The organism is Lacticaseibacillus mingshuiensis (genome assembly GCF_016861785.1).
Taxonomy (GTDB): Bacteria; Bacillota; Bacilli; order Lactobacillales; family Lactobacillaceae; genus Lacticaseibacillus; species Lacticaseibacillus mingshuiensis.
In genome coordinates this window covers 111,156-153,583 of the sequence record NZ_BOLS01000006.1, presented here as the reverse complement: position 1 = coordinate 153,583, position 42,428 = coordinate 111,156, and the positions used below count along the sequence as shown (strand labels likewise).

At 56.4% G+C, this 42,428-nt stretch carries 36 protein-coding genes and 1 tRNA gene; 25 read left to right on the top strand and 12 right to left on the bottom strand.

Features of this window, described 5'->3' with window-relative positions:
• Positions 1 to 424: 424 nt before the first annotated feature.
• Both JUE67_RS05560 and JUE67_RS05555 read left to right on the top strand, forming a co-directional pair.
• Complete coding sequence (locus tag JUE67_RS05560; protein ID WP_203637049.1) at positions 425 to 2,059, top strand: putative polysaccharide biosynthesis protein; 1,635 nt, start codon at positions 425 to 427, stop codon at positions 2,057 to 2,059.
• 191 nt (positions 2,060 to 2,250) lie between these two features.
• Positions 2,251 to 2,334 (top strand) — tRNA-Leu (locus tag JUE67_RS05555).
• 616 nt (positions 2,335 to 2,950) lie between these two features.
• Here the strand turns inward: JUE67_RS05555 and JUE67_RS05550 are convergent.
• From JUE67_RS05550 to JUE67_RS05540, 3 genes are all read right to left on the bottom strand, one after another.
• Positions 2,951 to 3,961: a virulence RhuM family protein gene (locus tag JUE67_RS05550; RefSeq protein ID WP_203627720.1), complete on the bottom strand. Its 1,011-nt coding sequence runs from the start codon at positions 3,959 to 3,961 to the stop codon at positions 2,951 to 2,953.
• Positions 3,962 to 4,127: 166 nt separating this feature from the next.
• A complete protein-coding gene (locus JUE67_RS12895; protein WP_225877935.1) occupies positions 4,128 to 4,406 on the bottom strand; it encodes a S24 family peptidase in 279 nt (92 codons plus the stop codon).
• Complete coding sequence (locus JUE67_RS05540) at positions 4,407 to 4,898, bottom strand: helix-turn-helix domain-containing protein (RefSeq protein WP_203637048.1); 492 nt, start codon at positions 4,896 to 4,898, stop codon at positions 4,407 to 4,409.
• Between the two features lie 249 nt (positions 4,899 to 5,147).
• On the opposite strand from JUE67_RS05540, the gene JUE67_RS05535 reads away from it, so the two are divergent.
• Positions 5,148 to 5,987 (top strand): NAD(P)H-hydrate dehydratase, encoded by an 840-nt coding sequence (locus tag JUE67_RS05535; protein ID WP_203627716.1) that lies wholly within the window; start codon positions 5,148 to 5,150, stop codon positions 5,985 to 5,987.
• Between the two features lie 165 nt (positions 5,988 to 6,152).
• Here JUE67_RS05535 and JUE67_RS05530 read toward each other — a convergent pair whose 3' ends face one another.
• Entirely contained in the window at positions 6,153 to 7,601 is a 1,449-nt protein-coding gene (locus JUE67_RS05530; RefSeq protein WP_203627714.1) for an APC family permease, read from the bottom strand.
• 163 nt (positions 7,602 to 7,764) lie between these two features.
• Here JUE67_RS05530 and JUE67_RS05525 point away from each other — a divergent pair, with 163 nt between their 5' ends.
• Both JUE67_RS05525 and JUE67_RS05520 read left to right on the top strand, forming a co-directional pair.
• Positions 7,765 to 9,780 (top strand): Orn/Lys/Arg family decarboxylase, encoded by a 2,016-nt coding sequence (locus JUE67_RS05525; protein WP_203637047.1) that lies wholly within the window; start codon positions 7,765 to 7,767, stop codon positions 9,778 to 9,780.
• Positions 9,781 to 10,021: 241 nt separating this feature from the next.
• The gene (locus JUE67_RS05520; RefSeq protein ID WP_203627710.1) at positions 10,022 to 11,218 is read left to right on the top strand and encodes a MalY/PatB family protein; all 1,197 of its coding nucleotides are present in this window, start codon (positions 10,022 to 10,024) and stop codon (positions 11,216 to 11,218) included.
• 695 nt (positions 11,219 to 11,913) lie between these two features.
• Here JUE67_RS05520 and JUE67_RS05515 read toward each other — a convergent pair.
• Positions 11,914 to 13,257 carry a metallophosphoesterase gene (locus JUE67_RS05515; RefSeq protein ID WP_203627702.1) on the bottom strand — a complete coding sequence of 448 codons (1,344 nt, stop codon included), beginning with the start codon at positions 13,255 to 13,257 and terminating at the stop codon, positions 11,914 to 11,916.
• A 112-nt stretch (positions 13,258 to 13,369) separates the two neighbouring features.
• On the opposite strand from JUE67_RS05515, the gene JUE67_RS05510 reads away from it, so the two are divergent.
• The 3 genes from JUE67_RS05510 to JUE67_RS05500 all read left to right on the top strand — a co-directional run bounded on the left by JUE67_RS05510 (position 13,370) and on the right by JUE67_RS05500 (position 16,152).
• Entirely contained in the window at positions 13,370 to 13,636 is a 267-nt protein-coding gene (locus JUE67_RS05510) for an ACT domain-containing protein (RefSeq protein WP_203627700.1), read from the top strand.
• A gap of 9 nt (positions 13,637 to 13,645) precedes the next feature.
• Positions 13,646 to 14,989, top strand: a complete 1,344-nt coding sequence (locus tag JUE67_RS05505; protein ID WP_203627698.1) for a PFL family protein — start codon at positions 13,646 to 13,648, stop codon at positions 14,987 to 14,989.
• 104 nt (positions 14,990 to 15,093) lie between these two features.
• Complete coding sequence (locus tag JUE67_RS05500) at positions 15,094 to 16,152, top strand: competence protein CoiA (RefSeq protein ID WP_203627696.1); 1,059 nt, start codon at positions 15,094 to 15,096, stop codon at positions 16,150 to 16,152.
• A gap of 31 nt (positions 16,153 to 16,183) precedes the next feature.
• Here JUE67_RS05500 and JUE67_RS05495 read toward each other — a convergent pair whose 3' ends face one another.
• Positions 16,184 to 16,798 (bottom strand): DsbA family protein, encoded by a 615-nt coding sequence (locus JUE67_RS05495; RefSeq protein WP_203637046.1) that lies wholly within the window; start codon positions 16,796 to 16,798, stop codon positions 16,184 to 16,186.
• A 630-nt stretch (positions 16,799 to 17,428) separates the two neighbouring features.
• On the opposite strand from JUE67_RS05495, the gene yjbM reads away from it, so the two are divergent.
• Genes yjbM through JUE67_RS05475 form a run of 4 tightly spaced genes read left to right on the top strand, consistent with a single transcriptional unit; the run spans position 17,429 to position 20,682 of the window.
• Entirely contained in the window at positions 17,429 to 18,100 is a 672-nt protein-coding gene (gene yjbM, locus JUE67_RS05490) for a GTP diphosphokinase (RefSeq protein ID WP_125696999.1), read from the top strand.
• A complete protein-coding gene (locus JUE67_RS05485) occupies positions 18,100 to 18,897 on the top strand; it encodes an NAD kinase (protein WP_125696998.1) in 798 nt (265 codons plus the stop codon). Before yjbM ends, JUE67_RS05485 begins: the two co-directional genes overlap by 1 nt.
• Positions 18,894 to 19,799, top strand: a complete 906-nt coding sequence (locus JUE67_RS05480; RefSeq protein ID WP_203627694.1) for an RluA family pseudouridine synthase — start codon at positions 18,894 to 18,896, stop codon at positions 19,797 to 19,799. The genes JUE67_RS05485 and JUE67_RS05480 overlap by 4 nt, the downstream gene beginning before the upstream one ends.
• Positions 19,800 to 19,812: 13 nt before the next feature.
• The gene (locus tag JUE67_RS05475) at positions 19,813 to 20,682 is read left to right on the top strand and encodes a DegV family protein (RefSeq protein ID WP_203627692.1); all 870 of its coding nucleotides are present in this window, start codon (positions 19,813 to 19,815) and stop codon (positions 20,680 to 20,682) included.
• Positions 20,683 to 21,058: 376 nt separating this feature from the next.
• Here the strand turns inward: JUE67_RS05475 and JUE67_RS05470 are convergent, their stop codons facing one another.
• The 3 genes from JUE67_RS05470 to JUE67_RS05460 all read right to left on the bottom strand — a co-directional run bounded on the left by JUE67_RS05470 (position 21,059) and on the right by JUE67_RS05460 (position 23,698).
• A complete protein-coding gene (locus JUE67_RS05470; RefSeq protein ID WP_203627690.1) occupies positions 21,059 to 21,694 on the bottom strand; it encodes a copper homeostasis protein CutC in 636 nt (211 codons plus the stop codon).
• A gap of 9 nt (positions 21,695 to 21,703) precedes the next feature.
• Positions 21,704 to 22,525 carry an undecaprenyl-diphosphate phosphatase gene (locus JUE67_RS05465; RefSeq protein ID WP_203627688.1) on the bottom strand — a complete coding sequence of 274 codons (822 nt, stop codon included), beginning with the start codon at positions 22,523 to 22,525 and terminating at the stop codon, positions 21,704 to 21,706.
• 138 nt (positions 22,526 to 22,663) lie between these two features.
• Entirely contained in the window at positions 22,664 to 23,698 is a 1,035-nt protein-coding gene (locus JUE67_RS05460) for a lactonase family protein (RefSeq protein ID WP_203627686.1), read from the bottom strand.
• Between the two features lie 133 nt (positions 23,699 to 23,831).
• Here JUE67_RS05460 and JUE67_RS05455 point away from each other — a divergent pair, with 133 nt between their 5' ends.
• Positions 23,832 to 24,206 carry a PTS glucitol/sorbitol transporter subunit IIA gene (locus tag JUE67_RS05455; RefSeq protein WP_203627685.1) on the top strand — a complete coding sequence of 125 codons (375 nt, stop codon included), beginning with the start codon at positions 23,832 to 23,834 and terminating at the stop codon, positions 24,204 to 24,206.
• 117 nt (positions 24,207 to 24,323) lie between these two features.
• Here JUE67_RS05455 and rpsN read toward each other — a convergent pair whose 3' ends face one another.
• From rpsN to JUE67_RS05440, 3 genes are all read right to left on the bottom strand, one after another.
• A complete protein-coding gene (gene rpsN / locus JUE67_RS05450; protein WP_125696991.1) occupies positions 24,324 to 24,593 on the bottom strand; it encodes a 30S ribosomal protein S14 in 270 nt (89 codons plus the stop codon).
• A gap of 113 nt (positions 24,594 to 24,706) precedes the next feature.
• Entirely contained in the window at positions 24,707 to 25,684 is a 978-nt protein-coding gene (locus JUE67_RS05445) for a GMP reductase (protein ID WP_203627684.1), read from the bottom strand.
• Positions 25,685 to 25,945: 261 nt separating this feature from the next.
• Positions 25,946 to 26,893, bottom strand: coding sequence for a magnesium transporter CorA family protein (locus JUE67_RS05440; protein ID WP_203627683.1), 948 nt, complete (start codon positions 26,891 to 26,893; stop codon positions 25,946 to 25,948).
• A gap of 94 nt (positions 26,894 to 26,987) precedes the next feature.
• On the opposite strand from JUE67_RS05440, the gene JUE67_RS05435 reads away from it, so the two are divergent.
• The 12 genes from JUE67_RS05435 to JUE67_RS05380 all read left to right on the top strand — a co-directional run bounded on the left by JUE67_RS05435 (position 26,988) and on the right by JUE67_RS05380 (position 42,378).
• Entirely contained in the window at positions 26,988 to 27,812 is an 825-nt protein-coding gene (locus JUE67_RS05435) for a methyltransferase domain-containing protein (RefSeq protein ID WP_203627682.1), read from the top strand.
• Between the two features lie 662 nt (positions 27,813 to 28,474).
• Positions 28,475 to 28,984 (top strand): tRNA (cytidine(34)-2'-O)-methyltransferase, encoded by a 510-nt coding sequence (locus tag JUE67_RS05430; protein ID WP_203627681.1) that lies wholly within the window; start codon positions 28,475 to 28,477, stop codon positions 28,982 to 28,984.
• Positions 28,985 to 29,105: 121 nt separating this feature from the next.
• Complete coding sequence (locus tag JUE67_RS05425) at positions 29,106 to 31,478, top strand: DNA translocase FtsK (protein ID WP_203627679.1); 2,373 nt, start codon at positions 29,106 to 29,108, stop codon at positions 31,476 to 31,478.
• Positions 31,479 to 31,490: 12 nt separating this feature from the next.
• The gene (gene yfmF, locus JUE67_RS05420; protein WP_225877934.1) at positions 31,491 to 32,753 is read left to right on the top strand and encodes an EF-P 5-aminopentanol modification-associated protein YfmF; all 1,263 of its coding nucleotides are present in this window, start codon (positions 31,491 to 31,493) and stop codon (positions 32,751 to 32,753) included.
• Positions 32,750 to 34,048, top strand: coding sequence for an EF-P 5-aminopentanol modification-associated protein YfmH (gene yfmH / locus JUE67_RS05415; protein ID WP_203627677.1), 1,299 nt, complete (start codon positions 32,750 to 32,752; stop codon positions 34,046 to 34,048). The genes yfmF and yfmH overlap by 4 nt, the downstream gene beginning before the upstream one ends.
• The gene (gene ymfI, locus JUE67_RS05410) at positions 34,045 to 34,773 is read left to right on the top strand and encodes an elongation factor P 5-aminopentanone reductase (RefSeq protein ID WP_203627675.1); all 729 of its coding nucleotides are present in this window, start codon (positions 34,045 to 34,047) and stop codon (positions 34,771 to 34,773) included. Before yfmH ends, ymfI begins: the two co-directional genes overlap by 4 nt.
• Before the next feature lie 86 nt (positions 34,774 to 34,859).
• Positions 34,860 to 35,780, top strand: a complete 921-nt coding sequence (locus tag JUE67_RS05405) for a helix-turn-helix domain-containing protein (protein WP_203627673.1) — start codon at positions 34,860 to 34,862, stop codon at positions 35,778 to 35,780.
• 3 nt (positions 35,781 to 35,783) lie between these two features.
• Positions 35,784 to 36,365: a CDP-diacylglycerol--glycerol-3-phosphate 3-phosphatidyltransferase gene (pgsA, locus tag JUE67_RS05400; protein ID WP_203627671.1), complete on the top strand. Its 582-nt coding sequence runs from the start codon at positions 35,784 to 35,786 to the stop codon at positions 36,363 to 36,365.
• A gap of 249 nt (positions 36,366 to 36,614) precedes the next feature.
• Entirely contained in the window at positions 36,615 to 37,859 is a 1,245-nt protein-coding gene (locus JUE67_RS05395) for a competence/damage-inducible protein A (protein ID WP_203627670.1), read from the top strand.
• Positions 37,860 to 37,955: 96 nt separating this feature from the next.
• Positions 37,956 to 39,041 carry a recombinase RecA gene (recA, locus tag JUE67_RS05390; protein WP_125696981.1) on the top strand — a complete coding sequence of 362 codons (1,086 nt, stop codon included), beginning with the start codon at positions 37,956 to 37,958 and terminating at the stop codon, positions 39,039 to 39,041.
• A 375-nt stretch (positions 39,042 to 39,416) separates the two neighbouring features.
• Positions 39,417 to 40,988 carry a ribonuclease Y gene (gene rny / locus JUE67_RS05385; RefSeq protein WP_125696980.1) on the top strand — a complete coding sequence of 524 codons (1,572 nt, stop codon included), beginning with the start codon at positions 39,417 to 39,419 and terminating at the stop codon, positions 40,986 to 40,988.
• 301 nt (positions 40,989 to 41,289) lie between these two features.
• Positions 41,290 to 42,378, top strand: a complete 1,089-nt coding sequence (locus JUE67_RS05380) for a glycosyltransferase family 4 protein (RefSeq protein ID WP_308440115.1) — start codon at positions 41,290 to 41,292, stop codon at positions 42,376 to 42,378.
• Positions 42,379 to 42,428 lie beyond the last annotated feature (50 nt).

Below are 42,428 nucleotides of genomic sequence, written 5' to 3'. Positions count from 1 at the left end.
AAAACTGTGCCACAGTAAAATCGGTGGTGCTAGAAACCTTGATACCACGGGACGGGCGCGAGATGTGCCATTGTTCCCGGGAAATAGTCGGGTTCCGGCCCGCATGGTGGGGGCATCTAGCTGGCTCGTGCACTCGAGGCAAAGAGCGCCTCACGCGCCTGCTGGACCTAGCTGTCCGCCCCTAAGCGCCCCGCGCCGCACCCTCAGTCGGGTTCCGGCCCGCATGGTGGGGACATCTAGCTGGCTCGTGCACTCGAGGCGAAGGACGCCTCAAGCACCCGAGCCAAGCTAGTTGCCCCACCATCCCGCGGGCCTCCGCACCCTTTCCAAATTCCTTATCATAATCTGAAGAATCTCGAGGTTGATTGAAGTGGCGGGGGTCTTCTATTAAAATAGAATTAATTAGACTGAACGGGGTATAAGGATGGACAAACAACAGGCCGAGCCACAACAGACATCTGACCACGATAAAATGCTTCGCGGGTCGGCCTGGATGACGGCCGGCAGTATTTTTTCTCGCATATTAGGCGCAATTTATGTCGTGCCCTGGCGCATTTGGCTAGGGGCCGCTTTTTTGACGGCCAACGCCTTATTCACGAAAGGCTATCAGATCTACAGTGTGTTCCTCCTGATCTCGACAGCCGGCGTGCCTGGTGCGATCTCGAAGCAGGTCTCGCACTACAACGCGATGGGGGAGTACCGAACCGGTCTGCGCATCTTCAAATACGGTGCGATCGCGATGACGGGGATGGGCGTCGTGTCCTGTGCGTTGATGTGGCTGCTGGCACCGGTTCTTGCGCTGCACGATCCGGCACTCACCGCTGTCTTTCGGTCGCTGGCATGGCCGCTACTTTTGATTCCACCGCTGTCGATCATGCGCGGTTTTTTCCAAGGCTACAATGAAATGGCGCCGAGCGGGATCAGTCAGTTTATCGAACAGCTGGCACGCGTGGCGTACATGTTGTTGATGACCTTTTCGATCATGCGGCTGGGCAGCGGCGATTATGTCGCAGCGGTGACCCAGTCCACGTTTGCGGCCTTCATCGGTGCCTTGTTTGGACTGGCGATCCTGGTGATCTATTTCTTCGGCCAACGCCACAAATTCACCGAATTGATCGACAACAGTGTCGATTCGCTGAACGTGCCGATCAAACGTATCTTGCTTGATATTGTCCACCAGGCGATTCCGTTCATCATCATGGACTCGGCCATTAATATTTACTACATTATCGATCAATATACGTTCAATCCGATGATGATGCGCTTCTATCAGACCACGACCCACCAGCTGGACGAGATCTACGCGCTGTTTGCCGGGAACGCGAATAAGCTGATCATGATCATCGTCAGCTTGGCGGTGGCCATGGCCGTGACCGCTTTGCCGCTATTGTCTGCGGCGAAAACGCGCGGCGAGATGAAAAATGTTTCCGACCAGATCACCAACATTCTCCAATTGTTTTTCATCGTGATGATTCCAGCGGCGATGGGGATGATCGCGATCGCCCAACCGCTGTACGTCGTGTTTTATGGCTATGACAGTCTGGGCATCAAAATGCTGGCGATCGCCTCGGTGCTCGCGGTGTTGCTTGGGTTATTCAGCATTCTGGCCACGATCTTGCAGGGGCTTTTCCACAACAAGCTCGCGATCTTGGAGATGTTGATCGGCATGGGCGTCAAACTCCTGACCCAGATGCCGTTCATCTACTGGTTCAGCGTGTATGGGCCAACGCTGGCAAGCATGGCGGGGATGCTGGTCTCCTGCGTGCTTATGCTGCACTCGTTGCGTGGCCGCTACCATTATCGCTTCCATCAGACGCTGCGCCGCACCGCCGGCATTTTCCTGTTTTCCGCGGTGATGGCCGTGGTGGTTGGGCTGATCGTTTTTGGCATGAGCCATCTGCTGAATCCGGCCTCGGCTGTTGCCTCGATGATCACGATCCTCATCGCGCTGCCGGTTGGGGTCGCGATCTATGGGTATGCGGTCTTGAAAACACGACTCGCGGATCTGGTCATCGGCGAGCGTGTGGGAGGATTGCGGCGCCGGCTGCATATCAGCTAATGATGGATCATGCTCGAGCAGGGCACTGAGTCTGGGTCGCCATGTTTTTCTCTGCGCGGCGGCTTTTTTCCTTGCTATGCGGGGGATGGGCTGGTAATATATTCAAGTACCCAATGGCCGTGTGCCTTGCGGGGACTGAAAAAAAGGACTTGGCAAGCCGCTAGATCCTTGCTATAATCAAATACGTTGTTGCCGCAATGGCGGAATTGGCAGACGCGCAGTGTTCAGGTCGCTGTATGGTTATCCATGTGCAGGTTCGACTCCTGTTTGCGGCATCACATAGCGTTTTACAGCCGTACGGGTTGTGAACGTTGATCAAATGAAAGCTCCCAGATCCTTGATTAAACAAGGATCTGGGAGCTTTTTTGTGCTTCGAAAAATGGGTTGTTCTGGCACAGCATGACACTATTTTGTAAAGCTTTGACCAGGTGTGACTGGGAATTCGATATCGAACATCCTATTATCGGTGTGCCTGTAGCGTGACCGGAATCTTTTTCTCGTCGCGGGCTTCAAGATCACGAACCACGTGCATATAGACGTTCATTGGCGTTTGAAGAGTCCTGTGGCCAAGGCGGCCGCTGACTGACATGATGTTAGCAATCTGGCAGAGCAGAATTGAAGCGTGGGTGTGCCAATAAGCGTGGCAAGTTATCTGGCGGATCACAAGTTTCTTGCATCCTCTTTTAAGGAACAGATTGGCGCCACGATTGTCGGTCCAGTCGCCGGATGCATTCCTGAACGCAAGGTTGTCTGAATCACCGACCCTTCCTTCAGGCGGGACATTGTCTGTTCAGTGCGGAGTTGGAAGATATGCGCTTCGTGTCCGTTGTTGTGACATAGGTGGGTAATACGTCCGTCGACCCGGTTATGCAGGACGTGGGGCGACGCGTTTTAATTTTCAGAGTCTTCCCGTTTTAGTCGTTTGATCTGCCTATCGAAGTCGGATTCGATGGACTGATGCTTGTTAAATTCTACATACTCGACGGCGGCCTTTTTCTTAGCGTCGCTCATCGAAACAGATCCGTTTGTTTTGAGAACCTTATATTCACGAAAAGATAAGAAGCGGTCAATACTATCGGCAAATTCCCTCATTGTAAATGTGTTCCGGCGCTCGATCAAATCCTCAATATAGTCGAAGTAGCCCGATACGTTGCGTTCAAGCGCCCTGATCTCATTTTGTGATAGGTAGTTCTTTGCCACCTGAGTATCACTTTTCAAAATTCGACCGTCCGGGGCGTTCTTCCACGTACTGAGACCCATATGTGGCTGGCCTTGATCTGCGTGGTTGTAAATAATCTCGGCGGCGGTTTGGCCCGTGATCGCGAAATGGAACTTGTTTTGTACCATCGCGTAGAACTGCTTTGTAATTGGACTGTCCTTATCGTAGTCGGTGCTGATTTCCGCAAATATATCGGTAACTTGCAACCAAATGCGACGCTCACTGGCACGAATCGAACGAACTCGTTCCAGCAGTTCTTTGAAGTAGTCCTGGCCAAGGAGTGTAGAGCCTTGCTTCAATCTTTCATCATCAAGTACAAAACCCTTGATCATGTATTCTTTAAGAGTCTGCGTGGCCCACTGGCGAAAGCGGGTGGCTTGTAAAGAATTAACACGGTAACCAACTGAAATAATGGCGTCCAGATTGTAGAAGCTGGTCTCACGAGAGACGTTTCGATGGCCCTCGGTTTGAACTGTTTCAATTTTTGTAACAGTTGCCACTTCAGACAGTTCGTTTGTCTCAAAGATATTCTTTAGATGTCTGCTGATTGTCGCAACACTGACGTTAAATAGCGAAGCAATGGCTTTTTGCGTCGCCCATAAATTTTCGTCTTTGACTAGGACATTGATGCTGACGTCAGTATTGTCAGTTTTGTATAGCAGAAACTTTGATGTGTCACTCATGGTAAACCTCCATTGATCTAGACCGCGTTAAAATCGATAGGTCAAGAACGTGCATGTCCGCAGGCTGTGGCCAACGCTTCCCTCTTTTCGGAAAGGCTTTTATTGCTCGCAACAGTCCCAGAATTTGATTCTTCTTGTGTCGAAGTCTTCTTGACTAATGGTGCCTTCATCGAGCAACGACTTGCACCCGCATATTTCTTTGTTTGTGTCTTGCAATGGACACGTCTTCGCAATCGAACACGTGGGCTTCGTAAGCATGATTGAGGGCGTGTCGAGTGACGGTATGGTTGAAGCAATCAAAGTAGAGACGTTTGAAGGCGACAGCTGCATCGTCGCTCCGGACAACGGCCAAGTCACCATCTTCAATCTCTGGTTGATAAGGTAGAAAGATTGAGGAGCCCTTTGGAAAAGTAGGTTCCACAGAGCCACCATCAACCGTGACAATTTAATCAGTACCATGGGGCATGTCAGCAACGCGACCGACGATGGGACTCGCACCGATATCCTGAGCATCACCATCTCCTAGATCTGTGGCAACACTCGCTCGTCCGGTGACGAGGGTCTTTGTCTCATCATCTGCATCCTCTGATGAAGAATTGACAACGTTGTCGCCGATGTTATCAGCCTCAGCCTGTTGAGCGACAAGTTGTTCTGCAGCAAAGGAATCAACCCGCTTTTGTCGCTCAGATCTGAGCTGCTGGTAGACGGAAAGGATGTTTGGCTTATCCATGGGCACATCAGGTAACCCCATCAGCCAAGCCTCATTTACTTCAAGTGTCCGGGCAATCAAATAGAGGTTGTCTTGTTTGGCTTCATACTTACCGCTCGTATAGTCGCTGATGGAATTTCGGCCGATACCGGTGCGACGTGCTAGCTCGGCCTTCGTGATGTTACGAGTCTGCAATACTGAGTTGAGTCTACCTGCAAAACTGGTCATTGTCCTGTACACCTCTTAATGTGTAGTGTCTGGTTTTCTGTCAGAAATTTCAATGTGGATGTTCGGAAATATGTACAAAATTTTTTGAAACCCGAAAACGGCATCGATTCCTCAAATCGTCTTATTAAGAGAAGCAGCGACTGCAATCATTGTCTCGCAATCTTGCAGATGATCTGCTCGCCTGCGCCAGTCAAAATCAGTGGTCTTTTCCCCGCGCATCTTCTACAATGACGCTAAGAGGTGAGTGGCATGAAGCAATTGAGCGAAAGCATTGTTCAAGCAGTGGTGCGGCCGCGGCCGCAGGAAAGTCATAAAGGCACATTTGGGCGCGTCCTGATCGTTGGCGGCAACGCCCAATTCGGCGGGGCGGCGATCATGGCGGCCAGCGCGGCGGTCTATGCCGGCGCCGGGCTGGTCACGGTCGCGACGGATCCGGTGAACCGGTCGGCGCTGCATGCCCGGCTGCCGGAAGCGATGATCGTGCCGTTCAACGACCGCCAGGCGCTCAAGGCGGCGCTGGCGGCGGCCACGGTGATCGTCATTGGCCCCGGGCTTGGCACGGACGAGGCGGCGCTGGCGATTTTGCAGACGACGCTGGCGGGCATCACCCCGGCGCAAACGCTGATCTTGGACGGCTCGGCGATCACGTTGGTGGCTGAGCATCAGCTGCCTGTTGAGTTTCAAAATGTCGTGTGGACGCCCCACCAAATGGAGTGGCAGCGGCTGTCTGGGCTGGCTGTCAAAGCGCAGACGGTTGCCGCCAATACCAAGGCAGCCGCGGCCATCGCAGGCACGGTGATCGTGAAGTCACACCGCACGCAGATCTTTTCCCCGACGGCTTCATATGAAAATACGACCGGCTCGGCCGCCATGGCAACCGGCGGCTCGGGCGACACGTTGACCGGAATCCTGGCGGCGTTTATCGCCCAGTTTGGCTATGTGGATCAGACGGTGTGCGCCGCAGTCTATGCGCATAGTGCGATCGCCGATGGACTGGCCGCGACGAATTACGTGGTCCTGCCGTCCATGGTGATCGCCGCGTTGCCGCATTATATGCAGCGCATCGCGGCCAGCGGCGCACCAGCGTAACTGGCATGCAGAGTGGCTGCCATGGTAAATGGTAGGGTAGCGGCCTGCCGTGTCTGTGCCCAGCCAGCTAGGTGGCCGGCTGACGGCCAAAAAAATCGCGTCTCCCCGCAATTTTGCAAGGAGGCGCGATTTGTCGATTCTAGGCCGACGTGACGGCGACAAACGTTATGCTCGTGCTTCTGCGCGGTGTTTTTCCCAGCGCGCGAGCAGTGGCATCACAAAGCCGAGGCCAAATAGGACCAGGGTGGAGACCACGTTCAAGAGCAATTGATGGCTGAAGGCCGCGGTGCCAAAGCTGGCTTCCTGCGGGATGAAGCCCAGCGTTGCGCAAGTGAAGGTGAACAGCAGGCACCACCAGCCCACAGCCAGCGCGCCATAGCGGTTCTTGATGAAGACGTAGGCGCTTTGGTAGCGGTCCTGGTGCCAGCGCAGTATGATGAACGAGAAGAAGACCCAGCATGTCTTATACGGGGACACGATGCCGTTCAGGTTCAGGAGCCAGTTAAAGATCGTGTTGATGTTCGGCAGGGTGCCCGATAGTAGCAGCAAGAAGAGGCACAGGCCGGCGGTGAAAATATAGCTGTGAATCGGGCGGCCATTCTTGTTGTTCTTGAGCAACCATTTTGGCATGTACGCGACTGCGGTGTCCATCGACAAAACGCGGGAGGCGGCATCGATCAAGACGGCGAGCTGGGCAAGCATGTAGACCAGCTGGACCACGCCGAACACGTACATCAGGCTCTTGCCCCAGCCAAAACTCTCGCCGAGTCGCTGGAAGGCGTAGTACGCGCCATTCATTTTCAGGTCATTCGGCAAGTGATGGGCGTTGAAGAACACGCCGAGGGCAAAGGAGCCAAAGATCGTCAGAAACGCGGTCATCACGGCCAGCATGATCATGGCTTTGGGATACTCGTGCTTCGGGTCCTTCATTTGAAGGATATAGGCCGCACCAAGCTCGGCACCGGACATGGCGAAGATCAACAGGCCGGTCGTGGCAAAATAATGCGTGTCGAACTTCGGCATGAACGCGTGCCAGTCAAATGGCTGGGTGGCGATCGCGTTGCCATGGGCCAAGCCGACGATGGTCATCACCACGAATAAGATGGTCATGATGAACATCGCCCCGCCACCGATCATGCTCATCACTTCAAGGGAGCGCTTGAAGACATTTTCCAAGACGATGAAAATCAAGATGACGGCAAATGTGAAGAGGCCGAACCAGAAGTTGGACATATGATCGCCCAAGGTGTTGTTGCCCAAGACCAGCCAGGACAAGGCGACGATGACGGAATTGGCGACATCGACGAGGTAGGGCAGGGTCGAGGACCAGTAGATCCAGGACGTCCAATAACCCAGTGTGTCGTTTGAAGTCCGGCGCACCCAGGTCGCCAGGCCGCCGCCGTTTTCGGTGAAGGTCGAGCCCATTTGTGCGGCGATCAGTTCATAGGGAATGACGAATGTAAAAAGCATGAAGGTCCAGGACAAAACAACGGACAAGCCCTGGTTTTGGAATGGATAAATGATATCATCGAAACCGATGACCGTGACGAATGTCAAAAGGGCAAGCGTCGGCCATTTAATGTATTTCTTGCCTGGTTCTAGTGTATTATTCAATTAGTTTCCTCCGAAATGTGACGTCAACAGACAACGCCCATTTCGCCAGGTGCTTTATTAGCATGCAAGACCCCGCGCCTCCTCTGGTCAAAATGAAAGTCTTTTCCATCATAGGGACGCAGCAAGAGTGGGTCAAGCAATTTTCGGAAAAGAGCGTGACAAAATGACTCATAGTTTGAAAATTGGCCTCGGCGATGGTGCAACGGTGCCGGCTGAGACGCAAGGCTGGACGTTTGTGAAGGCGAGCAACGTGCCCGCAACGGCATTGGCGGCCGTTGTTGGTCCGGCCTCGCCGCAGGATGCAGGCGCAGCGCAGCGGGCGGGTCTGCCCACCTTTTCCGCGTCGCCAGCTTGGGCCGAGGTGTTTGCGGCCGCGACGGCTTATGAAAATCAGCAGGTGCCCGCGTTTTTGCGCGACTTGATCGCTTTTTCGGCGCAGCAGCCTGCCAGCTTTTCGACCCCGGGGCATCACGGCGGCCGGGCGTTTGAAAGCGCACCGGCCGGCCAGGCGCTCCGCAACTTTTTTGGCCAAGCACTATTCACGGCCGATGTTAGCGATTCGGTCGATCAACTCGGCGACATGATGACCCATGGCGGCAGTCCGCTTGAGGCTGAGCGGTTTGCGGCGGAGACTTACGGCGTCGATGAGGCGTATTTTGTCACCAACGGCACCACCAGCGCGAATGCGATTGCGGCTGCGGCGGCACTGGCGCCGGGCGACCTCGTCCTGTTTGACCGCAATAATCACAAGTCCTTGGCCAACGCCGCGTTGGTGTTCACCGGCGCCAAGCCCGTCTATCTGCCAACCAACCGCAATGCACTGGGGGCGATCGGCGGCCCGCTTGCCAGCAGTCTCGATGAAAAAGCGCTGCGGGAAGCGGCGGCTAAGGTGGATCCGGTGCGCGGCGCGGCGCAACGCCCATTTCGGCTGGCGGTGTTGCAGCTGGCGACTTACGATGGCCAGTTTGCGACGCTGCAATATGTGCTGACGCATCTTGGGCCGCTCTGCGATTACATCCTGTTTGACGATGCCTGGGGCGGCTATGAGCATTTCGTGCCGGCGCTGGCTGCCAGTGATGTCGCCAAGCTTGAACTAGGGCCGGATGATCCCGGCATTTTCGTCACTCAGTCGCTTCATAAAACCATGACGGCGCTGGCGCAGGGGTCGCAGATTCTCAAGCGCGATCATCATCTCCAAGGGCAGGCGCGCTACATCGACCATGACCGCTTCAATCACGCCTATCTGAAATATGTGACGACCAGTTATTCGTATCCGTTATATGCGTCCCTGACGGTGAATGCTGCCGTCCAGGCGTTTGACGGGCAGGCGCAATGGGCGCAGACGCAGGATCAGGCCAATGACTTTCGCCGCGCGCTGTTTGCGACGCAGCTGTTTCGGCCGTTTGTCGCGCCGACTGTCGGGGAAAAGCCATGGGCAGAGGCCGATGACGCGGCGCTTCGCCAGGCCTCTGCATGGACGGTGGCGCCAGGTGCGACCTGGCACGGGTTTGGTGATGTGGCCAGTGGGCAATATCTGAACGATCCGTTGAAGGTGACGGTCAGCTATGGCACCGAGGCGTATCCGCTACCGGCGCCGATCGTCGGCGCGTATCTTGAGGCGCAGGGCATTATCGCGGAGAAAAACGATCTATTTTCCGGGTTATATTTGGCAACGCCTGGCTCTAGTGAGGCGGATTGGCAACGGCTATTGGCGGCGCTGAAAAATCTGGAGCGACTCTATTTTGCCGGTGCCGACGCGACGGCCGCTTTGCCTGACCCGGCATTTGAACGGTATGCGGGGATGACCCTGCGCGAATTGGCCTATCAGATGACCATTGATATCGAAGACCTCGAATTGACCGAGTCCCTGCAAGGTCTTTTCCAGGCGGCCAACTGGGGGGAAGCGGACCTGACGCCGGCTGCTGCGGATGCGGAATTCGTGCGGGGCAACGGCGAATGGATTCCGTTGCGCCAGGCAGTCGGGCGCGTGGCGCTGGAAGGCGCGCTGCCTTATCCACCAGGCGTGTTCGTCGTGATGCCAGGTGAAAAATGGTCCGCGCTGGCCCAGCAGCATTTCCTCAATTTAGCGGAGTTGATGCGGCTTTATCCCGGGTTCGTGTTTGAGATTCAAGGCGTCTATGGGGATGCCAAGGACCTGCGGGTGTATGTGGCAAAATAATCGTTGTGCGCTTGCCTTGGTTGAGAGGCAGGCGCTTTTTTGGCTGGTGCTACGCGAGACGGGGGTGGGCGGCCCGCCGCCAGTCGTTGTGGCGGGCCACCGGACGATGCGGTTGCGCAAGCGCTGCCTCGCTGGCTGGACCGCCGCCAACCGCTGGGCGCAACGCCCGTTATTTTGCGTCAGCCATTGTCACGCAAGTCTGGTACACTGAAGGCAATACTAGTTTAAAGAGGCAATTGCGATGACTTTGACCGAAGAAAACAAGGAATTTATCAAGACACATCTCGTCGACCGGCGCGGCACCGACAACGAAAAATGGGATGGCCAGCGCGCCGAATTTGGCACGGATGGGCTCCTGCCAATGTGGATCGCGGACATGGAATTTTCCACGCCGCAGCCGATCAAAGACGCATTGATCGCCCGGGTCAACAGCGGGGTGTTCGGGTATCCGCTGGTGCCAAAGGGGTATTACGACGCGCTGGCCAACTGGATGCAGACGCGCCACAACACCGAGGTCAAGGCGGAATGGGTGCGTTTTGATGTCGGCGTGGTCAATGCGCTGTATCGGATGGTCGCGTGGCTGACAAAGCCGGGTGAGCCGGTGGTGATCATGCAGCCGGTCTATTACCCGTTCATGAAGGCCATCGAAAATCAGGGGCGCGTCGTTGTTTCCGCCGATCTCGTGCAAAATGACAGCGGTTGGCACATCGACTTCGACGCGCTTGAAAAGGCCTTTGCGCGGCCGGATGTCCATGTCACGATCTTGTGCTCGCCGCACAATCCGGTGGGCCGCATCTGGACGGCGACCGAATTGGCGCAGGTGCTGGCCTTAGCCGATAAATATCAGGTGCTGGTGATCAGTGATGAGATCCATCAAGATTTTGAGATCGGCGGGCCTCGCTTTACCTCGACGCTGAGCATCGATAATGGCCGTTATCAAGGCAACCTGATCGTACTCAACGCCGCCTCCAAGACCTTTAATCTGGCGTCGTTGCGCAATGCCCATATCATCATTCCAGACGAGGCGCGGCGAGCGGATTATGATGCCTTTGCCACAGCGCACAACGCGGTGGCCGGCACCTTGCTCGGTCAGGTGGCGACGCAGGCCGGCTATGAGCATGGCGGGCCGTGGCTGACGCAACTGATTCAGGTGATTCGTCATAATTATGGCGAATTGCAGGCGGCATTTGCCGCCGGCGCCCCGGATGTGCGGCTCTCTGCACTAGAGGGGACTTACCTGTCGTTCGTCGACCTTGGTGCCTACATGAAGCCGGATGCGATTCAGCCGTTTGTGCAGGACCAGTGCCGAATCGCGGTCGATTACGGGGCGTGGTTCTCGCCGAAAACAGCGACCTGCATCCGGATGAATCTGGCGACGGATCCTAAGTTGGTGCTGGAGGCCGCGGACCGTGTGATCACCGCCCTCCACCAGCGCTGAACGATTTGGCGATTTCATGACCAAAGCCGGCAGCAGATGCCGGCTTTTTTAATGGAAAAATGGAAGCGCCTTCTTGACACGAATCGACAACCGGATCTATACTTCACTTACTAAAAGTTTAGAAGCTCGCACCTGGCGGCAGGCATGTCGTTGATCTGCCAGGCAAAAGCGACGAACGGCCGGCTCCTTTGCGGCTCGCAACCATTGATGGTGTTCAGATCAGACATTAGGGAGCATGGGCTGCCTCCTACCATCAATGCACGCGTGGCGGAAAGTCCGGAGCATTAAGCCAGCGGCCGGGGTACATACCGCGCTTAGGGCAATTGAATAGGATGAGACGGGTTTCTTTCCTGTACCCAAGGGGAAGGGGAGAACCGCGGCCCACCGGCACCAAACAGGCTGGCGAAAAATTTGGACCTCGGCGGCCTGTTTGCTGTATTCTGTTTCATTTCAGAGGCCGGGACACAAGTCATTGGGGACAAAGTGTCATGGAATCAAAAAAGGGAACTGGGACAAAACTTTTGGTTTGTCCCAGTTCCTGTATAGTGCACTAATGTTACTGCAGTGTCGTGGGCCAAATGTCCGGTTCCGAGCAGCTAAGGCTCCAATCGCCTGGTCCAAAGTTCGGACCTGGCGCTTGGAACACTTACCTGTCGGACCCAAGAGCGACATTTGTCCCACTTCCCTTTTTTGTATTAGTTGAAGTGAATCGTCAGCGTCTGGTCGTTCAAATTCTTATCCTGCAGAATCGAATTCACATACCGCATCAGGCTCGGCGACCGTTTGACGATCTGATAGCCTTTGGAAGCTTTGAGTGTCGCCAGTTCCTTTGGCGTCGGGTCATCTTGGCCGGTGAAATACCGCCAATTCAGCTCCCCGATGAAGTTGGCGCCGATCGTGACTTCTTTGTCGGAGAATGTGTCGCTACCATCCATCATGGTGTTGATGGCCAGCGCCTGGCCGTTGCGCATGAACAATTTTTTCAGGTACGCCGGATAATCGCGCAGATCTGGATTCTTTTTCTGCTTGGCAGTCAGATAGGGCGAAATATCCAAGGCTTGGCGCTGGTAATGCAGGGTAGTCGGCGTCAGGTCCACGATGCCATACCCCGCCGGCGAAATGGAAAACGCGCCATCGACGATCTCGGTCGTGAGGCACTTGCCAGCTGGGTCGTTTTCGATGTCCTGGGCATGGATATGGCCCGAAAAGAGAACTTGCACCTTGTATTTTGTCAGGAGTTTTTGAAGCGTGTCGGCGTTGCTGAGGACATAGCCGGTGGAAACCACGGCGCTGTGGGCGTAGAGGTTGTGGTGCATGAAGACCAGTGGCGTCCGGCCGTTTTTCCGGGCGGCCTTGAGCTGGGCCGTGAGCCAGGTCAACGTCTCCGGCTTGAGCAACCCGCCGGTGCTGGGCGGCCGGGTTGCCGGCTGGACCGTATAGATATTGCTGTCCAACATGATCAGCTCATAGTTGCGGTTCAGCGTCACCGTGTAGCTCAGCGACTGGCTGTCGACACTGCTGGCGGCTTGGTAGCTGCCCGACCAGATGTTTTTCCAATCACTGGGGCTGATCTGGTCGACGACTTGCTGCTCATCACCCTTGTAGGCACGGGCCCAGCCGTCATAGATGTCATGGTTCCCCGGAATGACCAGCACGTGGATTCCGGCTTTTTCAAGTGGGGCCAGGCGCTTGGCCAGACTCTCGGCGCTTGCCTTTGCCCCGTTGAAGGTGACGTCGCCGGTGATGATCACCGCGGTGGGCCGCTTTTTCAGCGCGGTCTGGACAAGCGCGTTGATGGCGACAGGCTGGTAGTCCATGTCCTTACCGGCGTCGGACCCCTTGATCAGCTGGTATGCTTTTTTCTCATCGTGGAGACTCGGCGCAATAAAGTGGGTATCACTCAGGACCCAGAGTTGCGGCTGGGTGGTGGCGGTCAGCTGGCTGGCGGGTGCGGCGGCCTGGGGGTAGCTGCTCGCCAAGAGGCCTGCAAAAAGGGTCATCGCCAGTAGCGCCAGGACGCTTTGTATTAATTTCTTCATATCAAGATCCTCCGCCATCAGTATAACGTACAAACGCATTGACCACGACCGTTTGTTTTGCGCACCGCGCGAATATGCTAGAATTGGCGAAAACGCAAAGGTGGCGCGACACATGAAAGTGATCGTAACGGTGATCGGAACAGATAAGGTCGGTATTATTGCGGCGGTGACCGCAGCTTTAGCCAAAGAAGACGTGAATATTTTGGATGTGTCGCAGACCATCATGCAAGGGGCGTTCACGATGATGCTGTTGGCACAACTGCCGGCGACCAGCGATTTTGCGGCGTTCAAGGCGGCGATGGCGCAAACAGGCAGTGAGATCGGCGTGACGATTCAGGTGGCGCGCCAGGAGATCTTCACCGCGATGCACCAACTATAGGAGGCGGCCATGGACACCAATCAGATCAAAGAAACGATCGAAATGATCAGCGAAGAGAACCTCGACATCCGCACCATCACCATGGGCATCTCGCTGCTGGATTGCATTGGGGAAAACACGGCCGCCACCGCTGCGGCGATCACGCGCAAAATCACGACCAAGGCGGCCCATTTGGTCGAGGTCGCCAACGCGATCGAAAGTGAGTATGGCATTCCGATCGTCAACAAGCGCATCAGTGTGACCCCGGTGGCGTTGTTGGCGGGCCAAGATCCGCACCCGGATTTTGTCCTGTTGGCAAAAACGCTGGATGAGGCCGCCAAAGCGGTCGGTGTCGACCTGATCGGCGGGTTTTCCGCGCTGGTCGAAAATGGCTGCACCCAGGCGGACCTCGCTTTGATGCACGCGATTCCAGAGGCGCTGGCCAGCACGGAGCGCGTCTGTTCGAGCGTCAACGTGGGGAGCACGCGCGCCGGGCTCAACATGGACGCCGTCGCCTTGATGGGGCAAGTCGTCAAAGAGGTCGCGGCGATCAAACCAGAAAATGCGATGAAGCTGGTGGTTTTCGCCAATGCGGTCGAAGACAATCCCTTCATGGCCGGCGCGTTTTGGGGCGTGTCTGAAGGCGACTGCGCGGTGAACACGGGGGTCTCTGGTCCCGGCGTTGTCCAGCGCGCCTTGGCCCAGCATCCCGATGCGCCGTTCCAAGAGATCTGCGAAGTGATCAAGCAAACGGCGTTCAAGGTCGCGCGCATGGGCCAATTCGTGGGCCAGCAGGCGGCCGAGCGCCTCGGCGTACCGTTCAACATCGTCGATCTGTCGCTGGCGCCGACCCCGGCAGAAGGCGACTCAGTGGCCCAGATCTTGGAGACACTGGGCCTCAGCCATGTCGGGACGCCGGGGACCACGGCGGCCTTGGCGCTGCTCAACGATGCGGTGAAAAAAGGGGGCATCATGGCCTGTGAGCGTGTCGGCGGCTTGTCCGGCGCGTTCATCCCAGTTTCCGAAGACGCTAACATGATTCAGGCCGCGGCAGCCGGTCAGATCAATCTGGAAAAACTGGAGGCAATGACCGCCGTCTGCAGCGTTGGCCTCGACATGATCGCCATTCCGGGCGCCACCCCAGCCACCACGATCGCCGGCATGATCGCCGATGAAGCCGCGATCGGCATGATCAACAACAAGACGACTGCGGTGCGCGTGATTCCGGTGCCGGGGAAAACAGTCGGCGAAAGCATCGAATTCGGCGGGCTGTTTGGCCGTGCCCCGATCATGGCGGTCAACGACGGGGATGCCAGCGTGTTGATCGGCCGTGGGGGACGCATTCCAGCGCCGCTGCATAGCTTCAAAAACTAACTTATTTTGGTGCCGCCTTTTTCCAAAACGCCTGGCGTCCCTCTTCAGCTTAGGAGGGGCGCCAGGCGTTTTTGCGTAATCTCTTTATAAAGGAGGGATGCGTGATGTTTGTGGCGATGGATAGCAAGGCGCAACTGGTCACGTTGAATGATCATGAGCAGGCCGCTGCGCTGCGGGTTCAGGGCGGTCAGTTTGTCTGCCCGGCTTGCCGAATGCCAGTCGGGGTGCGCAATGGGGCAATCATGCCGGCGCATTTTTATCATCTGGGGCCGCCGTGTGAGGCCAGCACCGAGCCGGAAAGTCTGCAACATTTGACGGGCAAGCGATGGCTGGCGGACCTGGGGGCAAAATTGGGTTATGAGGTGGCGCTTGAGACCTATTTTCCAAGTATTCGCCAGCGCGCCGATGTGGTGTGGCGGCGCGGGGAGGCGACGCTGGTGCTCGAATTCCAGTGCAGCCCGCTCAATGAGGAAAAATTGGCGGCGCGCACCAGGGGCTATCAGCAACTTGGCCTCACCGTATTCTGGGTGCTGGGCAGTCGTTACCAAAGCGCCTGGCCGACCAGCAAACAGGGGCTGTTTTTGAGCCCGGGGTTTCAGCTTTGGTTTTTGAAAATGCCAGGCGGTCAGCTGATTCATTGGCAATTGGCCCCGGCGACTTTGACCGAGACCCGGCTGCCGGGCGCGACTCGTGTGTTGCCGCGCCGCCGCGATCCACTGCGAGAGGCCGAACAAATTCAGACGCAGCTGCATTTTGCCGATAAGCGGGTGGTCGCGTTGCAGCGGGCTTGTTATGAACGGGGCCTGCATCTCGCTGGCTGCCCCTGGGTCGTGCATGAGGCGGGCAGCGGGCTGATCGGGCTACATTTGCCCGAGTGGCAGGTGCGGGTGCAGTGGTTGCTGGCGTTTCAGGAGGCGCCCACCATTTCACAAGCCGCGGAGCAGGATTTTTGGCGCGGGCTCGCCCCGCTCGTGCACACGCCGCTGTTGCCGCCATTTGCGGTGTTGTCTGCGATACGCCGCGCGTGGCTGGCGGTCCTGATCGACCAGAGGTGGTTGGTGAAAACAGTCAGTGGCTTTGCTTGGCAACGCCGCCCACCCTGGTATCCAGATCTGACGGTCAAAGAGCTTGCATTGGTGCGCCAGACAAAGCAAAACGGGTAGTCCAATTGCAGGACTACCCGTTTTCGCATGGTCACAAAATGTGAAGCAGACGTTGCGGTGGCAACGGTTGGCTGGCCGCGCCGATCTGTTCGCAAATGTGTTTGAGGTGGTGATAGCTGGTGATGTTCAACACGCGCACACCATCGCGATCCGGATGCGTGACATCGAAGATCACGGCGGCCGGTGTCTCGGTCACGCCCATTTCATAGGCGATGCGCTGATCCGAGGTGAAGCAGTTATGCATCGCCGCCTCTTCGGCTCGATCGGCGTCAAAGACTTCGCGGTCCAGCCCAGATGCCTGAATGCACTGGTCGGCGAAGGCCGCATCGTATTGACGGTGATGGTGACGAAACATTTCCTGTTCTGCGATCAACAGGGCCCGCGCGAGGCGATTGCCCTGGAACTGGGCGGCCTTGTAATCCAGCGAGACCTGATAGGCCGCATCGAAGAGTTGGTTGCGAAGCGCCAGATCGTTTTCATCTAAATGGTGGCGCGCCATAAAAGCGTCAATGATCGCAAAGTTGACTAAGGGGACAAAATGAAGGGTGATCGGCGTGGGCAGTTCTTGGGCAATACGCGTCATCGCCTGTTCTGCGTGTCGACAGCGCGTGCCAAGCGGGTTGACGAACAGAAAGATCTCAAGCATGGTGGACCTCCTAGAAAAATGACACAGGCACAGTCTGTTGATATCTATAATGTACCAGATATCGTGGATGGTGCAACGATTTAGCTTGTGAGTTTTTCACATCAATTGAATGCCGGCGCGGCTGTCAGATTTGATGGAAAAGTCTCCACTAATCAGAGGTAGCAGATTTGCGTATCAAAAATTTTAAATTGGTTGGTGCATATTAGTTATATTTCTATTATTTTCGGGACCTGGCTTTCGAAACTGTTTTTCGCGTCGGCGGGCCACGCTTCCTTGATATTGATCTGGCGAAGATGATGAATTTTTTCACTTGGGTGTTCACGATACGCGACACGAAAGACGGATGTTCGGAGAAGAGGTGTGCGTTACACGGGGCAGCTGGACTAGCTGCATGCCCCAAACCCGCTCGGCTCCGCACCGTGAAGTTGGGCTGCGGTCCGCATGGTGGATACAGCTAACTGTCCCCGTCACTCGAGGCGAAGAGCGCCTCAAGCGCCAGGGCCAAGTTAGCTGATCCACCATCCCGCGGACCTCCGCACCCTGTCTCTTGAACTATGTTAAAATGTAATAGAATTTGTCAGTGGCGGCCGGGTGCGTGTTTTGGCCGCCGCGATGGTAGGAGGCGGCGCGATGCAGCGCGATTGGGATTCATTTTTGATGCCATACGAACAAGCGGTCAGTGAGCTCAAGATCAAGTTTCGCGGGATGCGTAAGCAGTTCCAGCAGGCTAGTGAGCATTCGCCGATCGAATTTGTCACCGGCCGCGTCAAGCCGGTGGATTCGATCATTGAAAAGCAATCTCGCCGCTATATCTCTGATGAGATGCTCGAACAGGATATGCAGGATATCGCCGGGCTGCGCATTCAGTGCCAGTTTGTTGAAGACATTTATGAGGTCGTTGACATGTTGCACAAGCGCAACGACATGAAAGTGGTCGAGGAGCGCGATTATGTTACGAACGTCAAACCCTCGGGCTATCGGTCTTATCATGTGGTGATCGAGTATCCGGTGCAGCTGGTCCATGGCGAAAAAAGGCTGCTGGCGGAAGTCCAGATTCGCACCATGTCCATGAATTTCTGGGCGACGATCGAACATTCGCTGAATTATAAATATCAAGGCGAATTTCCAGACGAATTGAAGGCTCGATTAAAGCGGGCAGCCGAAGCCAGTTTTATGCTGGATAAAGAGATGTCTGAGATTCGCGAAGAGATTCAGGAAGCGCAGCAGTTGTTCTCCTATGGGAAGGGGCAAAATGTCCCGATGATCCGGCCGCATGACGATGATGAAAAAGGTGAGGATTAATGCGAATCTCGATCGTCCACAACAATAATGCCAAGTCGCTGGAGGCCAACCAGAAGCTCACTGCTGGGCTGGCCGCTGGTGGTTTTGTGATGGACGAGAAACGGCCGGATGTCGTGATCTCGATCGGCGGCGACGGCACGCTGCTTTCCGCCTTTCACCGCTACGCCGATCAGCTCAACTCGGTGCGCTTCATCGGTGTGCATACAGGCCACCTCGGCTTTTATACCGACTGGCGCGATTTTGAGATCGACGAGCTTGTCGAAGCTTTGAAAAATGATTCCGGGGAAAGTGTCAGCTATCCGCTGCTTGATGTGTTGGCGGATTATGAAGATGGCACGACCTCCCATTACCTCGCGTTGAACGAGGCGACTTTGAAGCGGCCCAACGGCACGATGCGCGCGGATGTCTACATCAAGGAAAACTTCTTTGAAAGTTTTCGCGGCGATGGGCTTTGCGTGTGCACCCCAACCGGCTCGACGGGGTACAGTAAATCAAACGGCGGGGCGGTGATGCATCCGCGGCTGGATGCCTTGCAGGTCACGGAGATCGCCTCGATCAACAATCGTGTGTTCCGAACCTTGGCGGCGCCGATGATCTTGGCGCCCGATGAGTGGATGATCACGCGGCCCGAGGCGTTCCAGGATTATTTGATGACCATCGATCAGTTTACGATCACACCGCAAATGGTCACGGAGATTCGCTTCCGCATTGCGGATGAACGGATTCATTTTGCCCGGTACCGCCACATGCATTTCTGGGATCGGGTCGAGGACGCCTTCATTGGCGCAAAGCAATGAGATTTCAGTGGCGATATCATGGGGAGTCCCTTGCGCTAGGCCGATTTTTGCAGCATGAGGGATTTTCGCGCATTCAGTTGAAGCGGCTCAAATATCAAGGCGGGTTTGTGTTCGTCAACAAAAAGCAGCGCAACCTCGCCTTTTTGGTGCAAGATGGCGACCGCATCTTGCTGCAAACGGCGCCAGAGATCGTCAAGGACGTGGTGGTGCCGACGCCGTTTCCGCTGGACATTGTGTATGAGGATGCCTATCTGTTGGTGGTCAATAAGCCGGCCGGCGTCGCGTCGATACCGGACCCTTTGCGCGGCAACGACAGCATGGCCAATTACGTGAAGGCGCATTTGCTGGCGGAACACGCGGAAAGCGCCGCGGTGCATGTGGTGACCCGGCTGGACCGCGACACGTCGGGGCTGATGCTGTTTGCCAAGCACGGTTTTGTCCACAGCCTACTGGACCGCCAGTTGCACAGTACCCGCTTGCAAAAAACGTACCTGGCTGTGGCGACGAATAAGACACCGATGCCGCCGCATGGGTGGCTGATGTTACCGATCGGCCATGACCCCGACTTTTACATGCGGCGAAAAGTGGTCGCAAATGGCAAACGGTCGATCACGGAATATCAGGTGCTGGCGCAAAATTCGGCCGGGTTAGTCGCTCAGGTGGCGCTGCACACCGGGCGGACGCATCAGATTCGGGTGCATTTTGCCGGCGTCGGCCATCCGCTGTATGGGGATGACTTGTACGGCGGCCCAATGCGCGGCATCACGCGCCAGGCGCTGCATTGCTGGAAGCTGGCCCTTTGGCATCCTTTTTTGCAGCGGACGCTGGAATTGACCGCCGCGGTGCCATCGGATATGGTATCCTTGTGTGACATGTTAGAGTTGCCCATCGATAGGGCGTAAAGGATGTGGGAAGATGTACCAATTATTGACTGATTCGGCTTGCGATCTCAGCTACGACACACTCCAGGCAGCAGACGTGGGATTCGTCCCATTCCATTTTGAAGTCGACGGACAGGAGCTCAACGACGATCTGGGCCAAAGCTACGACCTCGAAGACTTTTTTGCCAAGATCAAGTCAGGCGTGATGCCGACCACCGCCCAGGTCAACGTGGGCGAGTACGAGGCGTTTTTCGAACCGTATCTCAAGGCGGGCACCCCGGTGTTATACCTCGGTTTTTCAAGCGGCCTGTCCGGTTCACTGAGCTCGGCGCTTCAGGCACGCGACCTGCTTTTGGAAAAATACCCAGACGCAACGCTGCGCATTGTCGACACTTTGGCAGCCTCAGCTGGGGAAGGGCGCCTTGTGCTGGACGCGATCGCCCAGAAACAGGCGGGCAAGAGTCTCGACGAGGTCGCGGACTACATTGAAGCAGAGAAAAATCGGCTTCAGTCCTGGTTCACCGTGGATAATCTGGACTACCTGTATCATGGCGGTCGGGTCTCGCGCACGGCGGCGACGCTGGGCACGCTTTTGAACATCAAACCGATTCTGGATGTCGATCCGGAGGGGAAGCTGCGCATGGTCAGCAAGGTCCGCGCCCGCAAACGCGCGCTGCTCACGCTGGGGGATAAGATCTTGGCGGCCTTGCCAGCTGATCCGAGTCAGCAGATCCTGATCGCCACCAGCGGGGATTGGGCGGCGGCCGATGAGGTCAAAGCGCATATCTTGAGCCAGGCGCCGGATGCCAATGTCTTGACCGGCCCGATCGGCTTGACCATCGCCAGCCACACCGGATTTGGCTGCGTGGCGGCCTTTGTGATCGCCAGCGAGCCGCATGCATAATTGAACTGCCATTATAAAATTTAATAGAACGCAAAAGACGCGCAACCGATTTGACTTGGTTGCGCGCCTTTTTGTTGGAAGCAAGGGGATGGTTAGCTACCCGGCCATCCCGCGAGCCTTGGCACCCCGTAGTTGGGTTCCGGCTCGCAGGGGTGGGACACTTAGCTGACCTAGGTACTCGCTGGCAAGGTGCGCCATCAAGCACCTAGGCCGAGCTAACTGCCCACCCCTATACGCGAGCCTCCACACCCTTTAGTTGGGTTCCGGCTCGCAGGGGTGGGACACTTAGCTGACCTAGGCACTCGATGGCAAGGTGCGCCATCAAGCACCTAGGCCGAGCTAACTGCCAACCCCTATACGCGAGCCTCCACACCCTTTAATAACTTATGATCTTCGTCCCATGTGCCTGTTGCACACCCAACACTTCGACGATGTGGTCGACGTTGGCCGCGGTCACGCCGCCGCCCGGCAAAATGGTGATGCGATCGCCGGCTTCTTTGACTAAGTCGCCAAGATGGGTCAGTGTTTCGGTGATCGGTGTGGTCAGCGGGCCGCCGTGCGACAGGATGCGCACGACGTCATGGTCGGCGAGCCAGGTGATCGCCACGCCTTGGTTGGCTTCGGGCATTGCGTCAAACGCCATGTGCATCACGACATCCATGCCGCCAGCTGCCGCGATCAATTGGGCCATGGCCTCTGTGTCGAGCTGGCCGTCTGGGGTGAGGACCCCGAACGTCACGGCATCCACACCCAGCGCCTGGGCTTCAAAAATATCGGCTTCCATGATCTTCAATTCCGTGTCGTTATAGACAAAATCACCGCCGCGGGGCCGAATCATGGCGACCACGCTCGCGTCATGATCGTGGCAATACGCGGTCGCCTCGGCCATGGTGCCTTTTGAAACGGTGGTGCCGCCCACCGCCAGGTTATCATTGAGCTCGATGCGCCGGGCACCGGCCGCAATGGCGCGGGGAATGTTGGTGAAATTTTCAACTGCGACTTCTTTTAACATGGGGACCTCCTATAGGAATAAGACCAGCAAGACGACGAGCCCGAGGCCGATGCGATACCAGCCAAAGGGTTTGAAATCGTGCGTCTTGACGAATTTGATGAGCCACTTGATCGCGACCACGGCGACCAGAAACGAGACGATGAGCCCGGTCAACAGGACGGCCCATTGCTCGCCGGTCAAACTGTTGCCATTCATGATGAACTTGCCAATTTTCAAAATCGACACGCCGACCATTGTGGGAATCGCGAGATAAAACGAGAATTCCGTTGCCACTGCCCGGCTGGTGCCGAGAATGATCGCGCCCAGAATCGTCGCACCGGAGCGACTGGTGCCGGGGATGATCGACAGCGTCTGAAACAGGCCGATGAACAGGGCGGTCTGGAAGGACAGGTCGGCCAGGCGCGACACGGCTGGCTGTTTGTCCTTGGCCCAGTTCTCGATGACGATGAACAAGATCCCATAGAAGATCAAGGTCGTTGCGACAACTTGCGGGGTGTGCAGATGCGCGTCCATCCAATCATTCAGCGGCAGGCCGATGATGACCGAGGGCAAAACGGCGACGATCACTTTTGCCCAGATCAGCCAGGTCGCTTTTTTCTCCGGGGCGGACTTGCTGGGGGCAAACGGGTTCAACTTGTTGAAATAAAGCAAGATGACGGCGAGAATCGCGCCGAATTGAATCACGTATTCAAACATCGCGGTGAAATCCGCGCTTTGGTTCAACTTGATCACATGATTGACCAGGTCGATGTGGCCGGTCGAACTGATCGGCAGAAATTCCGTCAACCCTTCGACGATGCCGATCACGATGGCTTTGATAATGTCTAGCATGAGGCTCCTCCTTGCAGATCAATACTTCAAGTATACCGGCCAGACGGAGCGTGACAACGCCATGGCGAAAATTTAATGAAAAAGCCGATGATGGGGGCAAAAAAATAGCGACGCATCGCCGCTATTTCAGATCAAAGCTTAGTCTTTCAAAAAGACGACGTTCACCGCCTCTGGGGTCTCCAGGTCTTTGGCGGCCAAGGTGAGCTTGCCCGTGGCGGCATCGCGCTGATACAGGGTGCCGTTGCTCGTTTTTTGGTTGACGGCTAGGACATAGGTCTCGCTCAGGTCGAGGTCAAAATCACGCGGGAAGTCGCCTTCCGTTGAGATCTGCTGGATCTCGGTCAGGCTCAGCCCATCTTCGCTGACGGCGTACACAACGATCGTGTTATAGCCGCGGTTGGAGGCATACAGGAAGCGGTCGTCGCTGGAGAGCCGAATCGCTGCGGCTCCGTTGAAGTCGGTGTAATCGTCCGGAATCGTTTTGACCGTCTGGCCCATGGTGAAGCTACCCGTCGTTGCATCATATGGCATCACGGTCAGGTTGCTGGACAATTCGCCAAGCAGGTAGGCGATCGGCCGCTTGTGATTGAAGACCAAATGGCGTGGGCCGTAGCCTTTCGGGGTGTTCAAGATCGTCGGTGCGCCAAGCTTGCCGGCTTCATCAACTGGATAGGTGGTGACGGTGTCGTTGCCCAGATCGACAAGGGCAAGCCGGTCGTCTGGCGTGAGCGCCGCAAAATGGACATGCGCTTCGTCCTGCTCTGGCCGCGGTCCGTTGCCCGCATGTTGCACGCTGTCCGTGGCGGTGAGGCCGCCATCTTCGCCGATCTTGTAAACATTGGCGCGGCCATCATGGTAAAACGCCGCAAAGACCAGCACGCGTTTTTCATCAAGGGAAATGTGCGCCGGGGAACCACCCGGTGTCAGGACGCTGTTGATCAGGCGCGGGGTGGCACCATTCAGGTCAAAGGCCGCAACGCCGCCTTCACCATCGCCTGCACTGACGATGTACGCGATGTTCGCGCTTGAGACCGCCATGTAAGTCGGCGATGTTAGGCTCGTGATGAAGGGCGTGAAGGGGCTGAGCGCACCGGTTTCGGAATCAAAAGCGGCTCGGTAGACCCCTTTGCCGCCGTGGCGGGTGTAGCCGCCAAGCAGAACTGTTTGCTTCATTGATATTGCCTCCTGAACGCAGTCGTGTTCAACGCGTCTGCGTGTGTTCAAAACAATTGCGCTTTCAGTATAACATTGCCGCACCCGTTTCGCGGCATGGTATGATAACTGAAGACAAAAAGGAGGGGCGCAGATGGAAACAACTTCGGAGATCACAGCGATCGGCCCAGACGCTTTGGGCAGCGATGCGGCGCTGGTGATCTTATTTGGGGAAACGGCAACGGCGCCGCTGCAGGATGTGTCGGTGATTCAACGGTTCACAGACCGCGTGAGTCAGCAGGCATTGACGCTAGCAGAAGGCGATACGTTGCAGGTGGGGGCGCAAGGCTATACGATCACCCATGTCGGCGCGTTGGCAAACGAAAATCTGCAGGCGATCGGCCATGTCGCACTCGTCTTCGGCCCTGTGCCAACCGAGGCGCCGCTTGCCAATGCGCTGTATCTCACCCCGACTCAGGTCCCCACGTTTACGGTGGGCGAGCCCTTGACGTATCGGACGGCTGAGTGAGGCCTGGCGAAAAGACGGCGCAGGTAAGAGCCGCCACGCTGTTTGGACAAAAAAATAGGACCTCAGGCACCCGTGAGAGTTGGGTGCCTGAGGTCCATTTTTTTAACTGACGCTAACTTACCAAGAAGCTTTGCGCACGCCAGGAATCTGGCCCTTATGCGCGAGATCCCGGAAGTTGAGTCGCGAAAGATGGAACTTGCGCATGTAAGCATGCGGGCGGCCATCCAGTTCGTCGCGGTTATGCATCCGCACTGGGCTGGCGTTGCGCGGCAGCGTCTGAAGCGCGGCGTAATTGCCTGTCGCTTTGTATTCTGCGCGAAGCGTGGCGTATTTGGCCACGGTCAGTTCGATCTTCTTGGCTTTTTCGATCTTAGATTTCTTAGCCATGCAGTCCTCCGTATTTGAGTTTTTGGTTTGGGTTAGGTCGATCACTAGTAACATCGTGGTCAATTCTAACACGCGCCGACCCGGAGTGCACGGAAAACTTACTAAAAGTTAGCTTAATACTGATCGCCGTTGAAGATCGAGTTTTTCACAATGACGTAATCGACCTTAGTCAGTGCCGCCAGATCGCGCCCGCCGGCATAGGACACAGCCGACTGCAGGTCTTCCTGCATTTCCTTGAGGGTGTCGGCAATGTGGCCCTTCAGCGGAATCAGCATTTTTTTGCCTTCGACATTGTGGTGGTCGCCTTTTTGGTATTCTGAGGCGGAGCCAAAATACTCCTGATACCGTTTGCCATCGACGGTCACTTTTTTGCCTGGGGTCTCTTCATGACCGGCAAATAGGGACCCGATCATGCACATTGTCGCGCCGAAACGCAGAGACTTGGCAATGTCGCCATGGGTGCGAATGCCGCCATCCGTGATGATCGGCTTGCGCGCGGCTTTGGCGCACCAGCGCAGCGCTGCCAATTGCCAGCCGCCGGTCCCGAATCCAGTCTTGATCTTGGTGATGCAGACCTTCCCTGGGCCGATGCCGACTTTGGTCGCATCCGCCCCGGCATTTTCAAGTTCGCGAACGCCTTCTGGGGTGCCGACATTGCCGGCGATAACAAAGGCGTCCGGCAGGTATTTTTTGATGTGCTGAATCATGTCCATCACGATCTGGGCGTGGCCATGCGCGATGTCGATGGTGATATATTCCGGATTCAGTTGCGCGCCGGCCAGCTCCTTGATGAAGGCGAATTCTTCGTCTTTCACGCCGACAGAGATCGAGGCGAAGAGGCCATCTTCGTGCATCTGCTTGATAAATGCGGCGCGCCGTTCGGGTTCAAAGCGATGCATCACGTAAAAATAGCCATTGGCCGCCAGCCACTTCGCCAGGGGCTCGTCGATGATCGTTTGCATATTGGCCGGCACCACGGGAATCTTGAACGTCCGTCCGCCGAACTCGACAGAGGTGTCTACCTCCTTGCGAGAGCGCACGATACACTTGTTTGGAATCAGCTGAATGTCCTCGTAATCAAAAATTTCCATCTGTGTCGTCCTTTCTAAAAGCCGAACATTATCTGCGAAATTGCGCGGTGATTTTCACACCGCGACAAAATATACGGCAAAAACAGAAAACTGTCAACAATGTGCTTGAATATAAAAATAATGTTCGTGTTTTATTCGAGGGTGGGGTGTCCCATGCTGAGTGGGGTTGCAGGGACCTGGCTGCTTATACTCTTAAGCGCGCCGCACCCTGAATCAAAAAAGCCGGCACAAGGCCGACTTTCGCAATTCTGTTTGAATGAATCAAAAGTACTTGTTTTTATAAAACTGAAATGCGATCAACACTGAGATCACAAGCGAGATGATGATCGTGATCAACCAGCTGACATGCATGCCCGCAAATGGCAGCTCCACGTTCATCCCGTAAAATGAAAAGACGAGGGTGGGGATGGTCAGGATGATCGAGTATGAGGTCAGAAACTTCATCACGCGGTTCATGTTGTTGGAAATGACCGACGAATAGGTGTCGGCAGTCTCGTTGATGATGGAGTTTGAGATCTGCGCCATTTCGGTGCCTTGCTGATTTTCGATGATCGTGTCATCGAGCAAGTCGAGGTCCTCTTCATTGAGGTGCAGCGGGTTGGTGCGTTTGAGCTGATCGAGGACGTTGCGGTCGGTGCGCAGGCTCATCATGAAGTAAACCAAGCCGCGCTGAATACCCATCAACGCATAGAGCTCCTCGTTTTTCAGATTATTTTGCAGCTTGGTCTCCAGCGCCTCGCGAGCCTTGTTGATGTCGCGCAGATACGCGAGGTAGGACACGGAGATCTGGTAGAGCATCTGCAGGGCGGCGCGCGATTTCATTTTTGGATTGAACCCGGCGACCTTCCCGCTGGCAAACAGGGCCAGCAGAGGCTGCGCCGTGTTGTCGATCGTGATGATGGCGGTCGTCGTCAAGATCACGGCCAGCGGCACCGTTTTGTAGGCGACCCGGTGCTTGCTGTCCTGACTGACGACCGGCATGTCGAAGATCAATAAGTGCGCATCGTAGTCCTCGTCGTATTCATAGCGGGCCCCTTCATCGGGATCAAGACCATATAGCAAAAAGGCTTCCGGCACCCGGGCCTTTTTTTGCAACTTGGTCATTTCTTCTGGGGTCGGATCGACCGCATCGATCCAGACATCGGATTCGATTTTGGCTTGAGTCTTGAGTTGACCCATCGTATCATCGAATTTATAGATAGAAAGCATACGGGCTCCTCCTTGTGTCTTTCTCCAGTCTACGTTAATTTGCCGGCAAAAGGTACTTTTTGCCGCAATCAATTTTAAAGGAAATGAGACTAAGATGCGAAAGATCGCCCAAAAAGCGGCCTGGCTGGCGGATCAGTCGCCGCTTTTGGCTTGCCCGGTGTGCCGTGAGCCATTATTAATAGAAGAAACGAGTCTGGTCTGTGCAAATGGCCACCGGTTTGACCTCTCGCGCAAGGGGACGGCGAACTTTCTCAATGCGCCAGTCAAAACAGAATACAGCCGGCCCATGCTCGAGGCGCGGCGACGCGCGTTGGCAAATGGCCTGTTCGACCCGTTTTTGGCGGAGATCAAGGCCCAGCTCACTGCGACGGATCGACTGCTGGATATTGGCTGCGGGGAGGGAACACCGACTGCCAAATTAGCCGAAAGCGGGGCAGCTGCGGTGGGGTTTGACATCTCTCAGCCTGCAATCGAGCTGGCCGGGAGCCTGGCCACCTCCGCCTTTTTCTGCGTGGCGGATCTCGCGCATCTGCCATTTTTGGCTGGGCGGTTCTCGGCCATCGTCGACCTGTTTTCACCGGGGGCGTATGAGGAATTTGATCGCGTGCGCGCGCCGGAAAGCCGGTTGTTCAAGGTGATTCCGCAAGCGGACTACCTGCGCGAATTGCGGCAGGGGCTATACGGCGGCACGGCGAAGGGGACATACAGCAACACGCGTGTTCTGGCGCGGTTCAAGGCGGCGTATCCGCAAGCCAAGCAAACCGCGATCGTCTACGATCACCCGGTGGATGCGGCGGGATTTGCCGATGTGTTGGCGATGACGCCGCTGTCCTGGCAGGCTCCGGCTGAAAAACGCGAGGCGATGCTGGCTGCGCCGCCTGCGAGCATTCATGTGGCGGTCGATCTGTTAACGATATGAGGACACCTGTGCAGGATGTAAAAAATTTATGCACAGATGGTTGCATTCGGCCATTGGCGGTGTTAAGTTACTCTTAAGCTTTTTTATTTCTGGCTTTTATCAGGGCTTGCTTTTGGGAAATTGATAAAAGTTAGCGATGAAAAACTTCACTAACGTATCGTCTCGCCGTGCGCAGCACCGAGGTGATACGTTTTTTTGTGCGCCGGTTCGGCGGGACGGGGCTATCCCGCGAGCCGCCGCAGCCTTCTTAGTCGGGCTTTGGCTCGCATGGTCGAGACATATAGGGACGCCCAGCACTCGGTGGCTAAGTGCGCCACCAAGCACTAGGCGAGCCTATATGCACGACCATTTCGCGAGCCGCCGCACCCTTCACAGTCGGGCTCCGCAGGGCAGGGGCGGGACAGCTAACAGGCTCGTGCACTCGGTGGCTAAGGACGCCACCAAGCACCCGAGCCTAGTTAGCCGCCCGTCCCTGAGCGCCCCGCGCCGCACCCTTCACAGTCGGGCTTTGGCTCGCATGGTCGAGACATATAGGGACGCCCAGCACTCGGTGGCTAAGTGCGCCACCAAGCACTAGGCGAGCCTATATGCACGACCATCCCGCGAGCCGTCGCACCCTCGTTTTTTATGTTACACTTGAGAACAGTGTTTGGAGGCGCGTGATGACAAATCATCTTGTATTATATGAACCGTTGATTCCATCGAATACCGGTAATATCGCCCGCACCGCGGCGGCGACGGATAGTGTGCTGGACCTGATCAAGCCGCTTGGGTTTGAGACCGACGACAAGCATCTCAAGCGAGCCGGCCTGGATTATTGGGCGAGTGTGCGCGTGGTCTATCATGACTCGCTCGATGATTTTATGAAAACAGTGACGGATCCGACCCATTTATATCTGGTCTCAAAATTCGCCGAGCAGACTTATTCGGATGTCGATTACAGCGACACCACCTGCGACCACTGGTTCATGTTTGGCAAAGAAACAACCGGTTTGCCGGAGCCATTTATGCGCGCCAATCCGGAAAAAGCGGTGCGCATTCCGATGACCGATGACGTGCGCGCGCTGAATTTGGCGAACTGCGCGGCGCTTGTCATCTATGAGGCCTTGCGCCAACAGGATTTTGCCGGGCTGGAGCGCGTGCATACTTATCCGCATGACAAATTGAAGTGACAGGTAGGCGACCCGCTGCGGCCGCCTTTTCGTTTTTCTGGAAAACCTCGTGTATAATAGGCGCTGAACGTTTTTTCGGAAAACGGCGCGGGGGCGTCGCAAGAGTCAAGGAGGCAGACACATGGCGCAACGTCGGCGAACGACGGCCAAGGGGCACACCACAACAAAAAGAAGACCTGCCAGTCGCAAAAAGCCGGTCGACCGGACCCTCAACTGGGTCGGCGTCGCACTGACGATCATTGGGCTACTGGCGCTGACGCGGGTCGGCGCGCTGGGTATCGTGATGGCGAACTGCTATCGCCTGGTCATCGGCGACACCGTCCTGTTTGCGTCTGCGCTGACGGCCGCATTTGGGCTGTGGCTCCTGTTCACCGGGCGGCTGGTCAAGATTCCGGTCAAACAAGGCATCGGCGGGGGCCTGATCTATTTGGGCGCGCTGATCTTATGGACCGCAACGGCGATGGCAAAATTGGCCGTGCACAGCCATTACTGGCTGGCCACGTGGCGTCTGCTGAAGGCGGATTTTGCCGTGATGTCTGCCACCACGGATGTTGGCGGCGGCCTCTTGGGCGCCGCGGGCTTCTCACTGTTTGCGCCGCTTCTGTCGGCGACCGGCGCCGTGATCGTGGCGTGGCTGCTGATCTTGATCGGCGGCGCGCTGGCGGTTGGACTGACCGCAGATCAATTTTTCGCTGGGTGTCATTGGGTCGGGGCAAAACTCGGCCGCGCTGGTCAGTCGCTGGCCGGGGGCGCGCATGCCCTGACGCAAAAGGCGGCTGCGGCGCAGGCTGAACGCAAAGCCCAGCCGCCGCGGACCAAGCCTGCTTCAAAAGGTGCGACTAACGGCGATGGCGTGCAGCAGCCCAAGCCCGTTTTTGCCGATGATAAAGACTTGCCGACGCCATTGGCCGACAGTGACGAGTTCACGATCAAAGGGGCGGTGCCAACTGGGACTGAGCCGACACCGCAACCAAGCAAGCAACCGAGCCCGCGGCCTGCTACCAAGCCTGAGCCGACCCCTGAGCCTGATGAGGTCACCTTGGCGACCGGGGATGACGCGGCGCTGGACGATTATATTTTGCCCCCACTGGATCTGTTGACCCAGCCGGCCGCCGCAGATCAGACAGCCGATTATCAGATGATCAAGCGCAATCGGACCAAGTTGAAGCAGACGTTTGAAAGCTTTGGCGTGGATGTGACCGTGAAGTCCGCAACGCTTGGCCCGTCGATCACGCAATACGAGATTCAGCCGGCCGTCGGGGTGAAGGTCTCCAAGATCGTCAATTTGGCTGATGACCTCGCGCTGGCGCTGGCCGCCAAAGACATCCGCATTGAGGCCCCGATTCCCGGCAAGTCGTTGATCGGCATCGAAGTCCCGAACCAGCAAGTCGCGACGGTTGGCTACCGCGATGTGTTGGCCAACACCCCGCAGCATCCCGGCAAGCCGCTGGTGATTCCGCTGGGGCGGGATGTCGATGGCAACGTCAAGACGTTTGACCTGACCAAAATGCCGCATTTGTTGATCGCCGGTGCGACCGGTTCTGGGAAATCCGTCATGATCAATGTGATCATCACCAGCATTTTGATGACCGCCAAACCGACGGAAGTGCGCATGATGCTGATCGACCCGAAAAAAGTCGAGCTTTCCGTTTACAATGGCGTGCCGCATTTGCTGACGCCGGTGGTCACCGAGGCAAAAAAGGCCCCATCCGCCCTCAACAAGGTGCTGGATGAAATGACGCGCCGCTACGAACTGTTTGAAGCGGGCGGCGTGCGTAATGTCGGCGAATACAATAAGAAAGCCGCCGCGGCGCAAGATCCAAACCTGCCACATTTGCCGCTGATCGTGGTCGTGGTCGATGAATTGTCCGATCTGATGATGGTCGCCGGTAGCGAGGTTGAAACGGCGCTGGTGCGGCTCGGCCAAATGGCGCGGGCGGCCGGCATTCACGTGATCATCGCGACTCAGCGGCCCTCCGTGGATGTCATCACCGGTTTGATCAAGGCCAACTTCCCGTCGCGCATCGCGTTTGCCGTTTCAAGTGGGGTGGATTCACGCACGATTTTGGATGCCAATGGTGCCGAGAAATTGCTGGGACGCGGCGACATGCTGTTTGCCCCGATGGATGCCAGCAAGCCGATGCGCATCCAGGGCGCGTTCATTCCGTCCGAGGATGTCGAAGCGGTGGTCGAGGCGATCACCAACCAAGTCGCCCCAGCCTATGATGATAAAATGGCGCCGGCCGATGTCGAAGAAGGCGGCGCTGCGAATGGCGAGTCCGAAGATGAGCTGTACGAAGACGCCAAGGCCTTTGTGATTCAGCAGCAAGGCGCCTCGACCTCGATGTTGCAACGCAATTTCCGCATCGGCTACAACCGGGCGGCAAGGCTCATTGATGACTTGGAAAAAAATGGGGTGGTCGGCCCCAGCGAAGGAAGCAAGCCGCGGAAAGTTTACGGGCAAGGACCTGTGGATGCAGGCGGGCAAAATTAGAGGAGTGGTCTTTTGTCAATTGCGTTAGCTTCAGGGGTTCATTTGAGCGTCCTGCCCACCACCCAATTTAAAACGGTGCGCATCGAGCTTCACTTTTTGGCGCCGCTTGATGTGTCGACCTTCAGTGCACGGACCCTTTTGACGTCGATGCTGGAGACCAGCACCGCCGCCTATCCGACGCAGATCGCATTATCGGCTGAGCTGGAGCGACTGTTTGGCGCGAGCTTTGGCATTGGCGTGGCTAAGGAAGGCCAGTGGCATCGGGTCACGGCAACGCTGACCCTGGTCAATGATCAATTTTCAGGCGAAGGGACGCTGGCGGCCGGATTTGCGCTGCTCAATGAGGTACTCAACCACCCGCTGATCACAGCCGGCCAATTCGATCAGGCGGTGCTCGCGCGCGAACGCGAAAATTTGGCGCTGTATCTGGAAAGCATGGCGGAGGACCGCCAGCTGCAGGCGAGTCTGGCCACCCAGGCGCTGTATTTTGGCGGCGACTCGGGCCAAGGCGTGCCGAGCTTCGGCACCCCGGAAGGCGCCCGGGCGGTGGACAATGCGGCGCTGCTTGCGGCGTATCAGCAGCTCCTCACCCGCGATCAGATCGAGCTGGTCGTGTTGGGGGATGTGGCCCCAGCCCAAGTCGAGGCGCTTGCTTCGACCTTAGCGCTGGCTCCACGTCCGGAGCTGAGCGTGCCATTTGTGGTCGACACCCCGCTGCGTGATACGGTGCAGGCCCAAACTGAGCAAGCCCCAGTCAATCAGGCCAAGCTCAATTTGGCCTATCATGTGGCGGCGCCGACCAGCGGCACCGCATTTTATGCCGCAATGGTGGCCGAGGAACTATTTGGCGGCTCGCCGCTGTCGTTTTTGTTCACCAATGTCCGGGAAAAAGCCAGCTTGGCGTATTACGCCAGTTCGAGTCTGGATCCGTACCGCCATTTCATGATGGTTCAAACGGGTATCGATACCGCGGACCGCGAGCGAGTCGAGGCACTGATCGCCACCCAGCTGACCGCGGTTCAGCACGGTGATTTTTCGGATGATCTGTTGGCCAACATCAAGGCGGGATTGCTGTCGGCACGGCTGGCGGCCTATGACACCCCACGCTTTTTGGCCAGGCAGGCGCTACTCGACCGGCTTGCGAGCGGCCATCACAGTGATTTTGTCGCATTCAAAGCTGGTATCGCCGCTGTCGATCGCGCGCAGGTCCAAGAAGCCGCGGCCGGGATGACGTTGCAGAGCCGCTATTTTATGGGCGGAGAGGAGCTCTCTTGAAAGAACGTTTCTATACAGCCGTCGCCGAACGACAGGTGACAACGCAACTTGCAAGCGGCCTGCGCGTCGTGATCGTGCCACGGCCCACGTACCACGAGACGTATGCGATGCTGTCCGTGGATTACGGCAGCATCGACACGACGTATGTGCCACTGGGCGCAAGCGACAAGGTGCAGGACCCAGAAGGCATTGCCCATTTTTTGGAGCACAAGCTGTTTGAAAAAGCGGACCACGATGCCTTCGACTTGTTTGGCGCCACTGGGGCGTCGGCGAATGCCTTCACCGGGGCAACGCGGACCTCGTTTCTGTTTTCTGCCACGGACCAGATCGATGAAAATCTAAAGACGCTGCTGGATTTTGTCCAGGACCCGTATTTTTCAGAAGCCACGGTCAACAAGGAAAAGGGCATCATTGGCCAAGAGATCATGATGTATCAAGACGATCCCGGCTGGCGGCTGTATTTTGGCATCCTGGGCAACCTTTATCCCACGCATCCTGTGCGCAACGACGTGACCGGCTCGGTCGAGTCGATCGCGGCAATCACGCCGGACTTGTTATATCGCGCGTACCGGACGTTTTATCAGCCCGGCAACATGACCCTGACGGTGGTGGGCAATGTCGATCCACAACATGTGATCGAGCTGGCGGAGGCCGATCAAGCGGGCCGCACCATCGCACCGTATCAAGCGCCGGTTCGACCTGTGTCGTTTGATGGGGATCTGGCCGCGATTCTGCCCTATCGAGCGGCGACGTTGCCGCTGGTGCGGCCGAAGAGCATCGTGGGGATCAAGGGTACCACGCCGGTCGACGATGACCTGGTCGGCACCAAGTATGCGATCACGGTGCGCCTGCTCCTTGAGATGCTGTTTGGCGATTCCTCACCGCTTTATCAGAGCTGGTATGATGCCGGTATCGTCGATGATTCGTTTGACTTTGATTTCACGGCTCAGCGTACGTATAACTATGCGACCCTGGGCGGCGATGCCACCGATGCGTCTGCACTGTCCGAAGCCTTGACCGCTGTCATTGCCAAAGGGGCAGATCAGCCGCTGCTTGAAGAGGCGCGTTTTGCCCGCATCAAGCACGCGGCGCTGGGCAAATATTATCAATCGCTGAATTCCTTGGAACAAGTCGCCAATCAGGTCAGCGACCAGAGTTTTGGACCGATCGGACTGTTTGACTTGGCCGACGTGATGCAGGCGATCACACTGGCGGATCTGCAAGCCGCTGCTGGGCAATTTTTCCGGTTGGATGCGGTGTCGGTGTTCCATATTTTGCCGGAGGTGGACGCATGACTCAAGCGGCATTGATCATCGGGGCGTCAGGCGACATCGGCGGCGCGATCGCGCGGCGCCTGGCCGAGGAAGGCTGGTCCCTGTACTTGCACTACAACCATCACGAGGCCCCGGTGACCGCGCTGGTGGCGGAGCTGGCCGCGGCTTACCCGCGCCAGGATTTCATTCCGCTGGCGTATGATCTCACCGATGCGGCCCATGTGACCGAGCTGGCGGCGCAGCTGTTCAGCGTGGACGCCGTGGTGTTTGCGGCGGGGATGACGTATTATCACCTGTTCACCGCGACGACGGAGCCGGAATTAACGGCCCTGATGCGCGTGCATCTGGTCACGCCGATGCTTCTGTTGACCCATTTGCAGGAAAAATTGGCGCGCAGTGGCGCCGGCCGTATCGTATTCATCGGCTCCGTATACGGCGGCAGTGGGTCGGCCATGGAAGTCGCCTACTCGACGGTCAAAGGCGCCCAGTCCGCGTTTGTGCGCGCCTATGCCAAAGAGGTCGCAAGCCTGGGCATCACCGTCAATGTGGTGGCGCCTGGCGCCGTTGATACCAAAATGAATCAGATGTTTGATGCCAATGCGTTGGCGGCGGTGCAAGACGCGATTCCGGCGGCGCGGTTGGCGACCCCGCCGGATGTCAGTTATTATGTCGCGATGTTATTACAGAAAGAGGCGGCTTATCTGACAGGCCAGACGCTGTATGTTTCCGGCGGCTGGCTCGCGTGACTTCTCAACAATTTCTTAATTCATGAACATTCGAAATCATGCTATACTGAAAATGAACATAAAAAATCGAGCGGGTGAAGATACAAATGGATGAAATTGGGCAAAAATTGCGGGCAGCCCGGATCGAAAAGGGCTACACCCTTGACGATCTTCAACAGATCACCAAAATTCAAAAGCGTTACCTGATCGCGATCGAGGAGGGCAACTTCGGCGCGCTGCCGGGCGATTTTTACGTGCGCGCCTTCATCAAGCAATACGCCGATACGGTCGGCCTTGATAGTGACGCCCTGTTGACTCAATTTCAGCAAGACATACCCGATACTCAGCCGCAAGAGTATGTGGACCAATCCGTCGAAAACAAGACGCGGGCGACCCGCGCTATCGAGAACAATCCCGGGATCAAGCTGCGGCGTTATCTGCCTCAGGTGATCATCGTGCTGTTGGTCCTTGTGATCTTCGGGGCGATCTACTGGGCGATCATTCAGCAATCCGCCGGCGAGAAGCGCGCGATTCCGGTGCAGTCTTCGGCGGTCTCGGTCTCAAGCAAAAAAGAGAGCAAAAGCAGCTCATCCAGCAAGTCCTCTTCCGAAAGCAGCAAGAAGGAAGAAAGCAGCAGTTCCAGCAAAAAAGATGACGAGCTGACGGTCAGCGTGGCACAGGCTAGTGGTAGCACCCAGGCCGTCACGGTCAAAAACATGCCCGCTACCGGCAACAAACTGAAAGTCTCTGCGACCGGTGCCGCGTGGGTCGCGGTGATGGTCAACGGCACAACGACCTGGCAGGCGACCCTGGCCGCCGGGGAAAGTCAGGAAGTCGATATTCCGGACAACACGACGACGTTTGATGTACGCTCAGGTAATGCGCTCGGCACGCAGCTCGAATTGAATGGCAAGACGGTCGATATCTCAAGCGGTACCAGTGTCGTGCGGACGATCACGTTCACCGCAGATACGACCGCCTCTAGTAGCAGTTCCTCTTCTGACGCCTCAGAAAGTACAGGTGACTAAGCGATGAATCTGCCAAATAAATTAACCATGTTGCGCATCATTCTAATCCCTGTTTTTACAATTCTCTTGGCTCTTGGCTGGCCGGCTGGGAGTGTCACGTTGCTCGGTACCAAGATCGGCATCGCCTGGCTCGTGGCGACGATCATCTTCATTTGCGCCTCGCTAACGGATTTTGCGGATGGCAAGATCGCCCGCAGCCAGCACCTCGTCACCAATTTTGGCAAGTTTGCGGATCCTTTGGCGGACAAGCTGCTGGTGATGACCGCGTTCATCTTTTTGACAGCCAGCGGCGTCATTCCGGCTTGGGCGACTGCCATCATTTTGTGGCGGGAGCTGGCCGTGACCGGTTTGCGGCTGTTACTTTCAAATGAAGGCGAAGTGTTGGCCGCGGCTTGGCCGGGGAAGATCAAGACGGCGACGCAGGATTTTGCGATCATCTTCTTGATGCTGAACAATATCGGTTTTGGGGCCATCGGGTTCCCGATCGGCCAGGTGCTTTTCTATCTGGCGGTGATCTTCACAATTTATTCCGGTGTGGATTATTTTTACAAAAACCGCGGCGTCTTCAGCGATTCATTCAATTAAGCGAACTCAAAGGGGCTGGGACAAAACGTTTGTTTTGTCCCAGCTCCTTTATGTTGCACGATGTGACTGCATTGTCGTGGGCCAAATGTCCGGGTCCGAGCAGCTAAGCGCTCACTCGCCTGGTCCAAACTTCGGACCTGGTGAGTGAAACACTTACCCGTTGGACCCAAGCCCGACATTTGTCCCACTTATTTTGATTCCAGTGGTAAACTGAAGCGGAATTGCGAATCTATAAGATGGGGTGGCAAGATGAAAGCAGAAATCATTGCGGTCGGCACCGAGATCTTGCTCGGTCAGATCGTCAACACCAATGCGTCCTTCTTGGCCCGGCAGCTCGCCCTGCTTGGCATTGACGCGGAGCAACAGCAAGTGGTCGGAGACAATGGCGAACGCCTGGATGCGGCGCTGACGCTGGCAGAGGGGCGCGCAGATCTCGTGATCTTGATCGGCGGGCTCGGCCCGACTGCCGACGATATCACGAAGCAGGTGCTGGCCCAGCATATCGGCAAGCCGCTGGTGACGAACTTCCAGGCGATCGAGAAACTGCTGGCGTTTGCCCAGCAGCGGCAGACCCCACTCACGGCCAATGACCGCGTCCAGGCAGCCTTGCCGTTTGACGCCCAGCCACTGGCCAATCGTGTCGGGTTGGCGGTGGGCGCGATCAGCGAGACCCCCAAAGCGACCTATGTCCTGCTGCCTGGTCCGCCGCGTGAATTCACGGTGATGGTCGAAGAGCAGCTCACCCCGTATTTGTTAACACATCGCGGGGCGCAGCAGGTCCTGAAAAGCAAGGTCCTGCGTTTTTACGGCATCGGCGAATCGCTTTTGACTACCGACCTGGCGGATCTGATCGACGCGCAAAGTGAGCCCACGATCGCCAGCTATATCAAGGAACATGAAGTGACATTGCGGCTGACGGCCAAGGCGGCGGATGAAGCGGCGGCAGACGCGCTGATCGCCCCAATTGAACAGGAGATCTTGGCTCGGGAAGGCCAGTATTTCTATGGCTATGGCGACGACAACAGCCTGGCGCAGGAATTGGCCAATGCGCTAGCCAACGCGCACGTGACCATCACGGCCGCGGAAAGTTTGACCGCAGGCGCGTTTCAGGCGGCGCTGGCAGATATTCCCGGCATTTCCACCTGGTTCAAAGGCGGCTTTGTCACCTACTCCAACCACACCAAGGCCACGCTGTTGGGCCTGGATGAGGCGATAATCGACCGCGACGGCGCCGTGAGTGAGGCGACGGCTGTGGCGATGGCTGAAGCAGCCCGGGACAAAGTGGACGCGGATCTTGCCGTCAGCATGACCGGCGTTGCAGGCCCAGGTCCAGATGATGGCGTGGATGCGGGCACGGTGTGGATCGGGCTGGCCAAGCGCGGGGAAAAGACGCAGGCGACGCTGTACCATTTTCCAGGCGCCCGCAATGATGTCCGTGACCGGGCAGTCAAAGCCGCCATGTTTGCAGCCCTGCGCGCCATTCAGCCACAATAAACAGAGAACGCCTGTTCGGTTTTTCTTGCCTTCCCAGCGGCTGACTTGTATCATAGAAGTAAAGGTTTTGCGCGATCGCGCAAAGGAGGACGACTCGTGGCTCAAGATGAACGCAAAGCGGCGCTCGACGCTGCATTAAAGAAGATCGAAAAGAATTTTGGCAAAGGCTCTATCATGCGCATGGGCGACAAGATCGATACCCGGATCTCGACCATTTCCAGCGGTTCGCTGGCCTTGGATGAGGCACTTGGGGTCGGTGGGTATCCGCGTGGCCGCATTATTGAGGTCTACGGCCCGGAAAGTTCAGGGAAGACCACCATTGCGCTGCACGCGGTGGCAGAGGTTCAAAAAGAGGGCGGCACTGCCGCTTATATCGACGCGGAAAATGCGATGGATCCGAAATATGCCGTTTCCCTTGGCGTCAACATTGATGAACTGCTGTTGTCGCAGCCGGACACTGGTGAACAGGGCCTCGAGATCGCGGATGCGTTGGTCTCTTCAGGCGCTGTGGACATTGTTGTTGTCGATTCCGTGGCGGCGCTGGTGCCGCGGGCGGAAATTGAAGGCGAAATGGGTGACGCCCATGTTGGCCTGCAAGCCCGTCTGATGTCCCAAGCGCTGCGGAAGCTGTCCGGTTCGATCAACAAGACAAAGACCATCGCGATCTTTATCAACCAGATTCGTGAAAAAGTCGGCATCATGTTCGGTAATCCGGAAACGACCCCAGGCGGCCGGGCGCTGAAGTTTTACGCCACGATTCGCCTGGAAGTCCGGCGTGCTGAGCAGATCAAGGATGGCACCAATGTGATCGGGAACCGGACCAAGATCAAGGTGGTCAAGAACAAGGTCGCGCCGCCATTCAAGGTCGCTGAAGTCGATATCATGTACGGCAAGGGGATCTCTCAGACCGGTGAGTTGATCGACATGGCCGCCGAGAAGGATCTGGTCGAAAAGGCTGGCTCCTGGTATTCCTACAGTGGCGAGCGCATCGGCCAAGGTCGTGAGAACGCCAAGAAGTACATGGATGATCATCCAGAGATGAAGGCCGAGCTGCGTGAAAAGGTGCGTGCGGCTTACAACATGGATGAGACCAACGAGGAGGCCGAAGAAGGCACCCCGGAGGAGAAGGCTAAAAAGAGCGAAGAGATCGATATTTTGCCAGACGATAAGGCGAAAAAATAACGATCACCCGTGATTCTTGCGGACGTTAAAAGAGACGAGAAACGGCCATTGTGGTCGGCTTCTTGCCTCTTTTTTTGTACGAACTAGGGCGAAATGCGACGAGAAGATCGCCCCTCAGCGTCGGGCATCGCCCCCTCGGGTGGGTCGGCTGACTTGGTTGCAGACACCGGCGCAGAACCGCTTTAACGCAAATACCGCTCGTCCGCTCTCTGCTTTTTCGCATAGCGGGCCGACGAAGATGCCGCTACGCCGGCGTTGGTTGACACTTGTTCAGTGAACCGTTACAATCGATTGGTATGATAATTTAAGAATACAGCATTTCTGAATGCTTTGATCATTTTGATCGAATCGCTTAGATGATGCGGAGGTGAAAAGATGAGTTCAGGCACACTGGTCTCAATGATCCTCGTTGCAGTCATCGCAGTAGCGGTCGGATTATTGGTCGGCATCGCGTATCAAAAGCGGGTCCACAAAAACAATTTGAACCAGGCCACCGAATCGGCGGCAGGGATCATTGAGGCGGCAAAGGATAAGGCCGCGTCCCTTAAAAAAGAGACGCTGGTCGAAGCGAAGGACGAAGCCCATCGCTACCGGAGCCAAGTTGAAGATGAATTGAAGGGTCGCCGCAGTGAGGTGCAACAAAGTGAGCACCGGCAGTTGCAGCGGGAAGAGACCTTGGATCGGCGCGACGACACGCTTGATCGTAAAGAGCAGAGTTTGTCGGATCGCGAAACGACCTTGAATCAGCGGCAGCAGCAGTTGGATGAGCGGGAGCAAAGCATCTCAACTGTGGTCGCCCAGCAAAAAGAGACTCTTGAAAAAATTGCTAGCCTGACTAAAGACCAGGCACGAGACCAGATCTTAACGGACACGAAGGCGGAGCTTGCGCATGAGCGGGCAATGCTGATCAAAGAGAGTGAAGAAGAAGCTAAGGAGACAGCGGACCGCCAAGCCAAAACGTTGATCGCAGACGCGATTCAGCGCAGTGCATCTGACATTGTTGCGGAAACGACCGTGACGGTGGTCAATTTGCCAAGCGATGATATGAAAGGCCGTATCATCGGGCGTGAGGGCCGCAACATTCGTACTTTAGAGACGCTGACGGGTATCGATCTGATCATCGACGACACCCCAGAGGCGGTCGTGCTTTCGGGCTTTGACCCGATCAGGCGTGAGATCGCGCGCATGGCACTTGAAAAATTGATACAGGACGGTCGAATCCACCCAGCGCGCATCGAAGAAATGGTCGATAAGGCGCGCAAGGAAATGGATGACCGCATCCGTGAGATCGGCGAACAGGCGATTTTTGACATCGGGATTCATAACATGCATCCCGATCTGATCAAGATTCTGGGCCGCCTGCATTTCCGCACCAGTTATGGGCAAAATGTCCTGGATCACTCGATTCAGGTCGCCAAATTAGCTGGTGTGATGGCGGCAGAGCTCGGCGAAGATGTGACAATGGCAAAACGTGCAGGGTTATTGCATGATATCGGCAAAGCACTCGATCACGAGGTCGACGGCTCCCACGTCGAGATCGGGGTCGAGTTAGCAACAAAGTACAAAGAACCACAAGTGGTGATCAACACGATCGCCTCGCATCACGGCGACACCCCGGCGACCAGCGTCATTGCGGTCTTGGTCGCCGCCGCCGATGCGATCTCGGCTGCACGCCCCGGTGCGCGGTCCGAGTCGCTTGAAAATTATCTGCACCGGCTGGAAAAACTCGAGTCGATCGCCAATGGCTTTGCCGGCGTCGATCACAGCTTCGCGATTCAAGCGGGTCGCGAGGTGCGAGTCATCGTCAAGCCGGAGCAGCTTTCCGACGAACAAAGCGTGGTCCTTGCGCGCGACATTCGCAATCAGATCGAAAAAGAATTGGAGTATCCCGGCCACATCAAGGTCACGGTCATTCGCGAGACCCGCACGGTGGAATACGCCAAGTAAAGTAGGGATGGGACCTGGGACAAAACAAAAATTTTGTCCCGGGTCCTTTTTGGTGCACTAATGTTACAGCAGTGTCGTGGGCCAAATGTCCGGGTCCGAGCAGCTAAGGCGCCAATCACCTGGTCCAAAGAACGGACCTGGCGCTTGGCACACTTACCTGTCGGACCCAAGAGCGACATTTGGCCCACTCGCTTTTCTTGTGCGCTTTCTTTCAAATACCTTTCAATCGCCAGGTGCTGTCCACACGCGCAACGTGGCGTAGTATAATGAATTCAATTATGAAATGGGGAGGGACGGCGACTTGTTTCGCATCATAGTCAGTTTTTTTGCGACGATGCTGATCACAGCATTGATCACGCCATTCGTGCGCGGGCTGGCCTTCATCGTCGGGGCGATCGACAAGCCAAACGCGCGCCGCGTCAATAAGACGCCAATGCCCACAATGGGGGGCCTGGCGATCTTTTTGGCCTTCAACTTTGCGACGTTCGTGTTGCTTAGGCCGCAGTTCGACACCCATTTTCTCTTCTCGCTGTTTTTGGCCCAGGCCGTCATCATCATCACCGGCATGATCGATGATGTGAAAGAGCTGACGCCTCGGCAAAAATTGTTTGGCCAAACGTTGGCGGCGCTGATCGCGTATTTTCTCGTCGGTGCCCGGATGACCGATGTGCATGTGCTGGGCTGGACGTGGAATCTTGGCTGGCTCAGCCTGCCTGTGACCCTGCTGTGGATTCTTGCCATCACCAATGCCGTCAACCTGATCGACGGGCTGGATGGGTTGGCCACCGGCGTCTCGATCATTGCGCTGTTCACGATGGGCATCATCGGCTTTTTCTTCCTGTCGGTGGCCGAAGTCGGCACGCCGATCATGATCTTCACGTTGGGCGCGGCGCTGGTCGGCTTTTTACCTTATAATTTTCACCCGGCGAAGATCTTCCTCGGCGACACCGGGGCGCTGTATATCGGCTTTATGCTCAGCGTCCTGTCGCTGCAAGGGTTGAAAAATGTGACGTTCATCACCCTGATCATTCCGGTCGTGATCTTAGGCGTGCCGATCACCGACACCGTGTACGCGATGATCCGGCGGCGGCTCAACAACGTGCCGATCTCACAGGCGGACAAGCACCACTTGCATCACCGCCTGATGCAAATGGGCCTGACGCACCGCCAGACCGTGCTGGTGATCTACGGCATCGCACTGATCTTCTCCTTGATCTCGCTGCTATATCCGCTGAGCACGTTCTGGGGAACGGTGATGTTGACGGTGTTTGTGGTGATCGGGTTGGAACTGTTCGTCGAGTCGATCGGCTTGCTCGGCCAGAACCGCACCCCACTGCTCAAGCTGATTCGCCGCATTGTGAAAAAAGTGGCCCGCGACCGGGTAGAATGACCGGGTCCATGGTGTTACAATACTGAGCATCTGCTAGTCAGACCGAGGAA

Bases quoted from the DNA above. Each gene is read 5' to 3' on its own strand.
- JUE67_RS05510 (WP_203627700.1), top strand. From the start codon at position 13,370: ATGAAAGTGATCGTAACGGTGATCGGAACAGATAAGGTCGGTATTATT.
- pgsA (WP_203627671.1), top strand. From the start codon at position 35,784: ATGAATCTGCCAAATAAATTAACCATGTTGCGCATCATTCTAATCCCT.
- JUE67_RS05460 (WP_203627686.1), bottom strand. From the start codon at position 23,698: ATGAAGCAAACAGTTCTGCTTGGCGGCTACACCCGCCACGGCGGCAAA.
- JUE67_RS05525 (WP_203637047.1), top strand. From the start codon at position 7,765: ATGACTCATAGTTTGAAAATTGGCCTCGGCGATGGTGCAACGGTGCCG.
- JUE67_RS05485 (WP_125696998.1), top strand. From the start codon at position 18,100: ATGCGAATCTCGATCGTCCACAACAATAATGCCAAGTCGCTGGAGGCC.
- JUE67_RS05430 (WP_203627681.1), top strand. From the start codon at position 28,475: ATGACAAATCATCTTGTATTATATGAACCGTTGATTCCATCGAATACC.
- JUE67_RS05475 (WP_203627692.1), top strand. From the start codon at position 19,813: ATGTACCAATTATTGACTGATTCGGCTTGCGATCTCAGCTACGACACA.
- JUE67_RS05505 (WP_203627698.1), top strand. From the start codon at position 13,646: ATGGACACCAATCAGATCAAAGAAACGATCGAAATGATCAGCGAAGAG.
- JUE67_RS05495 (WP_203637046.1), bottom strand. From the start codon at position 16,798: ATGCTTGAGATCTTTCTGTTCGTCAACCCGCTTGGCACGCGCTGTCGA.
- JUE67_RS05550 (WP_203627720.1), bottom strand. From the start codon at position 3,961: ATGAGTGACACATCAAAGTTTCTGCTATACAAAACTGACAATACTGAC.
- JUE67_RS05560 (WP_203637049.1), top strand. From the start codon at position 425: ATGGACAAACAACAGGCCGAGCCACAACAGACATCTGACCACGATAAA.
- JUE67_RS05395 (WP_203627670.1), top strand. From the start codon at position 36,615: ATGAAAGCAGAAATCATTGCGGTCGGCACCGAGATCTTGCTCGGTCAG.
- rpsN (WP_125696991.1), bottom strand. From the start codon at position 24,593: ATGGCTAAGAAATCTAAGATCGAAAAAGCCAAGAAGATCGAACTGACC.
- JUE67_RS05470 (WP_203627690.1), bottom strand. From the start codon at position 21,694: ATGTTAAAAGAAGTCGCAGTTGAAAATTTCACCAACATTCCCCGCGCC.
- JUE67_RS05435 (WP_203627682.1), top strand. From the start codon at position 26,988: ATGCGAAAGATCGCCCAAAAAGCGGCCTGGCTGGCGGATCAGTCGCCG.
- JUE67_RS05515 (WP_203627702.1), bottom strand. From the start codon at position 13,257: ATGAAGAAATTAATACAAAGCGTCCTGGCGCTACTGGCGATGACCCTT.
- JUE67_RS05540 (WP_203637048.1), bottom strand. From the start codon at position 4,898: ATGACCAGTTTTGCAGGTAGACTCAACTCAGTATTGCAGACTCGTAAC.
- JUE67_RS05455 (WP_203627685.1), top strand. From the start codon at position 23,832: ATGGAAACAACTTCGGAGATCACAGCGATCGGCCCAGACGCTTTGGGC.
- JUE67_RS05465 (WP_203627688.1), bottom strand. From the start codon at position 22,525: ATGCTAGACATTATCAAAGCCATCGTGATCGGCATCGTCGAAGGGTTG.
- JUE67_RS05480 (WP_203627694.1), top strand. From the start codon at position 18,894: ATGAGATTTCAGTGGCGATATCATGGGGAGTCCCTTGCGCTAGGCCGA.
- JUE67_RS05405 (WP_203627673.1), top strand. From the start codon at position 34,860: ATGGATGAAATTGGGCAAAAATTGCGGGCAGCCCGGATCGAAAAGGGC.
- JUE67_RS05520 (WP_203627710.1), top strand. From the start codon at position 10,022: ATGACTTTGACCGAAGAAAACAAGGAATTTATCAAGACACATCTCGTC.
- yjbM (WP_125696999.1), top strand. From the start codon at position 17,429: ATGCAGCGCGATTGGGATTCATTTTTGATGCCATACGAACAAGCGGTC.
- JUE67_RS05500 (WP_203627696.1), top strand. From the start codon at position 15,094: ATGTTTGTGGCGATGGATAGCAAGGCGCAACTGGTCACGTTGAATGAT.
- ymfI (WP_203627675.1), top strand. From the start codon at position 34,045: ATGACTCAAGCGGCATTGATCATCGGGGCGTCAGGCGACATCGGCGGC.
- JUE67_RS05440 (WP_203627683.1), bottom strand. From the start codon at position 26,893: ATGCTTTCTATCTATAAATTCGATGATACGATGGGTCAACTCAAGACT.
- rny (WP_125696980.1), top strand. From the start codon at position 39,417: ATGAGTTCAGGCACACTGGTCTCAATGATCCTCGTTGCAGTCATCGCA.
- JUE67_RS05425 (WP_203627679.1), top strand. From the start codon at position 29,106: ATGGCGCAACGTCGGCGAACGACGGCCAAGGGGCACACCACAACAAAA.
- JUE67_RS05535 (WP_203627716.1), top strand. From the start codon at position 5,148: ATGAAGCAATTGAGCGAAAGCATTGTTCAAGCAGTGGTGCGGCCGCGG.
- JUE67_RS05445 (WP_203627684.1), bottom strand. From the start codon at position 25,684: ATGGAAATTTTTGATTACGAGGACATTCAGCTGATTCCAAACAAGTGT.